Here is a 57,671-nt window from a genome sequence, read left to right on the forward strand (position 1 = left end):
GGGAGTATGAAATCGCATCATTGGAATCAATAACAAGTAATAATTTATTATCAACATTAAATCTATTCAATAATGGTGTCAGAGGTGCTGTTATGGTTTCTGAAGATTTGCTCGAGAGCCATCTTTTCAAGCGTCAAAAAACTGCTTTAAATATCAACTTACTTACAGTAGCAGAGCTTAAGCAAATTTCCAGAAAAAGCAAAAAGCATGGAAATAGCTCCGGTATTGCAACGCTGAGCGTATTCGATTATTTAAAATTCTCAAAAGGGTATGATTCATTTGAAAAAGCTTTAAAAAATGAAATCATTACTTTTGTTACGGATATCTACTCTCCAATTGAAGAAAAAAATACAATGGTGGCTAGAGTTTTAGATATTGATTTCAATATTTAAATTAGAGAGTCTTAATCGTAGTTTACTCTAAGTTTGTAAGACATTTAGAGTAAACATTTATTGGATGAAATATTAAAAAGTAGTTCTTTTTATGTGCCCCCAAAATCCACCAACCCCTAGCAACAACACAAATCCCCATACAAACATGTTTCCGTATTGGCTGTACACGCTATCACCTTGTATAAGCTTTATATCGGCTTTCATGGTCGCAGCTTCAAACTGTGGCATGGTTTGTTGTGTGTGGCTTATTGGGTCGTATACGGCGCTTACACCATTGTTGGTAACACGTACCAGCGGGCGTTGTAGTTCTAAGGCGCGCATGCGGGCTATTTGCATGTGTTGCAATGGCCCAATAGAGTCGCCAAACCACGCGTCGTTACTTACCGTAAAGAGTAGGTCTGAGTCGCTTTTGTAGTTACCGCGTACTAAATCGGCAAATACTATTTCGTAGCAAATGGCGGGTAGCAGGTTAAAACCATTGGCACGTAAGTTGTTTTGTACTTTATCACCACGGGTAAACGACGACATAGGTAAATCAAACAGTGGTGCTATTGGTCGTAATATATCTTGAAATGGCACAAATTCGCCAATAGGTAATAGCTGATGCTTGCGATAGCGGTTTTTGTCTAAGTAGCGGTAGTGGCCTTGCTCGTCGTTGTGCTCTTTATTGCCTACCACAATAAGTGTGTTATAAATGGTTTTAGTATCGAGCTGGTAGTCAACAATACCGGTAACTAACGCGGTTTTATTAAACGATGCGGCCCGGTCTAAATTGGCTAAGTAAGAGTCGGCCAGCATTTCTATTTCGGGCACTGCGGCTTCAGGCCATACAATTAAGTCGGCATCCCAATGCGGGCGGGTTAGGTCTTGGTACTTGCTCATAGTGGTCCAAAACTCACTTGGCTCAAAGCGCAGGTGCTGTTTTATATTACCTTGCACAAGTAATGTTGACATGTGTTTACCTGAATACTGATCTGAGCCTGTATTTAATGCGCTAACAACAAGTATTACAAAAACAGCGGCGGTTGCTAATGGCGTTTTAAAATCTTTTTGGGTAAGCCTATAAAGAGCAAAAGCAATGGCTACGCAGGTAAGGGTTAAGCCAAACTCGCCAATGTAGGGGGCAAGTAATCTTAGTGGGCCATCGGTTTGCGTATAACCAAAGCTTAACCAAGGAAAGCCTGTTAATACGGTACCGCGTAAATATTCACTAATCGCAACGCTTACTATTAGTAATGCACCAAAGCTTTTAGGGCCGCTTGCAAAGCGAGTTGCAGCCCAAAACGCAAGCGCCGGGAATAATGCTAAATACGCGCATAAAAATGCCATTAATGAAAGTGAGGCAATAAGTGGCATACCACCAAAAGTGGCAATTGATACATGCACCCAACTTATACCAGCACCAAACCAGCCTAAACCAAATATAAAACCATATTTAGCGGCGGTTTTAGCGTGTGCTTTACCTGTGTTGTTTGGATTAATGCAAAAAATAATGGCGGCAAGGCTAAAAAATACGATGGGCCAAATTTGAAAGGGGGCGTAGCCAAAAGTTAAAACTAGGCCCGCAATGAGTGCGAGCCATGCTTTTTTATCTTTTGCTAACAGGGTGAGTTTAGTTAGCAGAGTCTTCACTGTCGTTTTCATCAACCTTAGGTACGGTGACTTGCAGTTGTAAGATACGACGATTGTCAGAGTTGGTTACTTTAAATTGGTAACCTTCTATGTCTATTGTTTCACCGCGACTTGGCATATGGCCAAATGCGTGTAATACAGTGCCGCCAATGGTGTCGGCTTCGTCGGTGCTGTAACCTGTTTTAAAGTACTCGTTAAAGTCATCTACAGGGGTAAGCGCTTGTACTACGTATACGTGCTTAGCAAGCTGTCGAATATCTTGTTGATCTTCTTCTTCGTCGTGCTCATCTTCGATTTCGCCAACGATTATTTCAAGAATGTCTTCGATTGTCACAAGGCCCGATACACCGCCGTATTCGTCAATAACAATAGCCATGTGGTAGCGTTGCTGACGAAATTCGTTTAGTAGGGTATCTACGCGTTTACTCTCTGGTACTACCATGGCTGGGCGTAAATAATCGCGCAGTGATGGTAGGTGCTCGTCTTTATTTAAAATAAGCGGTAGCAAATCTTTAGCGAGCAATATCCCCTCTACGTGGTCTTTATCTTCACACACTACCGGAAAGCGCGAGTGAGTTGAGTCGACCATCATTGGGATGAGTTCTTCTAGTGGGCTATCTACCTCAAGGGTGATCATTTGTGAGCGCGGGATCATTATGTCACGCACTTTAAGCTTAGACACGCCAAGCACACCTTCAATCATCTCTTTGGTTTCTGGATCTATTACGTCACGCTCTTGCGCATCGGCTATTACTTCAACCAGCTCTTCTCTATTCTGGGGTTCCCCTTGCAACATTTGGGCTATGCGGCCCATCCACGTTTTGCCAGAAGAACCCTGGCTAGATTGCGAGTTATCGTCGCTCATTGCGTCTAATTGCTCCGTTAATTTAAATATCGTCTCGGTATGGGTCGGCTATGTTTAGCTCGCCAAGTAATTGCTTTTCTATACTTTCCATCTCGAGTGCGTCCTCACTCTTTATATGGTCAAATCCAAGTAAATGCAAGCATCCATGAATAACCATATGAGCAAAGTGGTCATGAAATGACTTCTCTTGCTCAATTGCTTCAGCCAAAACAATGGCTGGGCAAATAATTAAATCGCCCACAAGAGGAATGTCTATTCCTGGTGGCGCTTCAAATTCAAATGAGAGTACGTTGGTTGGTTTATTTTTACCGCGGTAATCGTTATTTAGCTGCTGCGATTGCGCTTCGTCGCTTATTACAATGCTGAGTTCAGACTCATCACGGTATTGGCTTAGGGCTTTGTCGGCCCACAGTGCAAATTGCGCTTCGCTTGGGAGATTGTCAAACTCACACGCTATTTGTAAATCAAGTTCGGTGCTCACGGTATTACTCTTTAGTAGAAGGTTGCTGTTGAGCGGCCAATAAGTCTTTGGCTTTTTGCTTTTCTATACGTTTAAGTCGCTCGTTTTCGTCGTTGCGCTCGTAGGCTTCTACAATGCGGCCAACAACAGGATGGCGTACTATGTCGTGCGATTTAAAGTAGTTAAAGCTAATTTCTTCAACGCCGTCGAGTACTTCTATTGCGTGGCGAAGGCCTGAACGTGCACCACGAGGTAAATCTACTTGTGTTATATCGCCCGTAATAACCGCTTTAGAGTTAAAGCCTATACGGGTTAAAAACATTTTCATTTGCTCGGCGGTGGTGTTTTGGCTTTCATCTAAAATAATAAACGCATCATTTAGTGTACGACCACGCATGTAAGCAAGTGGTGCAATTTCAATAATGTGTTTTTCGATTAGTTTTTCAACTTTTTCAAAACCCAGCATTTCAAATAACGCGTCGTAAAGAGGGCGAAGGTATGGGTCTACTTTTTGGCTCAAGTCGCCAGGTAAAAAGCCTAACTTTTCACCGGCTTCTACTGCTGGGCGAGTAAGTAGTATTCGGCGAATTTCTTGACGCTCTAGTGCATCTACCGCAGCGGCAACTGCAAGGTATGTTTTACCAGTACCAGCGGGGCCAATACCAAAGGTAATATCGTGATGTAAAATGTTAGCTACATATAAACCTTGGTTGTCGTTGCGCGGTTTTATTACGCCACGGCGGGTTTTAATGTACATTTCTTTGCCGTAAGCACTTTGTGGTACATCTTGCTCTAGGGCTTTTGATTCGGTAATGGCTAAATGTACGTTGTCGGGCTCTATTTCACCAATTTCACCACGAACAGGTTGAGTACTCACGTATAAGTCTTTTAGGATTTCTACGGCTGCAGCGCTTGAATGCAGTTTACCTGTTACTTTAAAAAAGTTGTCGCGGTGGATAATTTCAACACCAAGGCGGCGTTCAATTTGTTTGATGTTTTCGTCAAACGGGCCACATAAAGAAGAAAGGCGTTTGTTGTCGGCAGGTTCTAAATAAATCTCTAACGTTTTTAACTGATTACTCAAAATTACTTCCTATTCGGGTGCGCCAGTGTGTACTGGCGCAATGAATTTATGCAACTAAGGTACGAAAGTAGCTACGCCAATTTCGTTTGTTGTTTCGATTTTTGGCTCAACGCTTGCAGCTTTAGTTAAAATAGCCGAAGGCGCGATTTCACGTCGTAAGTTCATTTCTGATTCTGTACGAATTAAATCACCACGTAAAGAGTTTGGTAGTGCTTCGGTAATACGTACATCAACAAACTGTCCGATCACTGTGTGTGGACCAACAAAGTTAACTACACGGTTGTTTTCGGTACGGCCACGTAATTCCATTGGGTTCTTCTTAGAAGGACCTTCAACTAGAATACGTTGCTCTGTATCAAACATTTGGCGGCTAATTTGTTGCGCCATTTGTGTAATACGGTTTTGTAGTAGGTATAAGCGCTCTTTTTTCTCTTGCTCTGTTACGTCATCTGGCAAGTCAGCCGCTGGTGTACCAGGGCGTGCACTGTAAATAAAGCTAAAGCTCATATCAAAACCAATATCGTTAATTAGGTTCATTGTGGCTTCAAAGTCTGTTTTGCTTTCACCTGGGAAACCAATAATAAAATCTGACGACATGCTTAAGTTAGGGCGAATTTTACGTAACTTACGAATAGTTGATTTGTATTCAATTGCAGTGTGGCCGCGCTTCATTAAATTAAGAATGCGATCTGAACCACTTTGCACTGGTAAGTGTAAGTGATCGACAAGCTCTGGCACATCAGCGTATACGTCGATGATGTCTGGCGTAAATTCTACTGGGTGCGATGTGGTATAACGAATTCGGTCAATACCGTCAATTGCGGCGATTAAACGAATTAAATCTGAGAAATAGCAAATGTCGCCATCGTGAGTATCACCACGGTATGCGTTTACATTTTGACCTAGAAGGTTTACTTCACGTACGCCTTGCTCAGCAAGTTGTGCTACTTCTAGTAGTACGTCATCTACTGGGCGGCTAACTTCTTCACCACGGGTGTAAGGTACCACACAAAAAGTACAGTACTTAGAACACCCTTCCATAATTGATACAAACGCAGAAGGGCCTTCAGCTTTTGGCTCTGGTAAACGGTCAAACTTTTCAATCTCTGGGAATGAAATGTCAACAACCGATGAGCCCTTATCGCCTTGCACTTGCTTAATCATTTCTGGTAAACGGTGTAGCGTTTGTGGGCCAAAAATTACATCTACAAATGGCGCACGCTGGCGAATAGAATCGCCTTCTTGTGAGGCAACACAACCACCAACACCAATAATTAAATCTGGCTTGTCGTCTTTTAATAATTTCCAACGACCTAATTGGTGAAATACTTTTTCTTGCGCTTTTTCACGAATTGAACAGGTGTTAAGTAATATTACGTCGGCATCTGTTGCATCTTCAGTTAGCTGGTAGCCGTTGGTAGCATCTAGAAGTTCAGCCATTTTCTGAGAGTCATACTCGTTCATCTGACAACCCCAGGTTTTGATATGCAGCTTTTTGCTCATTGAAATATAGCCTCGTGTTCAATTCGGTAGTGGCACAAAAATGTGCTTAAATCAGGATTAAGGAGCAAGGTTGCTCACTTAAAGGACGCGTATTTTAGCTGGATACCCGCCCAGCCTCAAGTATAGTTTTTATGTTTGTGATCTTAAATCAATACAGAGCCAGTTTAATAGCTTGATAGTTATATACTCTCGCACTAAAGCAGCGAGTTACGGTACAATAAAAATAGATTCACGTATTAACAAAATGATGAAAAACATGACTCAAAATAAAGCGATAGTTGTGGGCGGTGGCATGGTTGGTGCGGCCATGGCCATTAAGTTAGCACAGCAAGGAAAGTCGGTACGCATTATAGAAAAGCATATAATTGATGCCGATAATATTTTAGCAAGCGATACGGTAGATATTCGCGTATCAGCTATTAATCGTTTTTCAGAAAATTTACTCGATGAATTAGGGGCCATGCCTATTTTAAGGCAAAGCCGTGTAGCGCCTTATAAACAATTAGAAGCATTTGAGCGCGGCGGCGATAACCTTTTATTTGATTGCGCCGACATAAATACCTCGCATTTAGGCCATTTAATCGAAAACAACTTAATACAAGCAAGCCTTTGGCAGCAGTTTCAAAAATATAACATTGAAGTTATTGAACAATCAGAACCTGTAAGTGCTATTGAGCAAAATGCTGACTCTATTACGCTTGTATACGCAGATAGTCGCTATAGGGCTGATTTGGTGATTGCAGCTGACGGCGGGCAATCGCAACTACGTGCAAAAGCTAATATTGGTTTAACCGGCTGGCAGTATCAACAACATTGTATGGGTGTACTTATAAAACTTAATGCGCCACAGCAAGTAAAAACATGGCAACAGTTTACGCCCACCGGGCCTTTAGCGTTTTTACCTATGCAGGCCCCATACGCTAATTTAATTTGGTATGACAACGCTAATACATTACAACACTTTAAAGGGTTAGCGCCTGAACAAATTAAAACGCACATTTTAAATAAGTTTCCCACACTTGCAGGCGACTTTGATGTGCAAAGCCATGCGATATTTCCGCTTACTCGACAACATGCTAATAACTACTCGCAAGGGCGGTTAGTGTTAGTTGGCGATGCAGCGCACACTATTAACCCGCTTGCGGGGCAGGGTGTTAATTTGGGCTTTCAGGACGTTGTAGCACTTGCACAGACGCTTGATGGCGTTGATGATATTGGTTGCCCGTTAAAACTTAAAGAGTATGAGCGTAGCCGCCGTAAAGCTAATTTATTAATGATGAGTATGATGGATGCGTGTTACTTTGGTTTTTCTAATCAAATTACACCACTTAAATGGGCGCGAAGCCAGTTTTTAAAAATGGCTAATAACACCGGTCCTTTAAAAAACTGGGTTTTAAAATACGCAATTAGCGGTGAGCTTGGTTAAACCTCTATACGCACATTACATCTAATGTGCGTATTTCTGTCTTTATTTAACTTCTTAAAATAATCACAAATTATTGTTAATTTATTTCGTTATTACATTTATTTGCCATACTCAATTTATAATTAAATAAAAAAATGAGTTGTCGTGGGAAATCTTTTTGTTTACCTAATTACTATAGGAGTTGTACTACTTACTCTTAGTATTTTGCCTACCTTACAAATTTGTAAAAAAACAAAGAGAGTGTCGTGGGTTTTACTACTTTTTTTAATTGTTGGCTTTATTTTAGGTTACTGGTGGATTTTATATTACTTTGTTAATAACCCATCGAGCGATTTTGTTGCCAGTAGTATTGCGTTAATTTTATGTGGTGGTGGGGCATTTGTATTTTTAGTTATTAAACTCAGCATAAAAAGCATTATTAAAATAGATGAGTATGCAGAGCATCAACGCTTTTTAGCAGAGCATGACCATTTAACTACCCTTCCTAATCGTAAAAAATTCTTTCAAATATTAAATCGCCAAGTTAAGTACAAAGACCCTTTTACGCTGCTGTTAATCGATCTAAATAACTTTAAAAAGATTAATGATTTATACGGTAATAAATTTGGCGATATTTTACTTAGCGTGTTTGCTAAAACAATGAGCCAAAACTTAAGTGGTATTGCAAAATTCTACCGTATTGGAGGAGATGAGTTTGCACTAATAGTAGAGACCTCATCTATTGATAATTTTGAAGCATGTATAAATGCTATTAATAAATCTATTAAATCGCCCTTTGTTATTTATGAGCATAATTTAAGAATAAAACTAACCATAGGGGCAAGTCTTTATTTACAAGACTCTTTACATGCAAATGAGCTATTCACTCAAGCTAACCTAGCATTACATGAAGCTAAAAATACACAGCAGCCTTATGTCTCGTATCAAAAAGAGCTTGGTAAGCGAGCTAATGATTTACGGGACATGAGCTCTAAAATTAAACGCGCTATTAACGAGCAAGAGTTTGAGCTTTATTTACAACCTATATTTGAAGCTGACTCAGAGGATATGCATGGCGCTGAGGTACTTATTCGCTGGCCTCAAAGTGATGGCTCTTTTATTAGCCCTGAGCTATTTATTGGTATTGCAGAGCAAAGCGGGCTTATTTTGGGTATTTCTAAATGGGTTGTACTTGAAACAATTAATCATTTAAAAAAATTAAAGAGTGCCGGCTTTATTGGCGCATTGCACGTAAACCTATCAACTAAAGATTTAGAAAGCCCCGAGTTTTATGAGTTTATGGAAACCTTATTAGCGGATGATCCAAGTTTAAGTGATTTTATTATGTTTGAAATTACTGAGCGAGCCATGATGACCAACTTACCTGCAGCACAAACCATGATGCAAAAACTAAATAGCAGGGGCTTTGAATTTAGCGTTGATGATTTTGGAACTGGGTTTTCTTCATTGGTATTATTACGAGAGTTACCAATAAGCCAAATTAAAATAGATCAATCATTTATAAAAGATATGCTGACACAAATAGCCGATTACGCCATTGTGGAGTCTACTTTGTTTTTAGCAACGCGATTAAATTGTAAGGTGGTTGCCGAAGGCATAGAAAACGAAGACGTACAGCAGGCATTAACAGCAATGAGTTGTGACTATTTACAAGGATATTATTACAGTAAACCAGTAAGAATTGATGATTTTATAAATAAGTATTTAAATGAGGATAAGTACAGAATAATTTAGGAGATTGGCTGGGATACCAGGATTTGAACCTGGGAATGCCAGGATCAAAACCTGGTGCCTTACCGCTTGGCGATATCCCAACTATAAATTTGGATGAGTTTTAGTTCTAGTTAAGAACATGGTGCGGAAGGAGAGACTTGAACTCTCACAACCTAAGTTACTGGAACCTAAATCCAGCGCGTCTACCAATTCCGCCACTCCCGCATACTGTCATTCTTTATAACAATTTCTTTGGTAAAGAAATTGGCTGGGATACCAGGATTTGAACCTGGGAATGCCAGGATCAAAACCTGGTGCCTTACCGCTTGGCGATATCCCAACAAAGAATTATTTGATAGTTTTAGTTCTTATCAAGAACATGGTGCGGAAGGAGAGACTTGAACTCTCACAACCTAAGTTACTGGAACCTAAATCCAGCGCGTCTACCAATTCCGCCACTCCCGCATACTGTCATTCTTTAAACAACTTTCTTTGGTATAAGAAGTTGGCTGGGATACCAGGATTTGAACCTGGGAATGCCAGGATCAAAACCTGGTGCCTTACCGCTTGGCGATATCCCAACAAAGAATTAATTGATAATTTTAGTTCTTATCAAGAACATGGTGCGGAAGGAGAGACTTGAACTCTCACAACCTAAGTTACTGGAACCTAAATCCAGCGCGTCTACCAATTCCGCCACTCCCGCATTATCACTTTGAATTAATCAAAGAAATGGTAGTTATTTTAAACTCTTCATTGAGTTGCAATTTTAACTCTTGCAGAGCCACTTCTAAAAGAAGAAATGGTGGCTAAGACGGGATTTGAACCTGTGACCCCATCATTATGAGTGATGTGCTCTAACCAGCTGAGCTACTTAGCCATTGTTGGCTGGGATACCAGGATTTGAACCTGGGAATGCCAGGATCAAAACCTGGTGCCTTACCGCTTGGCGATATCCCAACAATAACAATTGATAATTTTAGTTCTTATCTAGAACATGGTGCGGAAGGAGAGACTTGAACTCTCACAACCTAAGTTACTGGAACCTAAATCCAGCGCGTCTACCAATTCCGCCACTCCCGCATTTCAAATTTTGATAAATCAAAACTGAGGTAGTTATTTTAAACTCTTCATTGAGCAACAAAAAATAAATGGTGGCTAAGACGGGATTTGAACCTGTGACCCCATCATTATGAGTGATGTGCTCTAACCAGCTGAGCTACTTAGCCATCTTTTTTTGTTAACACTTCATCGCTGAGTGCGGGGCGTATTATGCTGATATGACCCAAATCCGTCAACACCTTTTTTGCAAAAAAACACTTATCAGTGTTTGTTTGCAGGAAAATTAAGCTAAGCGGCTAAATTTTAATAAAAATGATGTTTTTTTGACTGCAGTTCAAATGCAAATCATGGTGATAAATCAAAAGAGTGAAAACAGACTGTTTAAAGTTGTTTGTTTATTCGACACATTATCACGTACAACATAAATTTTAGCATTAATTTGATATCTCAATACGTAATTTAATAGCTAAAGCGCTTTTTTATTTTAATAAAGTGGCTATTAACCTGGTTTTTTTAACTATACAAAGGCATTTTAAGTAATGTTTAGCTTGGTTATATGTGCCGCTTGAGTGCTTTTGCAAAGGGATTATATAAACGCAAGTGCGAGATTAAGTAGCTAAAGAGACGTTTGGGTCTTGAGGATATAGTAAAGGATACAAAAAAGGCTCGTAAACACGAGCCTTTTTAGTTTTTCAATCGCTTGATTAAACGTTGAATAAGAAGTTCATAACATCGCCATCTTTAACAATGTATTCTTTACCTTCTTGGCGCATTTTGCCGGCTTCTTTTGCGCCGCTTTCACCTTTAAAGCCAATAAAGTCTTCATAAGCGATAGTTTGTGCACGGATAAAGCCACGCTCAAAGTCGGTATGGATTTTACCTGCTGCTTGTGGCGCTGTAGCACCAACAGGGATTGTCCATGCGCGTACTTCTTTTACGCCAGCTGTAAAGTAAGTTTGTAATTGTAGTAGTTCATAACCACCACGAATAACCAGGTTAAGGCCTGGCTCTTCTAAGCCAAGATCAGCCATAAACTCAAGTTTATCTTCGTCATCAAGCTCAGATAGCTCAGATTCGATTGCTGCACACACAGGGACAACAACAGCGCCTTCTGATTCAGCTATAGCGCGAACACGATCAAGTAGTGGGTTATTCTCAAAACCATCTTCAGCAACGTTTGCAATGTACATTGTTGGCTTGATAGTTAAAAAGTTAATAGAGCTTATTGCTGCTTTTTCTTCTTTAGTTAATTCTAAAGAGCGAAGCGTTAAGCCTTCATCTAAGTGTACTTTTACTTTTTCAAGCGCAGCATTTTGCTCTTTTGCGTCTTTATCGCCGCCTTTTGCTTTTTTAGCATTACGGAAAATTGCTTTTTCAGCACTATCCATATCAGCAAGTACAAGCTCAGTATTAATTACGTCAATATCGTCAGCAGGGTCAATAGTACCTGCAACGTGTATTACGTTTTCATCTTCAAAACAGCGTACTACATGGCCAATTGCATCCGTTTCACGAATGTTTGCTAAAAATTGGTTACCTAAGCCTTCACCTTTAGATGCGCCTTTTACTAAGCCAGCAATATCCACAAATTCCATACTTGTAGTAAGAATGCGTTGCGGGTTAACTATTTTAGCAAGCTCGTCTAGACGAGGATCTGGCACAGGTACCACACCTGTATTAGGCTCAATGGTACAAAAAGGAAAGTTAGCGGCTTCAATACCCGCTTTAGTTAGTGCATTAAAAAGCGTTGATTTACCAACGTTAGGCAAGCCAACGATGCCACATTTAAAACCCATAGTAAGATACCTTGTTAAGATTCGTTTAAACGATTATGGTTTAAAAGAATGTAGTCTGTTTTGTGCTTTTAACACACCGTCTTTTGCAAGTATTTCCATACAGCGAACTGCTTCATCAACAGCGGCATCCATTTTTTCTTGGTCTTCTTTGGCTGCTTTTCCAAGCACCCAACCAGTAACCATTTCACGATGCCCCGGATGACCTACACCTATGCGTAAACGCATAAAGTCTTTTTGATTTGCCATTTTAGCAATAATGTCTTTTAAACCATTATGACCGCCGTGTCCGCCACCTTTTTTTAATTTGGCAACGCCTGGGTCTAAATCCAATTCGTCGTGAGCTACTAAAATGTTTTCCACGGGGATTTTGAAAAAATTAGCTAAACTACCGACCGCTTTACCACTTAGATTCATGTAAGTAGTGGGGATCAATAATTTGAATTCTTGGCCTTGGATAATCACTTTGCCAGTAAGGCCGTGATATTTAGGATCGTGTTTTAGGGTGCAGTTATAGCGTGCAGCGAGTTGCTCGATGAACCAAGCACCTGCATTGTGGCGTGTGTTTGCGTATTCGGGGCCTGGATTAGCCAGGCCCACAAGCATTTGAATAGAATTCAAGGTGCGAACCTTAAATATTATTCAGCAGCGTCTGCAGCGTCGTCTTCAACTGGTGCAGACTTATTAGCTTTGATAGTCAAGATTGACTGATCGTGGCCTTCGCCTTTACCTAGTTCAACTGAGCTAACGCCTTTTGGAAAAGCAAGGTCAGAGATGTGAATTGAATCACCAACAACTAGCTCAGAAACGTTTACTTCGATGAATTCTGGAAGTGCTTTTGGAAGACAAGAAACTTCAACTTCAGTTAACTGGTGAACTACAGTTGCGCCAGCTTTAGTTACGATTTCTTCACCGATGAAGTGAAGAGGAACTTTAGTTGTAAGTTTATGAGTTGCGTCTACACGTTGGAAATCAAGGTGAGTAAGCTTAGGCTTGAATGGGTGACGTTGAATATCTTTTAAGATAGCTTCAACTTTCTCGCCGCCTACGTTAAGTGTAAGAATATGAGTGTAGAAACCTTCATCTTCTTGTGCTTTGATCATATCTTTATGAGCAAAAGTAAGAGATAAAGCTTCTTTGTCAGCTCCGTAAAGGATTGCAGGAACTTTGTCTTCGCGACGTAGGCGGCGGCTCGCACCAGTACCAGTTTCTACGCGAAGTTCAGCGTCATATGTATAAGTTGTGTTAGACATGATGTCTCCAATTATTTAAAAGTTTAGGGCCTTTGCGACCAAGGTCCCTAGCCAAAAGGCGCGCTATCATACCACCGCACCCCAACAAAATAAACATCGCTTACAAAAAAAGCGCCAAAAGGCGCTTTTATACTCAAAAATGCTTAATCTTAGTGTTCAAACATCGCTGAGATAGATTCTTCGTTGCTAATACGACGAATAGTTTCTGCTAACATGTCAGCAAGCGTAAGCACCTTCACTTTATCAAGGGCTTTAAGCTCGTCAGATAGCGGGATTGAGTCGGTAACAATTACTTCGTCAATCATTGAATCACGTAGGTTTTCTGCTGCTTTACCAGAAAGAATAGGGTGCGTTGCGTATGCGAATACGCGTTTTGCGCCATGTTCTTTAAGTGCTTCAGCGGCTTTACATAATGTACCACCGGTATCAATCATATCATCTACGATAATACAATCACGACCTTCTACGTCACCAATAATATGCATTACTTGAGAAACGTTTGCTTGTGGGCGACGTTTATCGATGATTGCTAAATCTGTGTCGTGTAGTAGTTTTGCAATTGCACGCGCACGTACAACACCGCCAATATCTGGAGATACTACAACAACGTCTTCAAAATCACGTTCTTCCATATCTTCAAGTAATACAGGGCTACCAAATACGTTATCTACTGGTACATCAAAGAAGCCTTGGATTTGTTCTGCGTGTAAATCAACCGTAAGAACACGGTCAACACCTACACTTGATAAGAAATCGGCAACAACTTTAGCGGTAATTGGAACACGAGCAGAGCGTACACGACGATCTTGACGCGCATAACCAAAATAAGGAATGACGGCAGTAATACGACCTGCAGATGCACGACGTAGAGCATCAACCATAACGATAAGTTCCATTAGGTTATCGTTTGTAGGGGCACAGGTTGATTGCAATATAAAAACATCCGAGCCACGAACATTTTCATTTATTTGAACACTGATCTCACCGTCGCTAAAACGGCCAACAACAGCATCGCCTAATTCAATATATAATCGTTTTGCAACTTTTTGAGCTAACTCAGGTGTTGCGTTACCAGCGAAGAGCTTCATGTCAGGCACGGTAGGGTTCCTCAGGCACTGAATTTTTGGACTAACCAATAATGATAATTACCACTAGAGGTTAACTTATGATTACTTGTACGTTACTTCATTGATCGAATATGGCGGTTAGCTCCGTATGAGCAGGTGAGACATTTGCGCTAGAAGCGACAAAACCCTGCCAAGTATGGGGGAGATTATCAAGTACATCTTGTGCTTGAACTTGACTTGCAAATTCTACAAAACAACATGAACCTGTTCCGGTCATCTTCGACGGGGCGTATTTTAGCAACCACTGAAGGGTTTTTTCAACCTCGGGGCAAAGCTTTTTAACTAAAGGCTCACAATCATTAGTTAAACTATGCTGCTGCCAGTTGCCAATAATTTTTGGTGTGTCGCGTTTTAAATCGGGATGGGTAAAAATCTTTGCCGTACTTACGTGCTGATTTGGATGAACAACACAGTACCATTTTTTCTCAAGTGTTACGTGGTGTAATTGTTCTCCAATACCGTGTGCTATGGCGCTTTTACCTTGAATGAACACCGGTACATCAGCACCTAATTGAAGGCCTAATTTGGCGAGTTCTGTTAAGTCTAAATCAAGGGACCACATTTTATTTAGCGCTAATAATGTTGTTGCAGCATCTGAAGAACCCCCTCCAACACCGCCTCCCATTGGCAAACGTTTAGTTAAATTTATTTTTACGCCGAAGGAGGTTTTGCTGTGGGTTTGTAATAAATGCGCTGCTTTATAGATTAGATTATCACTTAAGGGTATGTCTTTAGTATCACCTGTTATAGAAATATTCGCATCATTAGTTAATTCAAAATGCAGGGTGTCACCAAAATTTAAAAAGGTGAATAAGGTTTCTAATTCGTGATAGCCATCATCCCGGCGGGCATTAATATGTAAAAATAAATTGAGTTTTGCAGGAGCAATAACAGAAAAAGAAGTTGTGCTATTCATGCTTAAAATAACCTGAAATTTAGATAATGAATCTATCTCGCGTTGCTATCCTCAGTACTAACTGCGTTAAGGCTACCCTGAGTAGGAAAGCTTTAATGCGTAAATTTATTATGCGTGCACTGAAAATATCTGACTAGAGAAAAATAAGTTTAAATGTTCTACGATTCAACTAAGTTAGTTAATCTTTTAACCCAGTTTGGGTTATACCAATTCACAATAATACTTAATCATTTTCAGGGGCTAAACGTGTCGCTATCTGCGTTAAAAAATTCTCATTTAGAACAACTAAATAGCGAATTTTTTGCCTTGCTATCAACACGTTTATCCGCCCTCAAAATAGATCACTTAATTATGCGGATTGGTATTAATTAAATTGCCAATCATAGAGTTGAATTTTAATTTTTATTTGTTGATGCTTCAAAGTAAGCTTTGTTGGTAACCAATAACCATTACTTTGTATATAAGTGCCGTAATCTATTTGCCACTTTTTACCTGTTTTATCAAACCACAACACTTGTTTAGCACGACCTAGCTCATCAACCACTAAGCTTTGATCGTCTATGGTGCCTTTTAGCCAATTATCGGCGTTGTCTACTGGTAAGGTAAAGCCTGTTAGGCGTTTTAAAAGTGCTGAGGCATTAGTATCAAAATACTCATCGCCATCAAATTCAAGCTCAGCCCCATTTACTGTTTGCTTGAGTGATAAAATGCGTGTACCAATAAATGTAGTTAAAATTAAATTATTGGTTTTTGTTGTTTGCTGCCAATTTAAGTTTGCAGATTGGCGTTCTTCTGGACTTATAAAAGCAAGTTTTCCTTCAACCTGCCAAGTTTTTTGCGCACTAAGGCGCGGTTTCCAATCATCATAAAGTGTTGTTTTTGTATCAATTTGATGAGCACAGCCCCCTAAAAACAAAAAAAACATGAATAAAATCAAATATTGTCGAATCAAATGTTGTTCCTTACTTTCCATATTCCGCTGATTTTTGGTAAAATTGCCGCCTTTAAAGTAGGGCTCAGCAATATTTGGCAAATATGACCATAATAGCACTAGGTATAAATCACAAAACCGCATCCGTAGAACTACGTGAAAAAGTGGCTTTTTCGCCTGAGCAAATTTCAGAGGCGTTGCAACAATTAAGTGGCCATGCCGACTTTAATGAAGCGGTTATTGTGTCTACCTGTAACCGAACCGAAATCTATTGTAGCCTTGCTCAGCAAAATTCCCAAACACTGTTATCGTGGCTTGCCAGTTTCCATGGTTTGGATGAACATGAACTGAGTAAAAATATTTACTGTCACGAAGATAGCGCAGCTATAAATCATTTAATGCGTGTTGCGTGTGGACTCGATTCTTTAGTTCTGGGCGAGCCGCAAATTTTGGGGCAAATTAAGCAATCTTTTTTTAGTGCTAAAACGCATGATGCTATAGGCGTTACATTTGATAGGTTGTTCCAAAAAACGTTTTCGGTTGCTAAACAAGTTAGAACAGAAACTGATATAGGCGCAAGTGCGGTATCGGTGGCGTTTGCTGCGGTTAATTTAGCAAAGCACATTTACGGTAAGCTTGATAAAACCAATGTTTTATTAATTGGTGCTGGCGAAACAATAGAATTAGTTGCAAAGCATTTATACCAAAATGAGCCACAAAATATTACGGTGGCGAACAGAACCATTGAGCGTGCTCGTGGATTAGCTGACGAAGTGTCGGCAGATGTAATTGCTTTAGCGCAATTACCAGAGCGTTTGCATAAGGCCGATATTGTAATCAGTTCGACAGCCAGTACGTTACCAATTATAGGTAAAGGTGTTGTTGAGCAGGCATTAAAGCAGCGCCGCCATAAACCTATGCTATTTATAGATATTGCAGTACCACGTGATATTGAAAGCCAAGTAGGAGAGCTTGATGCTGCCTATTTATATTCCGTTGATGACTTACAAGCTATTGTAAGCGAGAATATGGCCGCTCGGGAGCAAGCTGCACAGCAAGCACAAATAATTATTAGCGAACGCACCAAAGAATTTGCAATGTGGATGCGCTCGCTCGATTCGGTCGATTTAATTCGCCATTATCGAAATGATGTACAAACAATTAAATCAGAACTTGTAGAGCGTGCTGTTAGTCAGCTAAATACAGGTAAAGATGCAGAAAAAATTATATTAGAGCTCGCCAATAAATTAACCAATCGCTTAATGCACGCGCCTACCCGTGCTATTCAAGATGCAGCGAAAAAAGGTGAAGTGGCACAGCTAAACCAGTTGAAAAAAATGTTAGGTATTGATCAGGAATAACCGTTAAATGAAAGAGTCTGTTTATAATAAGTTAGAAACCTTAATAGAGCGTTATGAAGAAGTACAAGCGCTACTAAGCGACCCGTCGGTCATTAGTGATCAAAACCGTTTTCGTGCGCTATCTAAAGAGTATTCGGAGCTTGAAGAAATCGTTAAGACGTTTTTATCGTTCAAGGGTACACAAGATGATTTAGCCAGTGCTGAAGAAATGCTTAAAGATTCAGACCCTGATATGCGTGAAATGGCGCAAGAAGAATATAAAGAAGCTAAAGCGCAAATTCTAACGCTAGAAGACGAACTTCAAGTATTAATGTTACCTAAAGATCCTAAAGATAATAACAATGTATTTTTAGAAGTACGCGCAGGTACAGGTGGTGATGAAGCGGCTATATTTGCTGGTGATTTATTTAGAATGTACAGCCGTTTTGCTGAAACGCAAAAGTGGAAACTTGAAGTGGTTACTACTAACGAAGGTGAACACGGTGGTTATAAAGAAGTAATCGCTAATATTAGTGGTGAAGGCGTTTACGGTAAGCTTAAGTTTGAATCAGGTGTACACCGTGTTCAACGTGTGCCAGAAACCGAATCGCAAGGGCGCGTGCATACATCTGCATGTACTGTAGCAGTAATGGCAGAAGTGCCAGAAGCGCAAGCGATTGAAATTAACACCGCGGATATAAAAGTAGATACTTTTAGAGCGTCGGGCGCTGGTGGTCAGCACGTAAATAAAACTGACTCAGCAATCCGTATTACGCATTTACCAACCGGTGTTGTGGTTGAGTGTCAGGATGAGCGTTCGCAACATAAAAACCGTGCTAAAGCGATGTCAGTACTTGCAGCGCGTTTGCAACAAGCTGAAGATGAAAAACGCCATGCTGCAGAGGCCTCTGAGCGTCGTAACTTAGTTGGTAGCGGTGATCGTTCTGAGCGTATCCGTACTTACAATTACCCACAAGGTCGTATTACCGATCACCGTATTAATTTAACGCTTTATCGTTTAAATGAAGTAGTAGCGGGTGATTTAGGTGCAATTGTAGACCCATTAATGCAAGAACATCAGGCAGATTTATTGGCTGCGATGGGCGACGATTAATAGTGAGCCTCACTCTTGAACAAGCAATTGCTGCAGGTGCTGATTTATTAGCATCTAGCAGCGAAAGCGCCAAATTAGACGCACAAGTTTTACTTCTTCATATACTTCAAAAACCTCGTAGCTACCTTTTTACTTGGCCAGAGCATGCGCTTAGTAATGAGCAGCAGTCGCAATTTAATGTACTTCTTCAAAGACGTTTAAAAGGTGAGCCAGTGGCCCACATTACAGGGCTACGTGAGTTTTGGAGCTTGTCGCTTGAAGTAAATGCAACAACGCTAATTCCTCGCCCTGATACTGAAACCTTGGTTGAATGCGCATTAAACATGGCTATGCCCGATACTGCAAAAGTACTTGATTTAGGCACGGGAACAGGAGCAATAGCGCTAGCATTAGGTAGCGAGATGCCTAATTGGCAAATAGTAGCGGTAGATAGAGTAACTGAAGCGGTAGCACTTGCTAATAAAAATCAGCAGCGTCTAGGAATTAATAATGTACACGTTAAGCAAAGTAATTGGTTTAGTGCTTTGCAAGGCGAGAGATTTAATTTAATTGTCACTAACCCTCCTTATATTGAGCAAGATGATATACACCTTAATCAAGGTGATGTTAGGTTTGAGCCTCTATCAGCATTAGTGGCCGATGACGCCGGAATGTCTGATATTAAACAAATAATTACACAATCACGTGACTATTTGCTATCTAGTGGCTATCTTTTAATAGAACACGGTTTTGAGCAAGCTGAAGCTGTTCGTCATTTGTTTAAAGAGATGGCGTTTATAAATATTAAAACAGTTAAAGACTTTGGTAACAATGACCGTGTAACGCTTGCACAGTGGCCCTAAAGAATAATAATTGCCTACTAGTGCGTTAAATAATGCCATGAAGGAATTCCTATTATGATGGGTGATTTTTTATTTTCAGATGAACCAGAAGAGTCGGTCAGTGAGATTGAACACGGTACCTGGAAAGTATTAATCGTTGATGATGAGCCTGAAGTTCATGCTGTTACTAAACTTGCATTGAGTGACTTTGAGTTTCAAGACAAACGTTTAGAGTTTATTAGCGCTTATTCGGGTGCTGAAGCAAAAGAGCTCGTTAAAGAGCATCCTGATGCAGCTATTGTACTGCTTGATGTAGTAATGGAAACAGACGACGCTGGTTTACAAGTTGCTAAGTTTATTCGCGAAGAGGCTAAAAATAATCATATACGAATTATTTTAAGAACCGGCCAGCCAGGCCAAGCCCCTGAACGCCAAGTAATTATTAATTACGATATTAACGATTACAAATCAAAAACTGAGCTTACTGCTCAAAAGTTATTTACTGTAATAATGTCGAGTTTGCGCTCATACCGGGACATTATTTCAATTGAGCAATCTCGCGAAGGGCTTGAAAAAATAATCACCGCATCTCGCGATATATTCTCAGCTCATTCAATAGAAAACTTTATTGAAGGAGTCATGCAGCAATTAACGTCTTTATTAGGTATTGCCGATCAAGCAATGTATGCAACGACTTTAGTTGCCCAAAACCCTGAACAAGAAAATAATAAAAAGCTCATTGTGTGCTCTGGTACTGGTGATTTTGAGCAAAGTGAAGGTAAAGAGCTTGAAGATGTTTTACAAACAGAGCAATTAAGTGCCTGCCAACAAGCGCTTAATGAAAAGAGCATTATTTATAAAGACAATTACTTATTTGCGTATTGCAGCAGTGAGTACAATCACAACTCAATGTTGTTTATATCAGGTATTCCAAAAGACTTAACACCTACACAGCGACATTTAATCGAAATTTTTTCTCAAAACGTGCAACTTGCGTTTGAAAACGTTCAGCTGCAATCGGAAATAGAAGCAACCCAGCAAGAGCTTGTGTATAGGCTTAGTGAAGCTGTTGAACAGCGTTCAACAGAAACAGGTAATCATGTTAAACGAGTTGCGCATATTTGCCATATATTAGCCCAGGGTTACGGGTTATCTAAACACGATGCCGATTTAGTTAGGCTCGCATCGCCGCTGCATGATGTAGGTAAAGTGGGTATTCCGGATGCCGTATTAAATAAGCCTGCAAAATTAGATGCTCAAGAATGGGAAATAATGAAAACCCATACTGATAAAGGCTATGTTATTTTAAAAGATTCTCCACATGAAATTGTTAGTGCCGGAGCCGTTATAGCAAAAGAGCACCACGAAAAGTGGGATGGCTCTGGTTATCCGCAAGGGCTAAAAGGTGATGAAATAAACGTTTTTGGCCGAATTGTTGCGCTTGCCGATGTATACGATGCACTGCGCCATAAACGATGTTATAAAGAGCCTTGGACATTGCAAAATGTTGTTGATGAAATTAACGGCCAAAAAGGCACACACTTTGAGCCAAAATTGGTTGAAGTGTTTAATGAGAAGCTAAATGAGTTAGAGGCGGTACTTAGCTGTTACCCTGACTAGTTTTATTTAAAACAGAAGATTAGAGGCATATGGATTATATAGCAGTAAAACACTCGCACATGGCTATTGCGTTATTGAGTGTGATTTTATTTTATGTTCGCGCTTTTTCGCGCATGGGTAGCGGTAAATTAGCAAAAAATAAAGGGGTGATGATTGGCAGTCATAGTATAGATACACTGTTACTAGTAACTGCTTTAACTCTTGTTTTTATGGCTAAAATTAATCCATTTGAACAGCTTTGGCTGTTAGAAAAAATAGTATTAGTTGTTATATACATTGCAATTGGGGTTAAAAGTGCAAGGCAAACTAATATGGTTGCTAAAATCATTTATGTTTTAGTAAACACTGTTGTTATTTTAGCGATTGGTTATTTGGCAACGTCTAAGTCGGCTTTATTGTTTTAAGTTATATTTAATTGCTTGGGCTTTACTGATTGGTGAAGCCCACTTTTTACTCCCTCCCTTATAAATTCAAGACATGACACTATTGGTATCTGACTTTAAAATTAGGTAAACTACGCCTTCGTTTTCTAAAATGTTGCAGTATGAATGACTACCCTCGGGTTTGATGAACACGATGAATCCTATCTTGATGATGCTTACGATGAGTTTACTCCTCCAGCGATTTACCGCTGTATTAAAGCTGAGTCAAAATGGGACCCTCAAATAGATTTAACACCATGTTATGAAACTCTCACTGACTTTGAGCAGCAAATTACAACACTGTGCTTAAAAGTAAGTGATGAGCACGATCGTCTCGAAAAATTATTAGATGTGTTTTACAGCGATTGGCTATTTAGCGCTTCAAGCTTAAAAGTACCAGAGTACAAACTAAATACTTTAAGTTACACGCTCTCAATGCGCAGTGGTACGCCAACCACATTAGCTATTCTACTTTGTCATTTTTTACAACAAGCAAACTTTGACGCAAACTTAAGCATTACCCAAGGTGATGTAGGCGTGCATGTTGCTATTAGTGATGAAGAAGGGTACATAATAGAGCCAAGCAGTGGACAGCAAAGCTGGTACATTATCCCTGAAAATGCTGATGAAGAAGAGGGTCAAGAACAAGAACCTTTAGAGCTAATTTTTGATGATGAATTGTACAAGTTGTTTTTAGCCCAGCAAAAGTGGTCTTTCATCAGTGAAAATAAATTTGGTCACGCTTTAACCTGTGTAGAAATGCTAATGGAGCTATTAGGCGACGACCCGTATGAGAGACGCGACAGAGGTTACTTACTCAATCAGCTTGATTGCCCTAAAATGGCACGTGACGATTTACAGTTTTTTGTTGATGAGTGCCCAGATGATCCTGCAATTGAGATTATTCAGCATCAAATAGAAGAACTAGAAGATAATAATAAAACACACCATTAAGAATAGGAATAACTATGGCTGACACCCACACTGCATTAATTACTAATGATGCTGTTGTACTTGGTTTACTTGCTATAATTTTGGGGTTTATATTTAAAACCTCAAGTAGTGAAAACCCAAAACTAAAAGCATTTTACAAATACGTACCGGCATTATTGCTGTGTTACTTTCTGCCTTCGCTATTAAATACCTTTGGTATTGTAGATGGCCATAGCTCAAACGTTTATTACGTTGCATCACGCTATTTATTACCAGCGTGTTTAATATTGCTCACTATTAGTATTGATTTAAAAGCAATTTTAAATCTAGGCCCTAAAGCACTTATTATGTTTTTAGTGGGCACACTGGGTATTGTAATTGGTGGGCCGCTATCTATTTTAGTAGTGAGTGTATTTAATCCTGATTTAGTGGGCGGTCACGGTCCTGAAGCCGTTTGGCGCGGTATGACAACTGTTGCCGGCAGCTGGATTGGCGGTGGCGCAAACCAAGCCTCAATGAAAGAGATGTTTGAAGTAGGCGGCGATATATTTTCAGTTATGGTGACTGTAGATGTAATTGTGGCAAATATTTGGATGGCTGTTTTATTATTAATGGCGGCTAATCATAAAAAAATTGATGCCGCTACAGGTGCAGATACCACGGCAATTGAAGATCTAAAAAACCGCGTTGAAAAGTACCATGCAGAGCATGCGCGTATGCCAACTCTTAATGACTACATGACTATTATTGCAATTGCATTTGGTATTACTGGTTTGGCTCATTTTTGCGCCGACTTTTTAGGGCCGTTTTTTGCTAATAACTATGCCTGGGCTAAAGAGTACAGTTTAAACAGTAAGTTCTTTTGGTTAATTGTTATTTCAACCACGATTGGTATTAGTTTGTCATTTACTAAAGTAAGACAAATTGAAGCCTTTGGTGCATCAAAAGTGGCTTCAAGTTTTTTATATATTTTAGTTGCCTCAATTGGTTTACACATGAACGTAACCGCTATATTTAGTAACCCTGGGTTATTTTTAATTGGTGGTATATGGATGCTAACCCATGCAAGCTTAATGCTTATTGTGGCAAAGTTAATTAAAGCACCTTTATTTTATATGGCGGTAGGTTCACAAGCTAATGTGGGCGGTGCTGCATCTGCGCCAGTCGTTGCATCTGCGTTTCATCCGTCGCTTGCACCGGTTGGTGTATTACTTGCGGTACTTGGCTATGGTGTAGGCACTTATATGGCTTATATTTGTGGATTAATGATGCAAGCAGTTGCACCTTAAGGAATTTAAATGAACAACCAAGTTATTAATATTAATGAAATTGAATTGGCAAATGACAAACCATTTGTACTGTTTGGTGGCATTAACGTTTTAGAGTCTCGTGATTTAGCAATGCGTGTTGCAGAGCATTATGTTGAAGTAACCACAAAGTTAAATATCCCTTATGTATTTAAAGCTTCGTTTGATAAAGCAAACCGCTCTTCAATTAATTCTTACCGTGGTCCAGGTATGGAAGAGGGCTTAAAAATATTTGAAGAGATTAAAAATACCTTTAATATTCCATTAATCACTGATGTACACGAGCCGCATCAAGCTGCGCCTGTTGCTGAAGTGGTTGATGTAATTCAATTACCTGCTTTTTTAGCACGTCAAACCGACTTAGTGGTAGCAATGGCTAAAACAGGTGCGATTATTAATGTGAAAAAACCACAGTTTTTAGCACCACACGAAATGCGTCATATCATTACTAAATTTAATGAGGCGGGTAACAACAATGTTGCTTTGTGTGAGCGTGGTTCAAGCTTTGGTTATAATAACTTAGTGGTTGATATGCTAGGCATGGATGACATGAAAGCAATGGCGCCTGTTATTTTTGATGCAACGCATGCATTACAACGCCCAGGTGGCCGTGCAGATTCGGCTGATGGTCGTCGTGCTCAAGCTGCTGAACTTGCTCGCAGCGGTATGGCGCTTGGAATTGCTGGCTTATTTATTGAGGCGCATCCAAACCCTAATGAAGCTAAGTGTGATGGCCCATGTGCGCTTGCACTTAGTAAATTAGAAGGTTACTTATCGCAAATGAAAGCGGTAGACGATTTAATTAAAAGCTTTGCACCGCTTGATACAAGTGCAAGTGATTTATAATTAATTACCTTTAAATAGGTAGATTTAAAAGCGACTCAGGTCGCTTTTTTTATGCCATTAATATACACACACATAGATGGTGTATATAATCTCACGCATAAGAAAAACTAATTCTAAGCTTGGTTATTATGTCAAGACGAGTACCTCCATTAAACGCATTAAAAGCCTTTGAAGCGGCTGCACGGCATTTGAGTTTTACTAAAGCTGCAGAAGAGCTCTACGTTACGCAGGCGGCAGTGAGTCATCAAATTAAAACACTTGAAGAACATTTAGGTTTGAAGTTGTTTTTACGTAAAAATCGCTCTTTATTATTAACTGAAGAAGGCCAAGGCTATTTTTTAGATATTAAAGAAATTTTTACTCAGCTTATTGATGCCACCGAAAAGCTATTAGCCCGTGGTGCAAAAGGTTCTTTAACGGTGAGCTTAACCCCTAGCTTTGCGATTCAGTGGCTCGTACCTCGTTTGAGCTTGTTTAATGAGCTACATCCTGAAATTGATGTGCGAATAAAAGCGCAAGATCAAGATGAAAACTCTTTAACAGATGACGTAGATATAGCTATTTACTATGGGCGAGGTCACTGGAGTGGCGTACAGGCGTATAAGCTCCATACAGAGTATTTAGTGCCATTGTGTAGCCCAATGTTATTAAGTGGTCCTAAACCTCTTGATCAACCCAGTGATTTAGCACATCACACCTTATTGCACGACACCACGCGTAAAAATTGGAAAACATGGATGAAAACCGCTGGAGTGCGAAACGTACAAGTTAACCAAGGGCCTATATTTAGCCACTCATCCATGGTGTTGCAAGCAGCGGTGCATGGCCAAGGTGTTGCTATTGGTAACAGTGTGCTGGCTAAGCCCGATATAGACGCAGGGCGCTTAGTTATTCCGTTTAGCCACAGCCTTGAAAGTAAAAACGCTTATTATTTAGTGCTTCGTGAGTCGCAAACAGAGTTAGGTAAAATAGTGTCGTTTAAAGAGTGGATGTTAAGCTTAGTAGAGCAAGAACAAGAGTATTAATAATGATTGAGTGGTTTAAAAGTACAACACAGCCTGCTATTGCGCAGTTTATATTTGCACATGGTGCCGGTGCTGGTAGTGATTCTGATTTTATGCAATACATGGCAAAAACGATAAGCGAGCAAGGCGTAGATGTAGGCTTATTTGATTTTGAATATATGCAAATTGCAAAACAAACCAACAAACGTAGACCACCTGAACGAGCCCCTAAGTTACTGAGTTATTATGAGCAAACTTTAACGCAAACGCAGCTAAATTTACCCCTGTTTATAGGTGGTAAATCAATGGGAGGGCGGATGGCTTCAATGCTTGCATGTACGACTAAGCAGCCCGTTAAAGGCGTTATTGCATTTGGTTACCCATTTCATCCGCCAGGAAAACCAGAGAAACTTCGAACAGAACACTTTGGCGATATTCATTGCCCATTTTTAGTATTGCAAGGTGAGCGAGATACATTTGGTACACGTGAAGAGCTTAAAACCCTCGCTATGCCCAAACAGCCGAGTTTTGTGTGGCTGACCGACGGAGATCATTCATTAAAACCACGTAAAAAAAGTGGAGTAACTGAACAAGAAAACCTCAAAGCAGCGGCGTTTAGTGCTATTGAATTTATAAAACACATAGTGGAGCAGAAATGATCAAACTATTTTTAATGACCGGAAGTCTCTTTTGTATGCTGTCGGTTATGTTAGGGGCGTTTGCCGCGCATGGTTTAAAAAGTCGTTTATCTGAATATTCTTTAGGTGTATTTAAAACGGCTGCTGAGTATCAAATGGTTCATGGGCTTGCGCTTATTGCGCTGGCCATTTTAATTAAATGGGGCATAAATTTAAGTTGGGCTGGTGGCTTTTTTATAGCTGGCACACTACTTTTTAGTGGCAGCTTATATTTACTTGCGCTTAGTGGAATGAAGTGGCTAGGGCCAATAACACCGCTTGGCGGATTATGTTTTATTATTGGTTGGATTGTTATTTTAGTGCAAGTTGCACGATTTAAGTTTTAAAGAGTTTAAGGGTTAATATGTCTTGTGTTGTGATTTACTGTCGTAGTGGTTTTGAAAGCGATGCTGCTGCTGAAATAACGTTTCATGCTGCCGAGCAAGGTTTTGCAGGTTATGTGAAAGCCAAACCAAATACCGGTTATGTTGTTTATGAGTGCTTTGAAGCACACCATAGTGACGAAATAATCAAAAAAGTCGATTTTAAAAATATGGTATTTGCTCGTCAATGGTTTGCCGGTAAATTAGTTGAAAATATGCCTGTAGAAGATAGGGTAAGTGCAGTGGTTGAAGCTGCTAAAGATTTTACATTATGCTCAGAGCTACGCGTAGAAACCCCCGATACAAATGAAGGCAAAGAGCTTTTAACGTTTTGTAAAAAAATATCAACACCACTTAAAAAAGCCCTCGAAAAGAAAAATATTGTTTTACGTGAGCCAAAAGCTAACCGTCCTGTAATGCACGCACTATTTTTAACGAATAACACAGCTTACGTAGGTTATTCATATAGCTTCAATAACTCAGCCTATTTTATGGGCATATTACGTCTGCGTATGCCAAGTGATGGGCCAAGTCGCTCAACGCTTAAGCTCGATGAAGCCTTTAATGTATTTATCCCAGAGCAACAGCGAGAAACACGTGTAGCAGCTGGAATGCGCGGGGTTGACTTAGGAGCGTGCCCTGGCGGGTGGACTTATCAGTTAGTTCGCCGAGGCATGTTTGTAAGCGCAATTGATAACGGCCCAATGAACGAAGATTTAATGGAAACCGGACAAGTGAAGCATTTTAGAGCCGATGGCTTTAAATACCGCCCAGAAAAAAGAAATATTGACTGGTTAGTATGCGATATGGTGGAAAAACCGACCAAAGTGACTAACCTAATGATTGACTGGGCAGTAAATGCATACGCAAAAGAGCTGATATTTAACTTGAAGCTGCCTATGAAAAAACGCTTTGATAGTGTTTATGAATGCCTGACGATGATTAAAGAGCAGCTTGCTAAATATGGCATAAGCTATGAGTTACAAGCTAAGCACTTGTACCACGATCGTGAGGAAATAACCGTTCATTTAAACGTTACTAAGGTGCCACAAAATTTGTATAGTTAAAAAGTAGAGGCTCACAAGTGGTAAAAAACAATCTAATAAAATATCTCGGTTTACTTTTTTTATCACTTTTAATAACAGGTTGTGGCGGAGGAGGGAGTAGCGACTCAAGTGATTCATCCGGCAATGCCGCTCCAGTTGTTACACTCAGTATTAGCAGCAATGTTATTGTTGCTAATCAATCATTTACTATTACAGCGCAAGCTAGTGATAGTGATGGTCAAATATCAAGTTACCAATGGCAACAGCTAAGCGGCCCTGAATTTACATTTGCTGCTAATGGCAACACGCTAACGGCAATTGCTCCAAGTGTTTCACAAGATACTAGCTTTAGCTTTTCTGTAACCGTGACCGATAATGCTGGTGCCTCTACTGAGCAAGTATTTTCCGGAACCATTACCAATCAAAATAATCCACCAACAGTTAATATTACAGGGCCAAGTAGCGCACTTGCAAATACACAAGTTGATTTAGTTGCTAACGCCCAAGATACCGATGGCACAATTAGTTCTATTACGTGGGTTCAGTCTGCAGGTGACAATGTTGAATTTTCACAAACGGATGGAGTACTGAGTTTTACGGCCCCGAATGCAGCTGAAAATATAACACTTGGGTTTAGCGTTACCGTTACTGATAATTCTGCAAGTAGTGCTCAAGCAAGTACAACTGTTTTGATAACACAATTAAACACTGCACCCACAATAAGTATAACGGCTCCAGAGCAGGCGGAGCAAAATGAACTAGTAACACTTACCGCAGAGGCGCAAGATAGTGACGGCACAATAAATAGTATTACTTGGCAGCAAACTAATGGACCTGTTGTTGATATAACACAAACAAGTACAAGCATTAGTTTTAATGCCCCTACAGTCGCACAAGACACCAATATTACATTTGTAGCTACAGCGACAGATAACGACAGCGCCACAAATAATACTCAAAAAACAGTTGTTATACTTGCACCCAATAATCCGCCCACAGCGCAAGATGTGAGTATTAATGTACAGTACAACCAAACTAAACAGTTTGGTTTGGTTATAAACGATGCCGATAACGATACTGTACAAGTTACCTTTCCAGATGATTTAAATGGCGCACAAATTAGTGTTGTCGATTCACAATCGCTTATATTTAATTACACACCACCGAGTAATAGTATTTCTTCACAAAGCTATACTTTGAGTGCCTCTGATGGTGAAGACACAATAAATTTCCTCCTAAACATTACTATCGTTGATTCTACGCCTGCAACAATAAGTAGTGTTACGCCCTCAAATAGTAGTGAGCCGGTGTTAGTTGATTCCCCTGTTAGTATTTCGTTTTCAGACATTATGCTAACTAGTTCGTTAGTAACAAATACAAGCGAGGGGGCATGTGCTGGAAGTGTGCAAATATCGGCCGATAGCTTTTCGACATGTTTGGCACTTAATGTAGAGAGTTTATCGGGCACGACGAGCGATACTAGCACGTATTTTCATAGTGTAAATTTAACGGCCACGTTTAGCGAAGATACTCAATACAGTGTGCGTGTAACCTCTGATTTAGTTAATTTTGATGATACGGCCATTGAAACGCAAACAGTGACTTCTTTTACTACTTCAAGCCAAGATATAAAAATAACGGAAATCTCTTCTGTGCAATTTAGTAACGACCTGCCTTGGATTGAAATTTATAACGGTACGGGAGCTGCGGTAAACTTGCAGAGTTATGCGCTTAAAACTCGTAGTATTAATATGGTTGATAGCTCGACTAGCGCAGAGACGATATTTTCATTGCCTAACAAAGAGCTTGAAAATGGTGAATATCTTATTTTACAAAGTAAGTTTGGAGATGAATTTTTAGCAAATGCATCACTGAATAATCCTAAGATAGCGCTTATAGGTAATACAAATGATGAAGTCAGACCTTATTGGTACATAAACGGTTTTGCAGAAATTTTAAATAGCGCGGGTACGCAAACAATCGACTTTGTAAAATTTGGAAACTCATCACAAGAGCCAGTAACGCCATCGCAATGGCAAGGAGGCAATTCAGAGCAGATCCTTTCTGAACAAGGGGGCAGCTTAAAGCGCGAACTTAATGCTACAGACACTAATCAAAGTACTGATTGGAGTTATTCTGTGTTTAATACACCCGCTGGGCCAAACAATATCAGCTGTACCGTAGACGATGATGAGGATGGCATTCCGGATTGTGCTGAGCAGGAGGGTACAACATTTGCGGGCTTACCGCTTTATGAGTGGGGAGCGCGCACCTCACAAAAAGATATATTTATTGAAGTCGATTATATGGATAGCAGTGATGTAGGCATCACTCCGCATCGAACTGCACTTGAAAAAGTAGTCGCTGTATTTGCAGAAAAAGGCTATACAGTTCACTTTGACGTGGGCGATTTATTTGATCAAAACACAAACACAGCACCGCAAAATTTTGATTTAGGTGGCGGAAATACGGTGCCCTTTAATGATTACACGCCATTTGAATACGACTTAAGCAGCCCGAGTTTGTTTGTTTATAAAATGGAATATACCGATATAACCCGAAGACCTATTTTTCATTACTTATTAATGGCCAGTAGTGGTAATGAAGACGGCAGTATTAGTGGGTCGGGTATTGCTGAAATAAGCGGTAATGATTTAATGGTCACTATGGGTGGTTGGGGTTTGACGCTTGATACGCAAGTAGCAACCAATGTGACTTACAACTATCAAGCATCAACAATATTTCATGAGTTAGGGCATAACTTAGGCTTATATCATGGCGGTAATGAAGAAGTTAATTTTAAGCCTAATCATCTAAGCTCTATGAACTATTTATATCAATTAGCAGGTTTATCAACAATAGGTAATAACGAAGGCGATCGTTATTATGAGCGTTTTTATCCAGGCAATGCTAGTTGCGATATTACACCAAATACCAATAGTCATTTAGGCTCTACAGATGACTTTATTATTGATTACTCAAGTGGTAGCTCAGCAAGTTTAGATGAGAGTACAATACTTGAAGTACAGGGTTTAAATCGAGACGGCTCACTTCCTGTTGATTTTAACTGTAACGCAATTAACACCGAAAGCTTAACAAGCTTTGATACTAACCAAGACAATACTATATCAATACTAAGTGATGTAGATGAGTGGAGCATGATCAATCTGCAGTTTTATATGCAAAGTGCAGGTAATCGGTTTGGCGTACCAAATACTAATAATAGTAAGGTGAATAATATACAAAGTTCGCCTGCAAATATTGAAACCTTGCCCAAATATATAAAAGAAGCGCAGCCAAGTAGTGCAATTATTGCTGAATTAAAAGCAATTAGAGAGCAATAGTATGAAGCAAGGTCTAGGCATTAGGCTTATTATTTGTAGTAGCTTTTTAAGCTTACTTATCGCGTGTAGCGATACTAATAATACACGTGAGTGGTTACTACAAAATGATAATTTGTATTATAAAAATACAGCCGTTGACTGGCGTGTTGAATCAGTTGATGGCTGTAAAACCTGTGTTATAACCCAAGATGTTGCTTATCAGCCTGAAGGCATGAGTAGTTATAATACGTTAATGCAGAATCAAAATTGGGTGGCAGTACATGAGTTAAGTAAAACCAATGTTATTCGTTTAAAAATGCCATATCAAACACCTTATTTATATGTAGAGCGTGTAAAAGGTAAAACACTAACGCTGTTTGATCAGCAGCAAAATCACAGCATAAAAATTGGTGAAGTTACATCCGTAAATTTTAACAATCAGCACTTTAATATTTTGATTAAAAGCTTTGAAGAAGTAGATAAGCAAAGTGTTGCGTTGCCAAGGCGAGCAACGCTTGAGTTTATCGCTTTAAAAATAGATTAAAAAAAGCACCTTAGGTGCTTTTTTATTTTTGGCTGTTAAACCTTTTAAAGGCAATATGCCTTTAATTAGCGCGGTATTTTGGCCGATAATTATCAACCCATAAACGTGTTGCACCGCATACAGCCACAGGCATAACGATTAGGTTTATAAACGGGATCGCGGTTAGCAACATAACTGCAAAACCAAATCCGTAAGATAAACCTTGCTTCGATTTTAAATCGTCTTTCATTTGCTTAAAGCCGATTTTATGATTATCAAAAGCAAAATCTTTATATTGCACGGCATACATCCAACAGGTAAAAAGCACCCATAATACTTGGCCAATTACAGGCAATATCCACAGTAAGATAAAAAAGCCAATTGCGCGTGGCAGGTAATAACAAAGTTTAGTCCATTCACGGCCAAGCATTCTAGGGACGTCTTTTACTATTTCTTTAAAACCATCGTCATTAATTTTTTGACCGGTTAAATAGAGCTCTACTTTTTCACTGAGCAGCCCATTAAAAGGCGCGGCAATAAAATTAGTAATTACTGTAAATATCATACTGTAGCTAAACAGCACCACCAGCACTGCAATAGGCCACATTAGCCACTCTAACCAACTTAACCACTCAGGTAGCATGTTGTTAATATAGCTAAAACCATCGCTTAACCAGCCAAATAAAAAAAACAGAGAGCTACCAAAAAGTAAAATATTTATTAAAAGCGGAATGAGCACAAAGCGCTTAAGCCCTTTTTGGCTAATTAATTTAAAACCGGAAAAAAAATATTCCATACCTTGAGTGATTTGCACTATAACCTCATAAATTTTTGACCATTATTAGCAGTATAAATAGCTTAATAAATTTGAACAGTTATTTTAAGTAACAAAGTGTTAGGCTTAATGTTGTAACTTATATTTACATAACGCCAATAAATGTTTAAAAATATGCAATGTTACCAAGTGCGTATCTATTTAATTAGTTTTCTCTAATTAAATAATAAACTTAAAAATCATAACTATACTGAATTGTATTATGTAAGAGAAAACTTCTTTTTGGAGAGTTTTGTTGTTTCAATTTGTACAAAGAAAGTTCTGAAGGTGAAATATGAATACAGCCAGGTTAAAAAAACTTTTATCTCACCAGCAAGGCATATTATCCAAAATTGCGCTAGGAGCGCCTTTAAGCGAGGTGCTAACTGAAATATGTTTAGCAATTGAAGAAATAATCGATGATGAAACGGCAATGTGTTCTATTTTATCGCTAAAAGGTAACCAACTGTTTCACTGTGCAGCTCCTACGATCCCACAAGAGTATTGTGATTTAATAAATGGAGTTTATATTGGAGATAATGCTGGCTCTTGCGGCACAGCTGCGTTTACTAAATTACGCACAATTGTGGAAAATATTGAAACTTCATCGCTTTGGGAAAACTTTAAAGATTTAGCGCTGAGGTTTAATTTACGCTCATGCTGGTCAACGCCTGTCTTTTCTACTCAAGGTGAATTACTGGGCACTTTTGCTATTTATCATAGAAGGCCTAAAGCTCCTTCAAAGACCGATTTAGAACTCATCGATTTTTTTGTGCACTTTTCAAGTATTGCGCTTGAAAAAAATAACGAGATTAATAAAACCAAACAGCTCGTTACTAACTTGCAGCAAAGCAATGAAAAATTTAAAGCCTTTACTAAAGTAATGCCCGATCTCATTTTAATATTAAGTGAAGAGGGCGTATACGCCGATGTTTACGGTACATCCAATGAGCTACTACTTGAGTCTACAAGCAACCTTGTTGGCCAAAACGTTAATGATTTACTGCCTAAACAAGATGCACAAATGATTATGGCAGTTATTAAAAAAACGCTCGCTACTAACGAAATGCAAATTTTTGAATACGAATTAGATGTTCCCAAGGGAAAGGTCATATTTGAAGGCCGAGCTGCTGCTTTAGATGACTATCACACAGACAATCCATCACAGCGGCATGTAGTGTGGATGGCAAGAGATATATCAATCAGAAAAAAAGCAGAGCAAGAAGTGCATAAACTCGCTTTTTATGACCCACTAACAAATTTACCAAATAGGCGTATGCTTAGTGATAAATTAAGCTTGTGTGTTGAGAGTATTAAGCAAAGTAATGACATTGGTGCTTTATTATTTTTAGATCTAGATAACTTTAAACGAATTAATGATTCACTTGGGCACAGCGCAGGCGATGAAGTACTTGTAGAGTTATCAAAAAGGTTAAATACAATAATTAAAAGCTCAGATACATTAGCCAGAGCGGGTGGCGATGAGTTTATTATTTTACTAGAGCACGTGGGCAAAAATACGCAGCAAGCGAGTTATGAATGCAAAGTACTCGCTACAAAAATTCAAAGCGTATTTCATGACAAATTTGAAATAGGCGAACTTGCTTTTCAAGTAAGTTGTAGCATTGGTATTTGCCTTATTGATAGCGTAAACGCACAAACGGATAATATTTTAAAATTTGCCGATACTGCTATGTATCGCTCTAAAAATAAAGGCGGCAATAGTAGCAGCTTTTACGACCCAGCCTTGCAAACACTGCTTGAAAAACAAACCGAGCTTGAAACCGATATAGTAAGGGCTATTGCGTCTAACGAGTTTTGTGCTTATTTTCAGCCACAAGTTAATCAATTAGGTAAGGTTGTTGGTGCTGAGGCACTTATTAGGTGGAATCATCCTAAAAAAGGGTTAATAGCACCAAACGAATTTATCCCTATAGCAGAGCAATACGGCCTTATTCAAAGCCTTCAAAACGTCGTTCTGCGCGATATATGTAAGTTAATTAATGAGCTTAAAAGTACTAATACAATCGATAATTCGTTTAGTGTTTCAATAAATATTAGCCAAAGTCAATTTAACTCTTCTAACTTAAAAAAAGAGTTGTTTAGCACTATTAAAGAGTTTGGTGTTGAAGCATCTCAAATTAAATTAGAAATAACAGAATCCATGCTTTCAAGTGATATAGAACACACAATAGTGCAAATGAAAGAGCTAATTTCGGCAGGTTTTGTATTTTCTATTGATGATTTTGGTACTGGTTACTCGTGCTTAACGTACTTAAGCGCTTTTCCGGTAAAAGAGTTAAAAATTGATAAAAGTTTCATCGATAAAATATTGGATCAGGCCAAAGGGTTTAGCATAGCGCAAACAATAATTAGTTTAGGTAAAAGCCTAAATTTAGTTGTCGTTGCCGAAGGCGTCGAAACAGCAGCGCAATACGAAGTACTTAGCAAAATGAATATTGATTCAATTCAAGGTTATTTAATAGCAAAACCGATGCCTAAAGCACACTATTTAAAATGGCATAATGACAAAAGTGATATTCACAGTTTAATTTCGTAATAGGTATTGGCTATTTATTTTTAGTTTTATAGCTGAGATATGGAACATGATATGAGCGATAAGGAGTAAAGATTTTTCAGTTAAACAATGCTAAGCTACGTTCGCTTAAATATTTTATTTAAAGCTTAATAAACTTATTACAATGAATGGAAGCTTTATGCAGTTAGTCGATTTGAATCCAAGTGATCCCGATGTAGTTAACGTATTTGACGATATAGACCGACTTATAAATTCTTTATACCCTGTCGCAACAGCACAGTCTCTTGAGTTAGAAGAGTTAACTTTACCCAATGTATATGCAATAGGCTTAAAAACCGATGAAGGTATTATTGCCTGCGGTGCTATTGTCGAAAAGTTTGATACCCAGCCATACGGTGAAATTAGACGCTTATATGTAAAACCAAGCCACCGTGGTAAAGGGCTATCAAGACGTATTATGCAAATTTTATTACATCAAGCGGGCGAGAAAAAAATACCACTAATTCGTTTAGAAACGGGCCCGAAGCAAACTCAATCAATCAATTTATATGAAAATTTAGGCTTTAAACGCTGCGGTAGCTTTGGCTCATATGTCGATAATCCGCAAAGTGTATTTATGGAATTAGGGCTTAATCAATAAGAGCCTATCAACCTGCGGCATATATAAAATATGCCGTACACTTTCATCTTTATTGTTGCTTAGCAATAAACTCCAACCTCCTAAATGAATAGCTTATATCTCTTTGTAAAAATACTTCACTGTTTTTACCTCTTATCTTCGTATAAAATCTGCTTTGTAAATTATTAGTAATACACAAAGCGAGAATTTTTATCTTTTTTAAAAGTAGCAATAAACAAATGAGCGAAATAACAGTAGTAACCCACAGCGGTAATTTTCATGCAGACGATGTATTTAGTATTGCAGTACTAAAACATGTTTTACCTTCTTTTAAACTGGTACGTACTCGCGATAAAGCATTGATTGAAAGTGCTGATATTGTTGTTGATGTAGGCGGTGAATATAACCCAGATACAGGCAGGTTTGATCATCACCAACGTGGTGGTGCGGGCGAGCGTGAAAACGGTACTCCGTATTCGTCATTTGGCTTAATTTGGAAAAAATACGGCTTAGCGCTGTGTGATAATAACCAAGCCGTGGCTGATAGAGTCGACTCTGGCTTAGTTTCTAATATTGATGCTATAGATTGTGGTTATGTTAAAGGTGTCGTTGAAGGAATAACCCTTAGCCAAACGCTTTCTATGTTTAACCCAACATGGGAAGAAGAAGGCAATTTTGATGAGTGCTTTAATGAAGCCGTCGATTTTGCAGCACGTTTACTAACTCGTTTTATTGCCTCAGCTCACGGTAGTGTAAATGCAAAAGCAATTGTTGCCAAAGCAATTGAAAATGCCGAAGATGCTAGAGTTATCGTGCTTGAAAAATATACTCCATGGAAAAAAACAGTCCATATATTATCAAGTGACGCACTATTCATGGTTTATCCGTCTCATTCAGGGCAGTGGATAATACAAACTGTGCCGGTTGAACCAGGATCATTTGAAGATAGAAAGTCCCTCCCTAAAGCGTGGGCTGGTTTATCTGATGAAGAGTTTCAAGCTGAAACAGGCTTAGATGACGCTGTATTTTGTCATAACGGTTTATTTATTGCCGGTACTAAGTCGTTCGAAAGTACAATGAAGCTAGCCGAAGTAGCGTTGGCTGAGTAATCTATTTAACTAAATTGTAGTTAAGAGATTTATCACCCGTACTTTGAGCTATATTGCTAAGTAACTAATTTTGGTTACTTAGCTTTGTTATGTTTTTATTATCTAAATTACGTGAGGTTTTATGTTTGAAGTAAAAACTATCGCGCTATTTATTATTACTGCACTTGCTGAAATTATTGGCTGTTATTTACCCTACCTGTGGCTCAAAGAAGATAAATCCATATTACTTTTGATACCTGCTGCAATCAGTTTGGCATTATTTGCTTGGTTGCTAACTTTACACCCTGTGGCAGCAGGGCGTGTTTATGCCGCGTATGGCGGCGTTTATGTCTGCGTGGCTTTACTATGGTTATGGGGTGTTGATGGCGTAAAGCTTACAGTGTGGGATGTAGTGGGCGCAGCGGTTGCCTTACTGGGGATGGCTATTATTATTTTTGCTCCTAAGAGCGCATAAACAGATCAGGTTAATTTTTACTTATACCCATCCGCTTAGCCCTGAAAAATGATTAAGTATTTATTTCGGATTGGTATTACACATATATCGAGCAATTAAACCACTCACCACTTTTTCATAAGTATGCGCAAGCGTAGGATTATCTATTAAGCTTGTTTGCACAACATGCCCTGTGTATAAACCGTAAAACTCATAAGCAAAAATACTTGGCTCTTTATCGTTACTAAAATAGCCTTGCTCTTGGCAGTTAACTGCAAGTTTAGTGAGGTAGTTAATCATTCTGGCTTGCTGATCTTGCATAAATTGCCTTACTAAACAATTTGGGTCTGCTTTAAATTCAACAGAGGCCTTAATTAGGGGGCAACTTGTATGCTGTTCAGGGCAGCACTTTTCTAAAAAACTTAGCCATTGTAACCATTTTTGCTGAAAGTTATTCAAGTGCACTAATGCATCTTTATCAATAGATGGTTCAACAACTTGTTTTTTAAATTCTTCCTCTGTGAAGGCTAATATAGCAACTTGCATATCTTCTTTATTAGCAAAATTTGAGATCACTCCCGTACGGGACATATTTGCCGCGGCTGCTATTTTACCAATGGATATACTGTATAAGCCGTATGTAGCCGCGAAGGCCATTCCTTTTTGTAAAATATATAGCTTAGTGCTCTCACTTTTTTTCATTTTTAGCTCATGAATGTTGTTATTTGATCGTACACATATTGGCTTTTTAAAATTCTAACGTGGCCAAGTTTCTCAGTAGCAATAAGTGTAGCAGGCGTGTTATCTGTTAACTGTTTTATAGCTTCAAAGTTAGCAACAGAGTCATTTTTATCATGGATAAAAAGCATATGCTCATTAATTTTATGCTTAGAGTTATCAGGGTGAAGGTGTTGCCAATTAATACCGTATTGCTCAGATACCTTGTTAAGCATATTTTCCAACATAAGTTCAGAAATGCCTACTTGTTTTACTTTTTCAAACATAGCTTCAAAAATTTGCGCAGGGGCAGAAATCATCACTATTTTTTTGTTCTTTAAAAACGAGCTATCTAAATTTAATAAAGCAACGCCGCCCATAGAGTGAGTAACGACTCTGTCTATAAGTATATTTTGCTCATCAAAATAATTAAATGCAGCGGTTAAGCCCTGCATGTAACCGTATAAATGAGAAACTTTACCGTGTGAATAACCATGGCCAATGTGATCAATTGAATACACATTAAAGCCTTTTTCTACCAGTTCATTTATTAATGCAGTAAAGCGGTTTGTGCTATCTGCCCAGCCGTGAGAAAGAAACACCGTTTTACTGTTTCCCTCTTGGCTAAAGTAATACAAATTGATAGCACCTAATTGAGTATTAAGCTTAATATTTATTGGTTGAATATCGGTTCTAAAGTCGTATCGGCGCCTGCTATGCGGGTTACAAAACACCTTCATGGCAAGGCGAGCACTCAATTTTGGGAACGTTTTAGTTAAACCAAATGTTGCCGCTTTAGTGACTTTAGCAAACCTGGGTGGTTTGCTCTGATTAAAATAAATTTGCTTCATAATTATGCCAAATAAGTACAGTTGTTCTATTTTATCTGAAAAAAGTACAGTTGTACTTTTTAATTAAATTACTAAAGCTTATATCAATGTTAAAAATCACTCGTTACGAGTAAAAATACTTGTTGGACTTAAAAGTCTATTTTTCTTTTAATGCGCGCACTTAGCCGAACCGGCATTCATTAAATAAAAGAGAAAGATAAATGAAAGAGACAACATCACTAGAACAAGCTCGCACGAGTTACAATGTTCGTCATTGGAGCCAAGGTTTTTTTGGTATAAATGATCAAGGTGATGTGTATGTTGCGCCAAAGGCTCACGCCCCAGAGCAAACTATTGCACTGACAGATATCGCAAAGCAGCTAGAAGAAAAAGGCTTAAGCTTACCGGCTTTAGTGCGCTTTCCACAAATTTTACATCATCGTGTGCACAGTTTATGTGGCGCATTTAATACCGCGATTGAAAACTATGGTTACCCAAAAGATTACTTATTAGTTTACCCAATTAAAGTAAACCAACAACGCGAAGTAGTTGAAGAAATAGTAGCAAGCCAAGCTGAATTAGAAAAAAAACAATTAGGCCTAGAAGCAGGCAGCAAACCAGAGCTTTTAACTGTTTTGGCAATGGCAGAAAAAACCAGTGCAGTGATTGTATGTAATGGCTACAAAGACAAAGAATATGTGCGCTTAGCACTTATTGGTGAAAAGCTAGGCCACAAAGTTTACATAGTGCTAGAAAAGCTTTCTGAGCTCGACATGGTGCTTAGCCAAGCAAAAGCGTTAAATGTTAAACCACGTATTGGTATTCGTGTACGTTTAGCATCGCAAGGCAAAGGGAAGTGGCAAGCAAGTGGCGGCGAAAAATCTAAATTTGGTTTATCAGCGTCACAAGTACTGCATGTAGTGAACCGTTTAAAAGACGCAGGCCAGCTTGATTTAATGCAACTTGTGCATTTTCACTTAGGCTCGCAAATGGCAAACATTCGCGATGTGCGTTTAGGTGTAAGCGAGGCTGCGCGTTTTTACTGTGAGTTACGCAAATTAGGTGCAAGCATTGAATGCTTAGACGTTGGGGGCGGTTTAGCTATTGATTACGATGGTACACGCAGCCAATCTCATAACTCAATGAACTACAGCTTAGCTGAGTATGCAAATAACATTGTGTACACCATAGGCGATACCTGTAAGCAGTATGAGCAACCAATGCCGACTATTATTTCTGAGTCGGGGCGTGCACTAACGGCGCACCATGCTGTACTTATCTCAAACGTGATAGGCACAGAAAGCTACGTACCAGAACAGCTAAAAGCGCCTGCAACAGATGCACCGCTTTTATTAAATAATATGTGGGCCTCGTTTGTGCAGTTAACCGATTTAACTGACGACCGCGCACTGATTGAAATTTATCACGATAGCCAAGGCGATTTAGCAGAGGCGCATAACCAGTTTGCACTTGGGCTTTTAGATTTAACGCAGCGTGCGTGGGCAGAGCAAGTTAACTTACGTATTTGTTATGAGCTTAACAAACACATGGATAATAAAAACCGTTTTCATCGCCCGATTATTGACGAGTTAAATGCGCGTTTAGCTGATAAGTTTTTTGTAAACTTTTCGCTTTTTCAATCATTGCCTGATGCGTGGGGGATTGATCAAGTGTTTCCGGTATTGCCATTAAGTGGCTTAACCGAAGCACCAAAAAAACGCGCTGTATTACTTGATATAACCTGTGATTCAGATGGCGCACTCGAGCACTATGTTGATGGCCAAGGCATTGAAAGCACATTGCCCGTGCCTGAGTACAGTGCTGATAAACCCTACCTAATGGGCTTTTTCTTAGTGGGAGCGTATCAAGAAATTTTAGGTGATATGCACAATTTATTTGGCGATACGCACAGTGCCATTATCAATATGGATGAGCAAGGTGTTGCCAGTATTAGCGAAATAAATCACGGCGATACGGTGGCCGATATGATGCGCTATGTGCATTTAGATGTTGAGAGCTTTCAACAGTCGTACGCGCAGTTAGTGTCTGCAAAAATAGATAAAAATGAACAGCAAAGCGTTTTAGACGAGTTGCAAAACGGCCTGAATGGCTACACTTATTTAGAAGAGTTATAAGCAATGTCTAGCTTGTTTGGTCATGTTGACCACTCATTGTATTCAAACGGGATGACGTTTTTGCGTCGTCCTATGGTGCAAAATATTAATGCAATTGATTCAGACGTAGTGGTTTTAGGCTTACCGTTTGACTTAGCAACATCGGGTCGCCCAGGTGCACGTTTAGGTCCAGATGCAATTCGCAGAGCGTCGGTTCATTTAGCATGGGAAGACACTAAATACCCGTGGACATTTCCTTTGTTTGAGCGTTTAACGGTTGCAGATGCAGGGGACTTTACTTACCCGGTAGGCGATCCTGAGTATTTTACTGCACAGCTAGAAATGGCCGCAGAGCAAATACTTCGCCAAGGTGCAACTCTGTTAGGCCTTGGGGGCGATCACTTTGTAACGCTTCCGCTATTGCGGGCGCATGCAAAGATACATGGCAAAATGGCACTGGTTCATTTTGATGCGCACACCGATACATACAGCAATGGCTCACGTTTTGATCACGGTACTATGTTTTATCATGCACCTATGGAAGGGCTGATTGATGTAGATCACAGTATACAAATTGGTATTCGCACCGACTTTGACCAATCAAAGCATGAGTTTGCAGTGATTGATGCAATGCAAGCTAACGATTTGCATGCCAATGAAATTGCAGTGCAAATACGTGAGCGAGTAGGCGACTTACCTGTTTACCTAACGTTTGATATAGATTGTTTAGACCCTGCATTTGCACCAGGTACAGGTACTCCCGTGTGCGGTGGTTTAACATCTGATAAAGTTCTTAAAATACTGCGTGCGCTTAAAGGCATAAATATGGTGGGTATGGATGTGGTAGAGGTATCACCGTCGTACGACCAAAGTGAGCTTACCGCTATTGCCGCAGCAACCATTGCCAGTGAGTTATTGCATTTGTGGACACATAAAAATAAGTATTAACTTAATAAGTTAAGTACTACGTAAAGGTATGCAATGGCATACCTTTTTTATTTTAGAGGTGCAAAGTATTTAGCGTGTCACTTTCTGGCATTATCAATGCGCTCTTGTGCACTTGGGTGACTTGATAAATATTCGAGTAAATTATTTACCTTTTCAATATGCTCGTTTTCGCTTGTATGCGCACTTTGTAGCGCTTGTATGGCCTCGGCAAAATCATTGCTTGAATAACCTAAATGCTCAAGTTGAATGAGGGCATAGCTATCTGCCTCACGCTCCATATCACGCGAAAACCCCTGCTGCGCAAACGTAGCCCCAGTGCCAAGAGCCACTTCTGCTATACCTTCTAAATCGCCAAATATAACTGCAAGTACAATGGTACTGGCTGCCGATTGGGCAGTCATACGTACACTATGCTGGTGAACAACATGGCCAATTTCGTGCAGTAACACGGCTTTTAACGCGTCTGGTTTATCGGCAAGTAAATTAGCTAATTCATCAGTGACTACAATACGCCCATGGGGCATTGCAAACGCATTAGCGCCAAAGCTATCTGATTTATAAAACGATAACCTATAAACTGATGGCTCAAGCGAGAGTTCATTAAGCATTGTATTAAAGTGTTGCTGTACTTTGGCTTGCTGATCAATAGGCAGCTCGCTTTCATCAAGGGCTAGTTTTTCAATTAAGGTAAAACTTTGCTCACCCATTTGCTCTACTACACTGCGCGGTAGGGTATCAACGCTGTAAACAGCAATAGCTGGCACTACTTTATAAAGCATTAGCCACATAAACAGCGGTGTAAAAATAATGGCAGCTAAAATAGCCCATTTACTTTTTTCAAGGCGCTCTAGTAGGTCGTGCTTATCGGTTTTAAAAGGCCAGCGATAATTTACATCACTTGGAATGAAGCGGCTGCCATCATTAAAACGCAGTTCATCAGCAAGCCCGGCAAGGCCAGCGGTGAGTGTTATATCGCTTATTGCATAGCTTGAAATAAGCTGATCATCGTGGCTAATTTCAACCAAGGTGTCGCGAATATTAGCGACACCTTGTTGATAATTACTTGATGCTTTGGGGAAGTAATGTCCCTGTACGTGCATAGTAAACTCTTAGGTTAGCGATAAATCAATATCAAATACATTGGCTGCTTCTTCAGCAAACGATGACTGCTCTTGCTGCGCAGTATCTACTAAATTTAGCGCACTTGGGTAAATATTAACGGTTGTAACCTCGGCAAGCATTCTAGATGTACGCACTTTGGTCCACGGGTAGGCAAGTCCTAAGGAGAACACAATGGCCAGCATATTTGTTAATAGTAATATGGCAAAAGGAATAGGCTTAAGCTGTGATTTAAATGACGCTACGTCTTCAAATTGGCTGTTATCAAAAATATGATTACGAATAGCCGCAGCCCAAACAGCGGTTACTATCGCAATCATAAATACGTAAGCGACCATTAGTGCACCAAACATGAGTGTCATGGCTGCAGGGTCTTGCATGTTCTGTTGATTTTCTACATTGAGCAAATCAAGCCCAAACAAGCCTAAAATAGCCATAAAAATCACCATAGTGATAGAGCTCACCACAAAACAAATAAGCGCTGTTAAGTAGTATGTTTCACCTTTTAGGTTAACTGTTAATGGCGTATCGCCGTAACTAATATTGCTATGTATGTACGTGTCGATACGTTTTAAAACATAAGGCATCAATAAATAAAGCGTAAAAATACTGGCTATAGGTAACAGTATAAAGTTAACAAAGGCTTCGCCGTAATTGCCTTTAAACGAAAAACGCACATTACGATGACGGGTCATACGCATATTAAAGCGCAGGCCTTGATTAATAATCCACGGCATTAAAAATATAAAAGCAACCGCAAAGAGTAAGCCTATAATAGGAAAAAAGCTGCTCCCAAAGGTGTAAATTAAAAATACGAGAACCGCTAAAATACGGCCTTTTAAAATTTGCATGGGTGTTGCTAGGTAGTCAAAGCTGTGTCCGTCTATGCGAGTGTGGCCATAAAAGTAACGCATTGTGCGCACCTTTGCCCATGCAGAGTAAATACCTAAAGTAAGTACACTAAGTAAAATATTGACTATCCAAATACCAAAAAACTCACCGCCTTTGCCGCTAAACTGTACTTTACCGCTAAAAATAGGGGGGGCTGGCTCGTTTGCTGGTGGGTTTGCTTCTGGGGGAGTAGGGTGTATTGATTCCATTAAAATTATATCCATGTTGTTTTTTTGTTAATTTACCTAAATTTGGTGCAAAACTCAATATTTATAATAGCGCCAGCCTTTTGCAAGTAACTGATTAAAAGGCTATAAGTAAAAGCATCAGGTTTAAAACTGTGTCGATATTAATTTTAGATTAAGAGCAAAGTATTATAATCAGGCGGTTATTTATATCAGGCGCTATTTTTAACCATTTCAAAACACCTATGGATGTTTATTATGTTGCAAGCTGTTGTTTTAGGCGGGATAGAGTTTAGTCCTTTGGTTGTTTATTTTCCTATAGCGTTTGTTTTAACGGCCATTACACGGTTTGTATTACATCGCTTAGATTGGCACGACCGTATATGGAAGGTCGCTTGGTTTGAAGTGTCTTTATTTATTTGTTATTTGGCCCTAACCGTTTACTTACTCAGTGGAAGATAAATTAGATGACAAAATATCTACGTATACTTTTAACCGTTATAGTTGTTATAGCCGCTGTATTTGCTGGGCGCTGGGTATGGACCGATTATATGCATACACCATGGACGCGTGATGGCCGTATAAGGGCCGAAATAGTGACTGTTTCGCCTGATGTATCTGGATGGGTGACTAAGTTAAATATAAAAGATGGGCAAAGCATCAAAAAGGGAGATTTACTTTTTAGTGTTGATGATAAACGCTATCAAGCGGCGCTTGATAAAAGTAAAGCCAATACCGAAAATGCCTTATATACATGGGAGCTTGCAAAGCACAAGCTACAACGCAGGAAGGGCCTAAATACACAACAGGCCATCAGCGAAGAAAGCCTTGAGTCAACACGTATTAATTCAAAAATAGCCAAAGCTAATTATGAACTTGCAAAAACAGAGCAAGCAATAGCGCAGCTAAACGTTGATAGAACAAAAGCATATGCACCTGTGAGTGGGCAAATTATTAATTTAAGCCTGCGTGAGGGTAATTACGTAGCGCAAGGAACTTCAGTATTTGCAATTGTTAAGTCAGATTCTTTTTATGTAACGGGTTACTTTGAAGAAACTAAAATCCCTTTAATACACGATAATCAAAAAGCTAAAATATCATTGTTAAGTGGCGGTGATGCTCTAACTGGTCACGTAATTAGTGTGGGTAAAGCCATTGCAAATACAAACACACAAAGTAATACGCAGTTATTACCTGTGGTGCAGCAAACATTTAATTGGGTGCGTTTATCGCAGCGTATTCCGGTTGATATTAAATTAGACTCGATACCTGAAAAGGTTCGTCTTAGCGCTGGAATGACCGCCACAATCCACCTCAATACGCATTAAGGAGAACACCTTGGGTGATGTATTGAGGAATTTGTTTTTCCCTAATAAGCAGGCCATTATTTTTGCAACAAAAGGCGTTATTGCTATGGCAATGTCGTTAAGTGTTGCTATGTACCTTAACCTCGATAGGCCTTATTGGGCATTAGTTTCAGCCATATTTTTACAGCTGCGCCCAGAAAGCGGTTTAGTTGTAGAAAAAGCAATTTGCCAAATTGTGGGCACTATTATTGGTGGCTTATTTGGTATATTGCTGCTTACTCAGCTTATGCCTTACCCTTATTTAGCGCTTGGGACTTTAGCATTGTGGCTAGGGTTAAACTCAGCACTTTCGGCAATGGTTCGCCAAGCTAATTTTGTTTATGCTTTTGCTATGGCGGCGGTAACAGCTGAAATTATTGTCCTTTTGGTAATGGCAAACCCAACCACTGTAAGCAGCCACGCAGTATTTGATATCGCACAATCACGCATGAGCGAAATAGTCGTTGGCTCTATTTGCGCGGGGCTTGTGAGTCATTTGTTTTGGCCTGTAAAAGTTAAAGAAACATTACAAGTTCAAGCTCGCGCCGTTATTAATCAAACATTAAATTATTTAGTTACCGAAATAGATAAAAAGTGCACTCACGAAAAACGCCATCAAAAAATAGATACAATAATGGCAACTCTTGGCGCTATAAATGAGGATTCAAGCGCGGTAAGGTACGAAGGGCCCAAAGGACCCGGGCGCGCTCGTGCTGCAAACCAAGTCTCTCAAAAAGTACTTTCTTTACTTGCGCTAATTCAAATTTTTGGTCGCTTGCAGCGAAGTCACACTGAGTTGATCACACCCGATTTAACAACGCTTATGCATAATATGAGTGATGTTTTATGCAATATTGCCAAATCAAACAGTTTTCAATATTGCGCAGATGAGGTAAAGGCCTATAGAAAACGCTTAACAGCGCTTAAGGCGAATAATCAAACCGACTCCCCATTCGAATCGCATATGTTGTCGCTAGCCCTAGAAATTGCCTCTGAGTTAACCATATTACTCAAAGCATATAAAGCACTAGAAGAGCGAGACCAAAGCCTATTAAATGCCCCTAGCATGCTGACCTATCGTGATCCTTTAGCGGGAATGTTTGTAGGACTTAGAACTAGCTTAGTATTTATTATTGGTGCATTTGTTTGGGTAAGTACAGGCTCATCAGCTGCATTAATGATTATGATTTTACCAGTTATTTTTTCAATCATGTTGGCGCGCATACCTCTTGCCATGTTAAAGGTCGTTTTAAAGCGCTTATTAATAGGTATTGCTGTTGCCTCATTTGTCACTGTTTTTTATGCGCTTAATTTACTTTCACAAAGTGGTGGGCAGCTAGAGATTTTAATTTTGGTACTAGCGGGGCCTTACTTTTTAGGTTTACTGCTACTGGCAGATAGAGCGACTTTGCCGTATGGTTTAGGGTTTTGTATTCCGTTTACTATTTTAGTGCGGCCAAGTACTGATATGAGTTTGGCGTTTTCTATCGATTATACTTTAAGCGCAGCAATGGCTATTTTTGCGGGTGTGAGTATTTTGTATTGGGTATTTCACTTAATTACTGGACCGAGTGTACGTTTACTTGTTCACCGAGTGTTTAAAACAACGCATCAAGACTTATTACATATCCATCAACAGCGCATGCCTGCTATTTGGTATAACCGCAGAATGTCAGATCGTTTACTGCGTTTGACTAATTACGATCAAGGCTCTCATACGCGTGCGATCACTGACTTAGCGTTAACCGCTTTAAACATAGGACACGCATCTATTCGCTTGCAATCTATTTGTACACAGCTTGCGGGCAAAGACTTAAAGCAACTTATTAGTTGGCAACACGCCCTTGCCGATGCTTTTTTATTGGCAACAAAAGGTAAAAGTAGCGATGAGTTTAAAAACAAATCAGACGCTTTATACACAGAGCTAGTAGATGCTTCAGGCGAAACAAATCAGGTTGAAGCAATTAAAGGCATGTTTATGCGTATTAATCTCACTTTTGAGCGTAGCGCTAAAAAAATAGCGGAAGCATAATCGGTGTTTTCATGTTTTTGAAGTTCAGATGTGTTTGTTAAATCTGTTATACTGCGGGGATAAATTTATGGGGCTGCTATGATTTCAAAAAACCAACTCAAACTTATTCGCCAACTTGGTCAAAAAAAGTACCGAAAGCAATATAATCAATACCTTGTGCAAGGTGAAAAAAACGTACTTGAGTTGTTAAACAGCCCATTAAAAGCGGTTGATATATTTGCTACACAGGCGTTTATTAACACTTATCAAAGCCAATATCCTCATGCCCAATTAACTGAGGCTCAAGAAGAGCAACTTACTAAAGCAAGTACGCTGGTAAGTAATAATGCCGCAATTGCTATTGTTAATATGCCAATTGCAGCGCTCCCAAAAAGTAATGGGTTAATACTTGCCCTTGATGGCGTATCAGATCCGGGCAATTTAGGCACTATTATTAGAGTTGCTGATTGGTACGGCATTAAGCATATTGTAACGAGTACCGACAGCGCCGATGCTTACAACCCTAAAACGATTAGTGCCACTATGGGCTCGTTTGTAAGAGTATCTGTAAGCCAAGTTGAATTACCTGAATATTTACAAACTTTAAACTTGCCAATATATGGCGCGTTTTTAGATGGGCAAAGTGTGCATAAAACACAATTTAGTGGTGAAGGTGTTTTGCTTATGGGCAGTGAATCGCATGGAATACGCGAGGAATGTGCAAAACTAGTGAGCAACAAAATAACCATACCTGCTTTTGGCGGTGCAGAGTCACTTAATGTAGCAATGGCCACCGGTATTATTTTAGATAACTTTAAACGCCAAGCTTAACTTTTTAACTATTTATGAGTTAAATTGTTTGTAATTAATAACAATAATAATCGGTAATAACAATAAGATGCGCTTAAGCACTATCAAATTAGCGGGCTTTAAATCGTTTGTAGAGCCCACTAAAATTCCATTTCCTGATCAAATGACGTGTGTTGTTGGCCCTAATGGCTGCGGCAAATCTAACGTTATTGATGCAGTGCGATGGGTGCTTGGTGAAAGCTCTGCTAAAAACTTACGTGGCGATGCCATGACCGATGTCATTTTTAATGGCTCAACTAATCGTAAACCTATCTCGCAAGCCTCTGTAGAGCTTATTTTTGATAATACCCAAGGTGATATCCCCAATACTTTTGCCGATCGTAATCAAATTGCAATTAAACGTTTAGTCACTCGTGACGGGCAATCGCTGTATTTTTTAAACGGTAGCAAATGTCGTAAGCGCGATATTACCGATATATTTTTAGGCACAGGGCTTGGGCCGCGAAGCTATGCGATTATTGAGCAAGGGATGATCTCGCGCTTAATAGAAAGTAAACCGCAAGAGCTGCGCGTATTTTTAGAAGAAGCCGCCGGTGTGTCTAAATACAAAGAGCGCCGCCGCGAAACCCAAACACGTATTAAAAGTACCCGCGAAAACCTAGAGCGATTACTTGATGTGCGCAAAGAGCTGCAAACTCAGCTTGATAAACTTGCTGTGCAATCGGTTGATGCTAAAAAATACCGAGAGCTCAAGGCGCAAGAGCGCACTTTAAAAGGTCAAATTGCTGTTTTAAAATGGCAAAAGCTGCATCAACAACAGCTCGAAAAAAGCACACAAATTAAAAAGCTGAATGAGCAAATAACGTTTTTTAAAACGGCGCACTCAGGGCACGATGACGTACTTGCAAGCCTAGAGGGGCAAGTTCAAGCACAACAAGATAAATTAAGCGACGCGCAGCATCAGCAACACGTTACTCACACTGAGTTGACTCGTGCTGAGCAGCAACAAATAAATATTAAACAACAAACACAAACGCTTAAACAAAATCGTGTAAAGCTAGAGCTACGTCAATCGCAAAGCTTAGAACTTAAATTACAGCAGCAAGGTGTATGTGAACAACTCGCAATTACCTTACAAGAGGCCACAGAACAAAGCTTAATGTGCACCGAGCAAGTTGATGAATTGACTCAAACATTAGAGTTATTAGCTGATGAAAAGCTGCAAACTACGCGTGTGTGGCAAGCTTTAAATGAGCAGCAGCTTGAACATAATAGCAAAGCGCAATTGCAGCAAAGTACGATTAATCAAAGCGTTCAAGCACGTGAGCATGTAAGTAATCAGCTAAGCCAAGTACAACAGCAAATTAATGAACTTAAAAGTAGCGATATAGAGCAGCAGCTAGTTGAGCAAACACAAAAGCGCCAAGCCCTCACTCAAGAACTTGCCAGTAAGCAAACTACTCAGTCGCATTGCAGTGCTGAACTTGCAGAGCAGACTAATTTAGTTGCGCAAGCACAAAAGCAGCTTGAAGATAACTTACAGCACCTTAACGAGCTAAAAGCCAGTATAGCTGGTTTGACGAGTAGCCTTGGACTTGAAGATAAAAATGCTCAGAGCCAAAATTTATTTAAACAATTAGTGGTTAAAGAAGGGTTTGAGCACGTAATTGAACAAGCCTTGCAGTCACTTGAGCATTTACATGTAACTAAACAGCAAAGTAATAACAGTGTTTGGCAAAGTAATAAAGCTGCGCCAAAAAACAGCTTAGCTGCATTTATTAATAAGGGTGTTTACCCTGATTTACTAACACGCATTGCTTATAGCGAAGTCGCCGATTTAACACTGCTAAAAGATGATTTTTATATTGCTGTGATGGATAGAACAGGTGCGCTTCATGCTCGAAATTGGCATGTTAGCGCCGATAAAAACGCCGATAACTCTCAGCTTTTAAAGCATAAACAGCTAAAAGAAAAAACAATACAATTAAATGCTTCACAACAAGCGCTGCATAACATACAACAGCAGTTTGACGATTGCAAAGCCCAGCAAACACAGCAAAGTAATGAATTAAACGAGCTTAAAGAGGCTATACATCAACTTGCACAAAATATTGCCATAGCCACAACGCGTAGCGACATGCTTAAAGAGCAGGTTGCTCAGCACTTACAACAATTAGAAAAATTTGAACAGCAAAAGCTGACATTAACAACTGAGCACACGCAGTTATTAAAAACGTGCGATGAACAAGTGCAAGTGCTTGAAGTAATTAAAGAGCAGCAGCTTAATTTAACTGATGATTTAGCAAATGCAAATAATGCTCGAATACAAAGTGAGTCGCAGTATAGCCAAGCTGTAACCACGCTTGAGCAATATAAAACGCAAGCGCATCAAAGTAGTTTATACGAACAAAAAATACAAAGTGAATGGCAACTAAGCCAAACTAAACTTAACCATGCAAAGCAAGAGCATAAAAGTGCAAGTGAAGGCGCTAAAGAGTTACTTGAGGAAATAGAAGAGCTCCTCATTCCAGAGCAAGAACTCACAGATAAAATTGCAAGCTTGCTTGAGCAACACAAGCAAGGTGAGCAGGTGCTAATATCGCTTCAAAGTAAACTTGCTCAAGCTAAAGAAAGTTTAAATACAAAGCAAGCGAGCCTTAAGAATTCACAAGGTGAGCTGGTGGGTTTACAAGAGCAGCATCAAAAACTCACCATTGAAGAACAAAGCCTACTTATCAAAGCACAAGCAGCGCTTGAGCCATTAGACGAGCTAAAACAAAACTTAAAGCACATACTCGAAGCATTACCTGACTCTTTAAGTTTAAGTGCCGCGCAAAACCAGTTAACGGGAATAACTAATCAGCTTGAAAAATTAGGCGCCGTAAATTTAGCAGCAATAGAAGAGTTTGATCTTGCAAAGCAGCGTAGTGAATACCTAGATAACCAATTAGATGATTTAACCAAAGCGCTAAATACTCTCGAAGGTGCCATTCGTAAAATAGATATTGAGACAAAAACACGCTTTAAAGCTACCTTTAATCAAGTTAACGAAGACTTTGCAGAGCTATTTCCAAAAGTATTTGGTGGCGGGAGTGCATATTTAGAGTTAACCAGTGACGATTTACTCGAAAGTGGTGTTAGTATAATGGCACGACCACCCGGCAAGAAAAATTCAACAATTCATTTGTTAAGTGGTGGAGAAAAAGCGCTGACCGCATTATCATTAGTGTTTTCTATATTCAGGCTCAATCCAGCTCCATTCTGTATGCTGGACGAGGTAGATGCACCGCTTGATGATGCCAATGTGGTTCGTTTTTGCCGTTTGGTTGAAGAAATGTCACAATCAGTGCAGTTTATTTATATTAGTCACAATAAAATTGCGATGGAAATGGCAGGGCGATTAACTGGCGTTACTATGGCAGAGCCAGGCGTTTCACGAATGGTAGCAGTAGATATAGAACAAGCAGTGCAACTTGCACACACATAATATTTTAATTTAAGCGTATTAGTATTTTACTAATGCACAGGTTTAGGCATATCAAATAATAAAAGGTGAGGGGATGGCCGAAGAACTAAGATGGGTTTTAATCGTGATCAGTGTATTTGTCATAGGTGGCTTATTAGTACACGGTTTATGGTCAGTTAGAAAAAAAGACAGCCCAGAAGTACCTGCTAGCGAGCGGGTAGAACCAATGCAAGAGACTCCATCTCATACACCGGCCGCACAGCCAAAAGAGCCAGAAGTTACCCAGCGCGATGAGCCGCAATTTGGTGAGCTTAACTTTGATGCTAACGAGCCTCAAATGGATACAAGTGTTCCAGAAATTCCAATTGAAGATGATTTGGAAATTGTGCAAGAGCCAGAAGCCCAGCCACAAAGCGAAGAAACTGCGCCAGTTGAGATGTCTGACTTTGTAATTGTGCATATACAAATGCCAGAAGGATTAACTATGCAGGGCAGTAAATTATTGCCAGCAGTGAACACTTTAGGCTTTAAGTATTCAGAAGAAGGTTTTTTTAATCGTCATATTGACCCAGCAGGCCAAGGACCAGTGTTATTCAGACTGGTAAATATGTACAACCCAGGCACGTTTGATATAGACAATATGGAACAATTTAGCACAGCGGGTGTGAGCTTATTTATGACTCTGCCTTGCGAAGGCGATGGGCTTGCAGCGTTTAATATGTTGCACAGCGCGGCTAAAAAAATTGCTGATGAGTTTGGCGCACAAATTTTAGATGCCGAGCGTGAAGAAATGAGTGTTGACCGTGTTCGTCAATATGTTGAGCAGGTTCGTGCATTTTCTGCGTAATTAATACGCATACATTATTTTTTATTAAGCCACTTAACTAAAAGTGGCTTTTTTTATGTTTTTTGAGGTTTAAATGTCTAGCAGCATTAGTGAGCAAGTTAATCATCTTCGTAGTACTTTAGAGCAGCACAACTACAATTATTATGTGCTTGATACCCCAAGCATTCCAGATGCTGAATACGATAGGCTATTACGCGAACTCAGTGCACTTGAAACCCAGCACCCAGAATTTTTAACACCCGATTCGCCAACTCAAAAAGTGGGCGGGGCAGCTTTGAGTAAATTTGAACAAGTTGCTCACCAAGTGCCTATGTTATCGCTCGATAATGCTTTTAGCGAAGAAGAGTTCAGTGCGTTTAATCGCCGTATAAAAGAGCGTTTAATGAGTACAGGCGAGCTTACTTTTTGCTGTGAACCAAAACTAGATGGCTTAGCAGTCTCTATCATTTACCGTGATGGTGTATTAGTGCAAGCAGCAACGCGAGGGGATGGATTTACCGGTGAAAACATTACCCAAAATGTAAAAACAATTCGTAATGTACCACTAAAGCTGCGTGGCGATTATCCTGCAGAGCTTGAAGTGCGCGGCGAAGTATTTATGGATAGTGCTGGCTTTGATAAATTAAATACTGAAGCGCAAAAACGCGGCGATAAAGTGTTTGTAAATCCACGTAATGCCGCAGCTGGAAGCTTGCGCCAGCTTGATTCAAAAATTACCGCTAAACGCCCGTTGATGTTTTATGCGTACAGTACAGGTTTGGTTGCCGATGGCAGCATCCCTGAGGATCACTACCAGCAATTGGCTAAATTAACCGATTGGGGATTACCACTTTGCCCAGAAACTAAATTGGTAGAAGGCACTCAAGCGGCACTTGAATATTATAGCGATATTTTAACGCGCCGTGGCGAGCTTAAATATGAAATTGATGGCGTAGTAATTAAAATAAACGAAAAAGCCTTACAAGAGCGCCTAGGGTTTGTAGCACGAGCTCCGCGCTGGGCTATTGCGTATAAATTTCCGGCGCAAGAAGAGGTTACTCAATTACTCGATGTAGAGTTTCAGGTTGGTCGTACTGGTGCAATAACACCGGTTGCCCGTTTAGAACCCGTATTTGTTGGCGGTGTTACGGTCTCAAATGCCACGCTTCATAATGGTGATGAAATTGCCCGTTTAGGTGTAAAAGTTGGGGATACCGTTATTATTCGCCGTGCTGGCGATGTAATTCCACAAATTACACAAGTAGTGCTTGAGCGCCGACCTGACGATGCTCGCGATATTGAGTTTCCTAAAACGTGCCCAATTTGTGACTCCCACGTAGAAAAAGTGGAAGGTGAAGCTGTAGCCCGTTGTACTGGGGGCCTTGTATGCCCGGCACAGCGCAAACAGGCTATTAAGCACTTTGCCTCACGCAAAGCGCTAGATGTTGACGGCTTAGGCGATAAAATAGTTGATCAATTGGTCGATAGAGAGCTGGTTAAAACGCCCGCAGATTTGTTTATTTTGAAACAAGGCCATTTTGAATCGCTTGAACGTATGGGTCCTAAATCGGCTAAAAATTTAGTAGGTGCGCTTGAGGATGCAAAAGCCACTACGCTTGCTAAATTTTTATACTCTTTAGGCATTAGAGAAGTAGGTGAAGCGACTGCACAAAACTTAGCTAATCACTTTTTAACCCTTGAAAATGTAACAAATGCCAGCATAGATAGTTTAACGCAAGTAAGTGATGTAGGCGCTATTGTAGCAACCCATGTTCGTGGCTTTTTTGATGAGCAACATAATGTTGATGTAGTTAATGCGTTGATAGAGCAAGGTATTAATTGGCCTGCGCTTAGTGCACCATCAAAAGATGAGCAACCTTTGGCTGATTTAACGTATGTACTTACGGGGACATTAAATACATTAAATCGAAATGACGCAAAAGCTCGTTTACAGCAACTAGGTGCAAAAGTGGCTGGCAGTGTGTCGGCTAAAACAGATGCCTTAGTGGCAGGTGAAAAAGCAGGCTCAAAACTTACCAAAGCACAGGACCTAGGTATTGAAATACTTAGCGAAGAAGATTTAATTGCCTTGTTTGAAAAATATAACGGTTAGGATAAAAAATAATGAGCCGATATGGGCCAGAGTACTGGGACAAATACGGGAGTTACCGTACGCCCATTGCATTTCATTTAAGTGTGCTGGTATTACTGCGCTCATATTTTATTTGGGTGATTGCGGCCCTTAGCCGCAGACCAGAACTTGATTTAATGTCGTTATTCTTTAAAACCAAAAATGATTTTTTTATTGCTATTACTATTGGTGCCATTGCGATTGTACCTACGGTATTGTTTTGTTTGCGCCGGCCAAGAGATTCACACAGCGCGAGTGAAAAATTAGCAAAAGTATGGCGCCATATGCGCTGGCCACTTATTTTGTGCGCTGTGATTGATTTAGCGTGGCTTAGTATACAGGCGGCCCATAGCCATTATCGGTTTTCGCTATTTTTAGCGGTACAAATGGTTATTGTTTTGTGGGTACTTTGGTACTTGGCTAAAAGCCGGTATTTAACCGTGTTTTTTAACGATTGGCCTGAGCCCACAGAAAAAGCAGCTGAAGAAAAAAAATTAATTACAAAGGATTGAAATGGACGCTGTAAATAAAAAAATAGCGATGGTGGTGTCGGTCATCGCATTGGTGCTTTTAGTACTTGCGTTGATCACTAATCTTAGTGAGTACATGTGGTTTAAGTTTTTATTTGGTGTGTGGCTTTTTGTACTTTGTTCTAGTTTTTATAGGTTAACGACGTTATTTAAATCGAGAAATCGATTAGATAATTTTATTCAACGCGATGCACAGCATCTTATGTTGTTTAGCCTAACAGGCTTTTTTGATAAAAAGCACGGCCCGCATTGGTTGGTTATTAGTAATATTGAACGTGTTGAAAGTAAAAGTGATGAGCTAATAATACACAGCAGTAATGATCGTCAGCTAAGCGTGAGCCTACCGGCGCAAAGTACTGAGCTAGATGCATTTGTTAAACGTATACTTACAGAATCTGAGAAGCAAACAATACATTTTGAATAAATCAAAGCAGGTGATAGTGTGCTTAAAACGCTTTGATTTACTTTAGTTTACCTCTACCTTAATTAGGCTAACACCCTAATGCTATTTAATTATTTATGAGGCTGTTATGTTGAAATGGAACGATGTTATTAATTTTGCTAACAATGGCAATCCAACACCCCCTAAAAAGGTTGTGAAAAGCGACGAGCAATGGCGAGAGCTCCTTAGTGAAGACCAATACTATGTTACTCGTAAAAAAGGCACTGAACGTCCTCATAGCTCTCAAAGTTGCACATTATTAGAGCCAGGCAAATATGCATGCGTATGTTGTGATAACTTATTATTTGATGCGGATGAAAAGTTTGATAGCGGTACAGGTTGGCCTTCGTTTACTCAACCAGCCACTATTGAAGCAATAGGGTACGTGAGTGATTCAAGCCATGGTATGCAGCGTGTAGAAGTGGTTTGCAATGTGTGCGATGCGCACTTAGGACACATATTTCCTGATGGACCTCAGCCTACTGGTTTACGTTATTGCGTAAATGCCGCAGCAATGAAAAAGCTATAAAAGCTATTTGTCTGGATTTTGAATGTCGAGCTTCATTTCTTTGGCCATATGCAAAATTTTATCTAATCTTTGCGCTTGATCGGTAGGTAGTGATGATTTACTCAAAAGGGCGTAGCATTTTTTGGCGATAGCCAAGTTAAAAGTGCCGCCTTTTTGTTTGGCTGAATCAAACAAGCACTGTAATAAATTAAGCGCAATGCTAGGATTACGTGGCATAACTCTAAATGCTTGTGTAAACGCTTCTAACGCCATATTTAACTGACCTTTGTTGAACTGACTAACCGCATGGTTGTTAAGTTCTTTAGGGCCCATTTTAATATCTCTACGTTCACTTTGCTGTTGTTGAATATAACGCAGATAAGTAGTGTCGCTTACAGTTGGGTGGCGCTCGCAATGGCTAATAATTTGAGTAAACAAAGTTTGTGCTTTTTGGTGAAAACCAAGCTCATGAAATGCTTTTGCTTTATCAAGCGCTCCATCTACTGAGCGAATATGTGAGTCGTTTTCATCCAGTTGCTCTATTAGTTTTTTAGCTTTTTGATGTTCATCTTTTAAATAATGTAGGCGAGCATTTAATACATCAATTTGTGCTTGATTAGTGTTATTAGGAAATTGTTGTTTTAAGTCGTTAATATATTTATTAGTTTGACGAGAAATTCGCTGAATTTGATCTGTTTGATCAGTCGTTAACGCAAAGTCGATACCTGCACGAGCCGCATTTAGGTAAATGTCGGGGTTGTCGTGTATTGAATGTTTTGCATAACTGGCGATTTCTTTTTGCGTTAAATAGCTCTTTTCGTAGTCGTGATTAATCAACGATACATTACTTAACGACTTCTGACGGGAAATATTTCGAGGAGCGATATCAACTGCTTGACTTAAAAATTCCTGTGCTAATTCAAATTGACTAAGTTTTATTTCTAAACGCCCCAGTAAGTCGAGCGCAACTAAGCGTGTTTCATGGCGTTCCAGCATAGTTTTTAACATACGCTGCGCTAGAATATGTTCATTATTTGCAATTAACGCTTCTACTAAACCAACTTTAGCCCAAGCAAACTTTTGTATATCAAGCACTGATTTAAAAAAGTCTTTTGCATCTTCGTTTCTTTTTAAGCGAAGTAGGGCATCTCCTTTTAAGCGAAGCAATATTGGGCTGTAGCTATTATTTTTATCAAGCGCAGAATCTATATACTTTACTGCTTTAGAATCGTTACCATCGTCAATAAACGTATAGACGGTTTGTAAGTCATGTTTACGTTTAAGAATTCGCTCTATACGCGTTTTAAGTTCTTGTACGGTGAAAGGTTTTACTAAAAAGTCGTCGGGCTGCAGCTCTAAAACACTATGGACAAGTGACCCGCTGGTTTCTGCAGATATAAAAATAAAACCCGTTGAGTTTTTAATTAGTTGTTTAACACGTAGCTCTTCGTAAAGCTGATAACCATCTTGTTGTTTGCTTAAATTAAACGAACACACTATTAAATCAAATTGTTCACTTAAACACTGCTCTTTTGCCGAAGTTGCATGATCAGCAAAACGCAGCTGCCGAAAGCCAAGCCTTTCTAACGACTGTTTCATATAGCTTTGAGCAAGTGGCTGCTCTTCAACTATTAATATTTTTGCTTTTGAGTAGATCTTAGTTGGCATTGGTTTAAGTGTGATTGTATTTAACACAGACTATAATCAACAGTTTAGCTGCTTACAAGAGAATTTAGATATTAGACGAGGTTATTAGAAGATTAATTT

The 57,671-nt window shown here is 39.5% G+C and carries 50 protein-coding genes and 10 tRNA genes (1 of these 60 only partly in view); 33 read left to right on the top strand and 27 right to left on the bottom strand.

Going from position 1 to position 57,671, the window contains the following annotated elements:
- Window positions 1–392 carry the end of an NACHT domain-containing protein gene (locus tag CWC11_RS16350; protein WP_138683545.1) on the top strand. 1,474 nt of this gene lie to the left of the window's left edge, so 392 of the gene's 1,866 nt are visible here — the last part of the coding sequence; its start codon lies beyond the left edge, outside the window; the stop codon is at window positions 390–392.
- A gap of 72 nt (window positions 393–464) precedes the next feature.
- Here CWC11_RS16350 and lnt read toward each other — a convergent pair whose 3' ends face one another.
- Genes lnt through miaB form a run of 5 tightly spaced genes read right to left on the bottom strand, consistent with a single transcriptional unit; the run spans window position 465 to window position 5,936 of the window.
- Window positions 465–2,024: an apolipoprotein N-acyltransferase gene (gene lnt / locus CWC11_RS16355; protein WP_171038439.1), complete on the bottom strand. Its 1,560-nt coding sequence runs from the start codon at window positions 2,022–2,024 to the stop codon at window positions 465–467.
- Window positions 2,005–2,889, bottom strand: coding sequence for a CNNM family magnesium/cobalt transport protein CorC (corC, locus tag CWC11_RS16360; RefSeq protein WP_058547447.1), 885 nt, complete (start codon window positions 2,887–2,889; stop codon window positions 2,005–2,007). Before corC ends, lnt begins: the two co-directional genes overlap by 20 nt.
- A gap of 22 nt (window positions 2,890–2,911) precedes the next feature.
- A complete protein-coding gene (gene ybeY, locus CWC11_RS16365; RefSeq protein WP_104642303.1) occupies window positions 2,912–3,370 on the bottom strand; it encodes an rRNA maturation RNase YbeY in 459 nt (152 codons plus the stop codon).
- Between the two features lie 4 nt (window positions 3,371–3,374).
- Window positions 3,375–4,433 carry a PhoH family protein gene (locus tag CWC11_RS16370; RefSeq protein ID WP_138683547.1) on the bottom strand — a complete coding sequence of 353 codons (1,059 nt, stop codon included), beginning with the start codon at window positions 4,431–4,433 and terminating at the stop codon, window positions 3,375–3,377.
- A 54-nt stretch (window positions 4,434–4,487) separates the two neighbouring features.
- Window positions 4,488–5,936, bottom strand: a complete 1,449-nt coding sequence (miaB, locus tag CWC11_RS16375) for a tRNA (N6-isopentenyl adenosine(37)-C2)-methylthiotransferase MiaB (RefSeq protein ID WP_058547450.1) — start codon at window positions 5,934–5,936, stop codon at window positions 4,488–4,490.
- A gap of 244 nt (window positions 5,937–6,180) precedes the next feature.
- Between miaB and CWC11_RS16380 the strand changes: the two genes are divergently transcribed.
- The gene (locus CWC11_RS16380; RefSeq protein ID WP_138683591.1) at window positions 6,181–7,362 is read left to right on the top strand and encodes an FAD-dependent monooxygenase; all 1,182 of its coding nucleotides are present in this window, start codon (window positions 6,181–6,183) and stop codon (window positions 7,360–7,362) included.
- A 240-nt stretch (window positions 7,363–7,602) separates the two neighbouring features.
- Window positions 7,603–9,096 (top strand): putative bifunctional diguanylate cyclase/phosphodiesterase, encoded by a 1,494-nt coding sequence (locus CWC11_RS16385; protein WP_249330758.1) that lies wholly within the window; start codon window positions 7,603–7,605, stop codon window positions 9,094–9,096.
- Window positions 9,097–9,101: 5 nt separating this feature from the next.
- Here the strand turns inward: CWC11_RS16385 and CWC11_RS16390 are convergent.
- From CWC11_RS16390 to lolB, 16 genes are all read right to left on the bottom strand, one after another.
- A tRNA-Gln gene (locus CWC11_RS16390) sits at window positions 9,102–9,176 on the bottom strand.
- A gap of 39 nt (window positions 9,177–9,215) precedes the next feature.
- Window positions 9,216–9,300: transfer RNA gene (locus tag CWC11_RS16395), tRNA-Leu, on the bottom strand.
- 40 nt (window positions 9,301–9,340) lie between these two features.
- Window positions 9,341–9,415, bottom strand: a tRNA-Gln gene (locus tag CWC11_RS16400).
- A 40-nt stretch (window positions 9,416–9,455) separates the two neighbouring features.
- A tRNA-Leu gene (locus CWC11_RS16405) sits at window positions 9,456–9,540 on the bottom strand.
- 41 nt (window positions 9,541–9,581) lie between these two features.
- Window positions 9,582–9,656 (bottom strand) — tRNA-Gln (locus tag CWC11_RS16410).
- 40 nt (window positions 9,657–9,696) lie between these two features.
- Window positions 9,697–9,781, bottom strand: a tRNA-Leu gene (locus CWC11_RS16415).
- 97 nt (window positions 9,782–9,878) lie between these two features.
- Window positions 9,879–9,955 (bottom strand) — tRNA-Met (locus tag CWC11_RS16420).
- 5 nt (window positions 9,956–9,960) lie between these two features.
- Window positions 9,961–10,035 (bottom strand) — tRNA-Gln (locus tag CWC11_RS16425).
- Window positions 10,036–10,073: 38 nt separating this feature from the next.
- Window positions 10,074–10,158: transfer RNA gene (locus tag CWC11_RS16430), tRNA-Leu, on the bottom strand.
- Between the two features lie 69 nt (window positions 10,159–10,227).
- A tRNA-Met gene (locus CWC11_RS16435) sits at window positions 10,228–10,304 on the bottom strand.
- Window positions 10,305–10,841: 537 nt separating this feature from the next.
- Window positions 10,842–11,933 carry a redox-regulated ATPase YchF gene (ychF, locus tag CWC11_RS16440; RefSeq protein ID WP_058547452.1) on the bottom strand — a complete coding sequence of 364 codons (1,092 nt, stop codon included), beginning with the start codon at window positions 11,931–11,933 and terminating at the stop codon, window positions 10,842–10,844.
- Between the two features lie 33 nt (window positions 11,934–11,966).
- Window positions 11,967–12,551: an aminoacyl-tRNA hydrolase gene (pth, locus tag CWC11_RS16445; protein WP_058547453.1), complete on the bottom strand. Its 585-nt coding sequence runs from the start codon at window positions 12,549–12,551 to the stop codon at window positions 11,967–11,969.
- A 17-nt stretch (window positions 12,552–12,568) separates the two neighbouring features.
- Window positions 12,569–13,183, bottom strand: coding sequence for a 50S ribosomal protein L25/general stress protein Ctc (locus tag CWC11_RS16450; protein WP_058547454.1), 615 nt, complete (start codon window positions 13,181–13,183; stop codon window positions 12,569–12,571).
- Between the two features lie 149 nt (window positions 13,184–13,332).
- The gene (locus CWC11_RS16455; RefSeq protein WP_138683549.1) at window positions 13,333–14,280 is read right to left on the bottom strand and encodes a ribose-phosphate pyrophosphokinase; all 948 of its coding nucleotides are present in this window, start codon (window positions 14,278–14,280) and stop codon (window positions 13,333–13,335) included.
- An 88-nt stretch (window positions 14,281–14,368) separates the two neighbouring features.
- The gene (ispE, locus tag CWC11_RS16460; RefSeq protein WP_138683550.1) at window positions 14,369–15,226 is read right to left on the bottom strand and encodes a 4-(cytidine 5'-diphospho)-2-C-methyl-D-erythritol kinase; all 858 of its coding nucleotides are present in this window, start codon (window positions 15,224–15,226) and stop codon (window positions 14,369–14,371) included.
- A 364-nt stretch (window positions 15,227–15,590) separates the two neighbouring features.
- Window positions 15,591–16,178, bottom strand: a complete 588-nt coding sequence (lolB, locus tag CWC11_RS16470; RefSeq protein WP_138683552.1) for a lipoprotein insertase outer membrane protein LolB — start codon at window positions 16,176–16,178, stop codon at window positions 15,591–15,593.
- 83 nt (window positions 16,179–16,261) lie between these two features.
- Between lolB and hemA the strand changes: the two genes are divergently transcribed.
- From hemA to CWC11_RS16540, 14 genes are all read left to right on the top strand, one after another.
- Complete coding sequence (gene hemA, locus CWC11_RS16475; protein WP_171038440.1) at window positions 16,262–17,518, top strand: glutamyl-tRNA reductase; 1,257 nt, start codon at window positions 16,262–16,264, stop codon at window positions 17,516–17,518.
- Window positions 17,519–17,525: 7 nt separating this feature from the next.
- Window positions 17,526–18,611 carry a peptide chain release factor 1 gene (gene prfA / locus CWC11_RS16480; protein WP_138683553.1) on the top strand — a complete coding sequence of 362 codons (1,086 nt, stop codon included), beginning with the start codon at window positions 17,526–17,528 and terminating at the stop codon, window positions 18,609–18,611.
- A gap of 2 nt (window positions 18,612–18,613) precedes the next feature.
- On the top strand, window positions 18,614–19,453 hold the full coding sequence (prmC, locus tag CWC11_RS16485; RefSeq protein WP_138683554.1) for a peptide chain release factor N(5)-glutamine methyltransferase: 840 nt from the start codon (window positions 18,614–18,616) through the stop codon (window positions 19,451–19,453).
- Window positions 19,454–19,507: 54 nt separating this feature from the next.
- Window positions 19,508–21,052: a response regulator gene (locus CWC11_RS16490; RefSeq protein WP_171038441.1), complete on the top strand. Its 1,545-nt coding sequence runs from the start codon at window positions 19,508–19,510 to the stop codon at window positions 21,050–21,052.
- A gap of 29 nt (window positions 21,053–21,081) precedes the next feature.
- Window positions 21,082–21,456 (top strand): SirB2 family protein, encoded by a 375-nt coding sequence (locus CWC11_RS16495; protein ID WP_138683555.1) that lies wholly within the window; start codon window positions 21,082–21,084, stop codon window positions 21,454–21,456.
- Between the two features lie 144 nt (window positions 21,457–21,600).
- Window positions 21,601–22,428 carry a tetratricopeptide repeat protein gene (locus tag CWC11_RS16500; protein WP_138683556.1) on the top strand — a complete coding sequence of 276 codons (828 nt, stop codon included), beginning with the start codon at window positions 21,601–21,603 and terminating at the stop codon, window positions 22,426–22,428.
- A 14-nt stretch (window positions 22,429–22,442) separates the two neighbouring features.
- A complete protein-coding gene (locus CWC11_RS16505) occupies window positions 22,443–23,696 on the top strand; it encodes a DUF819 family protein (protein ID WP_104642313.1) in 1,254 nt (417 codons plus the stop codon).
- 9 nt (window positions 23,697–23,705) lie between these two features.
- Window positions 23,706–24,560: a 3-deoxy-8-phosphooctulonate synthase gene (kdsA, locus tag CWC11_RS16510; RefSeq protein WP_058547465.1), complete on the top strand. Its 855-nt coding sequence runs from the start codon at window positions 23,706–23,708 to the stop codon at window positions 24,558–24,560.
- Window positions 24,561–24,688: 128 nt separating this feature from the next.
- Window positions 24,689–25,585: a transcriptional regulator GcvA gene (locus CWC11_RS16515; RefSeq protein ID WP_104642314.1), complete on the top strand. Its 897-nt coding sequence runs from the start codon at window positions 24,689–24,691 to the stop codon at window positions 25,583–25,585.
- Window positions 25,586–25,587: 2 nt separating this feature from the next.
- Window positions 25,588–26,223: an alpha/beta family hydrolase gene (locus tag CWC11_RS16520; RefSeq protein ID WP_138683557.1), complete on the top strand. Its 636-nt coding sequence runs from the start codon at window positions 25,588–25,590 to the stop codon at window positions 26,221–26,223.
- A complete protein-coding gene (locus tag CWC11_RS16525) occupies window positions 26,220–26,588 on the top strand; it encodes a DUF423 domain-containing protein (protein WP_058547468.1) in 369 nt (122 codons plus the stop codon). The genes CWC11_RS16520 and CWC11_RS16525 overlap by 4 nt, the downstream gene beginning before the upstream one ends.
- 17 nt (window positions 26,589–26,605) lie before the next feature.
- Window positions 26,606–27,691, top strand: a complete 1,086-nt coding sequence (gene rlmM / locus CWC11_RS16530; RefSeq protein ID WP_104642316.1) for a 23S rRNA (cytidine(2498)-2'-O)-methyltransferase RlmM — start codon at window positions 26,606–26,608, stop codon at window positions 27,689–27,691.
- Between the two features lie 17 nt (window positions 27,692–27,708).
- On the top strand, window positions 27,709–31,014 hold the full coding sequence (locus CWC11_RS16535) for a PKD domain-containing protein (RefSeq protein WP_138683558.1): 3,306 nt from the start codon (window positions 27,709–27,711) through the stop codon (window positions 31,012–31,014).
- A 1-nt stretch (window position 31,015) separates the two neighbouring features.
- A complete protein-coding gene (locus CWC11_RS16540; protein WP_138683559.1) occupies window positions 31,016–31,537 on the top strand; it encodes a hypothetical protein in 522 nt (173 codons plus the stop codon).
- A 61-nt stretch (window positions 31,538–31,598) separates the two neighbouring features.
- On the opposite strand, the gene cysZ is transcribed toward CWC11_RS16540, so the two are convergent.
- Window positions 31,599–32,312 carry a sulfate transporter CysZ gene (cysZ, locus tag CWC11_RS16545; protein ID WP_171038443.1) on the bottom strand — a complete coding sequence of 238 codons (714 nt, stop codon included), beginning with the start codon at window positions 32,310–32,312 and terminating at the stop codon, window positions 31,599–31,601.
- A 313-nt stretch (window positions 32,313–32,625) separates the two neighbouring features.
- Here cysZ and CWC11_RS16550 point away from each other — a divergent pair, with 313 nt between their 5' ends.
- The 4 genes from CWC11_RS16550 to CWC11_RS16565 all read left to right on the top strand — a co-directional run bounded on the left by CWC11_RS16550 (window position 32,626) and on the right by CWC11_RS16565 (window position 37,051).
- Window positions 32,626–34,890, top strand: coding sequence for a sensor domain-containing phosphodiesterase (locus CWC11_RS16550; RefSeq protein ID WP_138683561.1), 2,265 nt, complete (start codon window positions 32,626–32,628; stop codon window positions 34,888–34,890).
- A 157-nt stretch (window positions 34,891–35,047) separates the two neighbouring features.
- Entirely contained in the window at window positions 35,048–35,509 is a 462-nt protein-coding gene (locus CWC11_RS16555; RefSeq protein ID WP_104642319.1) for a GNAT family N-acetyltransferase, read from the top strand.
- 218 nt (window positions 35,510–35,727) lie between these two features.
- Window positions 35,728–36,597, top strand: coding sequence for an MYG1 family protein (locus CWC11_RS16560; protein ID WP_138683562.1), 870 nt, complete (start codon window positions 35,728–35,730; stop codon window positions 36,595–36,597).
- Window positions 36,598–36,718: 121 nt separating this feature from the next.
- Window positions 36,719–37,051: a YnfA family protein gene (locus CWC11_RS16565; RefSeq protein WP_138683563.1), complete on the top strand. Its 333-nt coding sequence runs from the start codon at window positions 36,719–36,721 to the stop codon at window positions 37,049–37,051.
- Between the two features lie 60 nt (window positions 37,052–37,111).
- Here the strand turns inward: CWC11_RS16565 and CWC11_RS16570 are convergent, their stop codons facing one another.
- Window positions 37,112–37,732: a TetR/AcrR family transcriptional regulator gene (locus CWC11_RS16570; RefSeq protein WP_138683564.1), complete on the bottom strand. Its 621-nt coding sequence runs from the start codon at window positions 37,730–37,732 to the stop codon at window positions 37,112–37,114.
- A gap of 2 nt (window positions 37,733–37,734) precedes the next feature.
- Window positions 37,735–38,598 carry an alpha/beta hydrolase gene (locus CWC11_RS16575; protein ID WP_138683565.1) on the bottom strand — a complete coding sequence of 288 codons (864 nt, stop codon included), beginning with the start codon at window positions 38,596–38,598 and terminating at the stop codon, window positions 37,735–37,737.
- Between the two features lie 200 nt (window positions 38,599–38,798).
- Here CWC11_RS16575 and speA point away from each other — a divergent pair, with 200 nt between their 5' ends.
- On the top strand, window positions 38,799–40,712 hold the full coding sequence (speA, locus tag CWC11_RS16580; RefSeq protein ID WP_138683566.1) for a biosynthetic arginine decarboxylase: 1,914 nt from the start codon (window positions 38,799–38,801) through the stop codon (window positions 40,710–40,712).
- A gap of 3 nt (window positions 40,713–40,715) precedes the next feature.
- Window positions 40,716–41,639, top strand: a complete 924-nt coding sequence (speB, locus tag CWC11_RS16585; protein WP_138683567.1) for an agmatinase — start codon at window positions 40,716–40,718, stop codon at window positions 41,637–41,639.
- Window positions 41,640–41,716: 77 nt separating this feature from the next.
- Here speB and CWC11_RS16590 read toward each other — a convergent pair whose 3' ends face one another.
- Entirely contained in the window at window positions 41,717–42,739 is a 1,023-nt protein-coding gene (locus tag CWC11_RS16590; protein WP_138683568.1) for a M48 family metallopeptidase, read from the bottom strand.
- Window positions 42,740–42,748: 9 nt separating this feature from the next.
- Complete coding sequence (locus CWC11_RS16595; protein ID WP_138683569.1) at window positions 42,749–43,858, bottom strand: YjgN family protein; 1,110 nt, start codon at window positions 43,856–43,858, stop codon at window positions 42,749–42,751.
- Window positions 43,859–44,092: 234 nt separating this feature from the next.
- On the opposite strand from CWC11_RS16595, the gene CWC11_RS16600 reads away from it, so the two are divergent.
- From CWC11_RS16600 to msrB, 10 genes are all read left to right on the top strand, one after another.
- The gene (locus CWC11_RS16600) at window positions 44,093–44,296 is read left to right on the top strand and encodes a DUF1656 domain-containing protein (protein ID WP_138683570.1); all 204 of its coding nucleotides are present in this window, start codon (window positions 44,093–44,095) and stop codon (window positions 44,294–44,296) included.
- Between the two features lie 5 nt (window positions 44,297–44,301).
- Window positions 44,302–45,162 (top strand): efflux RND transporter periplasmic adaptor subunit, encoded by an 861-nt coding sequence (locus CWC11_RS16605; protein WP_138683571.1) that lies wholly within the window; start codon window positions 44,302–44,304, stop codon window positions 45,160–45,162.
- Between the two features lie 10 nt (window positions 45,163–45,172).
- On the top strand, window positions 45,173–47,212 hold the full coding sequence (locus CWC11_RS16610) for an FUSC family protein (protein ID WP_138683572.1): 2,040 nt from the start codon (window positions 45,173–45,175) through the stop codon (window positions 47,210–47,212).
- Between the two features lie 78 nt (window positions 47,213–47,290).
- The gene (locus CWC11_RS16615) at window positions 47,291–48,022 is read left to right on the top strand and encodes an RNA methyltransferase (RefSeq protein WP_138683573.1); all 732 of its coding nucleotides are present in this window, start codon (window positions 47,291–47,293) and stop codon (window positions 48,020–48,022) included.
- Window positions 48,023–48,089: 67 nt separating this feature from the next.
- Window positions 48,090–51,488, top strand: coding sequence for a chromosome segregation SMC family protein (locus CWC11_RS16620; RefSeq protein WP_138683574.1), 3,399 nt, complete (start codon window positions 48,090–48,092; stop codon window positions 51,486–51,488).
- 73 nt (window positions 51,489–51,561) lie between these two features.
- The gene (zipA, locus tag CWC11_RS16625; RefSeq protein WP_104642330.1) at window positions 51,562–52,314 is read left to right on the top strand and encodes a cell division protein ZipA; all 753 of its coding nucleotides are present in this window, start codon (window positions 51,562–51,564) and stop codon (window positions 52,312–52,314) included.
- 73 nt (window positions 52,315–52,387) lie between these two features.
- Window positions 52,388–54,406: an NAD-dependent DNA ligase LigA gene (ligA, locus tag CWC11_RS16630; protein WP_138683575.1), complete on the top strand. Its 2,019-nt coding sequence runs from the start codon at window positions 52,388–52,390 to the stop codon at window positions 54,404–54,406.
- Window positions 54,407–54,417: 11 nt separating this feature from the next.
- Window positions 54,418–54,936: a DUF2919 domain-containing protein gene (locus CWC11_RS16635; protein WP_138683576.1), complete on the top strand. Its 519-nt coding sequence runs from the start codon at window positions 54,418–54,420 to the stop codon at window positions 54,934–54,936.
- Between the two features lies 1 nt (window position 54,937).
- A complete protein-coding gene (locus tag CWC11_RS16640; protein WP_138683577.1) occupies window positions 54,938–55,378 on the top strand; it encodes a hypothetical protein in 441 nt (146 codons plus the stop codon).
- Window positions 55,379–55,484: 106 nt separating this feature from the next.
- Window positions 55,485–55,925, top strand: coding sequence for a peptide-methionine (R)-S-oxide reductase MsrB (msrB, locus tag CWC11_RS16645; RefSeq protein WP_138683578.1), 441 nt, complete (start codon window positions 55,485–55,487; stop codon window positions 55,923–55,925).
- Window positions 55,926–55,928: 3 nt separating this feature from the next.
- On the opposite strand, the gene CWC11_RS16650 is transcribed toward msrB, so the two are convergent.
- A complete protein-coding gene (locus CWC11_RS16650) occupies window positions 55,929–57,572 on the bottom strand; it encodes a tetratricopeptide repeat-containing response regulator (RefSeq protein WP_138683593.1) in 1,644 nt (547 codons plus the stop codon).
- Window positions 57,573–57,671: the final 99 nt, after the last annotated feature.

This window comes from Pseudoalteromonas sp. S3178 (genome assembly GCF_005886985.1).
GTDB lineage: Bacteria > Pseudomonadota > Gammaproteobacteria > Enterobacterales > Alteromonadaceae > Pseudoalteromonas > Pseudoalteromonas carrageenovora.

Bases quoted from the DNA above. Each gene is read 5' to 3' on its own strand.
- corC (WP_058547447.1), bottom strand. From the start codon at position 2,889: ATGAGCGACGATAACTCGCAATCTAGCCAGGGTTCTTCTGGCAAAACG.
- miaB (WP_058547450.1), bottom strand. From the start codon at position 5,936: ATGAGCAAAAAGCTGCATATCAAAACCTGGGGTTGTCAGATGAACGAG.
- CWC11_RS16380 (WP_138683591.1), top strand. From the start codon at position 6,181: ATGATGAAAAACATGACTCAAAATAAAGCGATAGTTGTGGGCGGTGGC.
- ychF (WP_058547452.1), bottom strand. From the start codon at position 11,933: ATGGGTTTTAAATGTGGCATCGTTGGCTTGCCTAACGTTGGTAAATCA.
- CWC11_RS16450 (WP_058547454.1), bottom strand. From the start codon at position 13,183: ATGTCTAACACAACTTATACATATGACGCTGAACTTCGCGTAGAAACT.
- ispE (WP_138683550.1), bottom strand. From the start codon at position 15,226: ATGAATAGCACAACTTCTTTTTCTGTTATTGCTCCTGCAAAACTCAAT.
- hemA (WP_171038440.1), top strand. From the start codon at position 16,262: ATGACCATAATAGCACTAGGTATAAATCACAAAACCGCATCCGTAGAA.
- prfA (WP_138683553.1), top strand. From the start codon at position 17,526: ATGAAAGAGTCTGTTTATAATAAGTTAGAAACCTTAATAGAGCGTTAT.
- CWC11_RS16490 (WP_171038441.1), top strand. From the start codon at position 19,508: ATGATGGGTGATTTTTTATTTTCAGATGAACCAGAAGAGTCGGTCAGT.
- CWC11_RS16495 (WP_138683555.1), top strand. From the start codon at position 21,082: ATGGATTATATAGCAGTAAAACACTCGCACATGGCTATTGCGTTATTG.
- CWC11_RS16500 (WP_138683556.1), top strand. From the start codon at position 21,601: ATGACTACCCTCGGGTTTGATGAACACGATGAATCCTATCTTGATGAT.
- CWC11_RS16505 (WP_104642313.1), top strand. From the start codon at position 22,443: ATGGCTGACACCCACACTGCATTAATTACTAATGATGCTGTTGTACTT.
- kdsA (WP_058547465.1), top strand. From the start codon at position 23,706: ATGAACAACCAAGTTATTAATATTAATGAAATTGAATTGGCAAATGAC.
- CWC11_RS16515 (WP_104642314.1), top strand. From the start codon at position 24,689: ATGTCAAGACGAGTACCTCCATTAAACGCATTAAAAGCCTTTGAAGCG.
- CWC11_RS16520 (WP_138683557.1), top strand. From the start codon at position 25,588: ATGATTGAGTGGTTTAAAAGTACAACACAGCCTGCTATTGCGCAGTTT.
- CWC11_RS16525 (WP_058547468.1), top strand. From the start codon at position 26,220: ATGATCAAACTATTTTTAATGACCGGAAGTCTCTTTTGTATGCTGTCG.
- rlmM (WP_104642316.1), top strand. From the start codon at position 26,606: ATGTCTTGTGTTGTGATTTACTGTCGTAGTGGTTTTGAAAGCGATGCT.
- CWC11_RS16540 (WP_138683559.1), top strand. From the start codon at position 31,016: ATGAAGCAAGGTCTAGGCATTAGGCTTATTATTTGTAGTAGCTTTTTA.
- cysZ (WP_171038443.1), bottom strand. From the start codon at position 32,312: ATGGAATATTTTTTTTCCGGTTTTAAATTAATTAGCCAAAAAGGGCTT.
- CWC11_RS16550 (WP_138683561.1), top strand. From the start codon at position 32,626: ATGAATACAGCCAGGTTAAAAAAACTTTTATCTCACCAGCAAGGCATA.
- CWC11_RS16555 (WP_104642319.1), top strand. From the start codon at position 35,048: ATGCAGTTAGTCGATTTGAATCCAAGTGATCCCGATGTAGTTAACGTA.
- CWC11_RS16560 (WP_138683562.1), top strand. From the start codon at position 35,728: ATGAGCGAAATAACAGTAGTAACCCACAGCGGTAATTTTCATGCAGAC.
- CWC11_RS16565 (WP_138683563.1), top strand. From the start codon at position 36,719: ATGTTTGAAGTAAAAACTATCGCGCTATTTATTATTACTGCACTTGCT.
- CWC11_RS16570 (WP_138683564.1), bottom strand. From the start codon at position 37,732: ATGAAAAAAAGTGAGAGCACTAAGCTATATATTTTACAAAAAGGAATG.
- CWC11_RS16575 (WP_138683565.1), bottom strand. From the start codon at position 38,598: ATGAAGCAAATTTATTTTAATCAGAGCAAACCACCCAGGTTTGCTAAA.
- speA (WP_138683566.1), top strand. From the start codon at position 38,799: ATGAAAGAGACAACATCACTAGAACAAGCTCGCACGAGTTACAATGTT.
- speB (WP_138683567.1), top strand. From the start codon at position 40,716: ATGTCTAGCTTGTTTGGTCATGTTGACCACTCATTGTATTCAAACGGG.
- CWC11_RS16590 (WP_138683568.1), bottom strand. From the start codon at position 42,739: ATGCACGTACAGGGACATTACTTCCCCAAAGCATCAAGTAATTATCAA.
- CWC11_RS16595 (WP_138683569.1), bottom strand. From the start codon at position 43,858: ATGGAATCAATACACCCTACTCCCCCAGAAGCAAACCCACCAGCAAAC.
- CWC11_RS16600 (WP_138683570.1), top strand. From the start codon at position 44,093: ATGTTGCAAGCTGTTGTTTTAGGCGGGATAGAGTTTAGTCCTTTGGTT.
- CWC11_RS16605 (WP_138683571.1), top strand. From the start codon at position 44,302: ATGACAAAATATCTACGTATACTTTTAACCGTTATAGTTGTTATAGCC.
- CWC11_RS16615 (WP_138683573.1), top strand. From the start codon at position 47,291: ATGATTTCAAAAAACCAACTCAAACTTATTCGCCAACTTGGTCAAAAA.
- CWC11_RS16620 (WP_138683574.1), top strand. From the start codon at position 48,090: ATGCGCTTAAGCACTATCAAATTAGCGGGCTTTAAATCGTTTGTAGAG.
- zipA (WP_104642330.1), top strand. From the start codon at position 51,562: ATGGCCGAAGAACTAAGATGGGTTTTAATCGTGATCAGTGTATTTGTC.
- ligA (WP_138683575.1), top strand. From the start codon at position 52,388: ATGTCTAGCAGCATTAGTGAGCAAGTTAATCATCTTCGTAGTACTTTA.
- CWC11_RS16635 (WP_138683576.1), top strand. From the start codon at position 54,418: ATGAGCCGATATGGGCCAGAGTACTGGGACAAATACGGGAGTTACCGT.
- CWC11_RS16640 (WP_138683577.1), top strand. From the start codon at position 54,938: ATGGACGCTGTAAATAAAAAAATAGCGATGGTGGTGTCGGTCATCGCA.
- msrB (WP_138683578.1), top strand. From the start codon at position 55,485: ATGTTGAAATGGAACGATGTTATTAATTTTGCTAACAATGGCAATCCA.
- CWC11_RS16650 (WP_138683593.1), bottom strand. From the start codon at position 57,572: ATGCCAACTAAGATCTACTCAAAAGCAAAAATATTAATAGTTGAAGAG.